The sequence below is a fragment of the Parapedomonas caeni genome, assembly GCF_041060555.1.
Lineage (GTDB): Bacteria > Pseudomonadota > Alphaproteobacteria > Sphingomonadales > Sphingomonadaceae > CAUJIW01.
Window position 1 is genome coordinate 1 of sequence record NZ_JBEUDS010000008.1, and the last position, 56,320, is coordinate 56,320.

General features: G+C 66.9%; 56 protein-coding genes and 1 tRNA gene (1 of these 57 cut by a window edge). 16 read left to right on the plus strand and 41 right to left on the minus strand.

What is annotated here, in order from left to right; all coding sequences use genetic code 11:
* Window positions 1-189: 189 nt before the first annotated feature.
* Window positions 190-1,053: a universal stress protein gene (locus ABU113_RS07220; RefSeq protein WP_454558829.1), complete on the minus strand. Its 864-nt coding sequence runs from the start codon at window positions 1,051-1,053 to the stop codon at window positions 190-192.
* 263 nt (window positions 1,054-1,316) lie between these two features.
* Between ABU113_RS07220 and ABU113_RS07225 the strand changes: the two genes are divergently transcribed.
* Window positions 1,317-3,083, plus strand: a complete 1,767-nt coding sequence (locus tag ABU113_RS07225; protein WP_454558830.1) for a cation:proton antiporter — start codon at window positions 1,317-1,319, stop codon at window positions 3,081-3,083.
* 115 nt (window positions 3,084-3,198) lie between these two features.
* On the opposite strand, the gene katG is transcribed toward ABU113_RS07225, so the two are convergent.
* From katG to ABU113_RS07245, 4 genes are all read right to left on the minus strand, one after another.
* Window positions 3,199-5,352, minus strand: coding sequence for a catalase/peroxidase HPI (gene katG, locus ABU113_RS07230; protein ID WP_454558965.1), 2,154 nt, complete (start codon window positions 5,350-5,352; stop codon window positions 3,199-3,201).
* A 222-nt stretch (window positions 5,353-5,574) separates the two neighbouring features.
* Entirely contained in the window at window positions 5,575-6,279 is a 705-nt protein-coding gene (locus ABU113_RS07235; RefSeq protein WP_454558831.1) for a VOC family protein, read from the minus strand.
* A gap of 49 nt (window positions 6,280-6,328) precedes the next feature.
* Window positions 6,329-7,894 carry an AMP-binding protein gene (locus tag ABU113_RS07240; RefSeq protein WP_454558832.1) on the minus strand — a complete coding sequence of 522 codons (1,566 nt, stop codon included), beginning with the start codon at window positions 7,892-7,894 and terminating at the stop codon, window positions 6,329-6,331.
* Between the two features lie 4 nt (window positions 7,895-7,898).
* Window positions 7,899-8,756, minus strand: a complete 858-nt coding sequence (locus ABU113_RS07245) for an enoyl-CoA hydratase/isomerase family protein (RefSeq protein WP_454558833.1) — start codon at window positions 8,754-8,756, stop codon at window positions 7,899-7,901.
* 215 nt (window positions 8,757-8,971) lie between these two features.
* Between ABU113_RS07245 and ABU113_RS07250 the strand changes: the two genes are divergently transcribed.
* A complete protein-coding gene (locus ABU113_RS07250) occupies window positions 8,972-9,400 on the plus strand; it encodes a GlcG/HbpS family heme-binding protein (protein WP_454558834.1) in 429 nt (142 codons plus the stop codon).
* 21 nt (window positions 9,401-9,421) lie between these two features.
* On the opposite strand, the gene ABU113_RS07255 is transcribed toward ABU113_RS07250, so the two are convergent.
* Window positions 9,422-10,078 (minus strand): TetR/AcrR family transcriptional regulator, encoded by a 657-nt coding sequence (locus ABU113_RS07255; RefSeq protein ID WP_454558835.1) that lies wholly within the window; start codon window positions 10,076-10,078, stop codon window positions 9,422-9,424.
* A 116-nt stretch (window positions 10,079-10,194) separates the two neighbouring features.
* Between ABU113_RS07255 and ABU113_RS07260 the strand changes: the two genes are divergently transcribed.
* Together ABU113_RS07260 and ABU113_RS07265 are read left to right on the plus strand one after the other, a co-directional pair.
* On the plus strand, window positions 10,195-11,346 hold the full coding sequence (locus tag ABU113_RS07260) for an acyl-CoA dehydrogenase family protein (protein WP_454558836.1): 1,152 nt from the start codon (window positions 10,195-10,197) through the stop codon (window positions 11,344-11,346).
* A 130-nt stretch (window positions 11,347-11,476) separates the two neighbouring features.
* Window positions 11,477-13,660: a TonB-dependent receptor gene (locus ABU113_RS07265; protein ID WP_454558837.1), complete on the plus strand. Its 2,184-nt coding sequence runs from the start codon at window positions 11,477-11,479 to the stop codon at window positions 13,658-13,660.
* Between the two features lie 170 nt (window positions 13,661-13,830).
* Here the strand turns inward: ABU113_RS07265 and ABU113_RS07270 are convergent, their stop codons facing one another.
* Window positions 13,831-15,054: a cytochrome P450 gene (locus tag ABU113_RS07270; RefSeq protein WP_454558838.1), complete on the minus strand. Its 1,224-nt coding sequence runs from the start codon at window positions 15,052-15,054 to the stop codon at window positions 13,831-13,833.
* A 57-nt stretch (window positions 15,055-15,111) separates the two neighbouring features.
* Window positions 15,112-16,281 carry an acyl-CoA dehydrogenase family protein gene (locus tag ABU113_RS07275; protein ID WP_454558839.1) on the minus strand — a complete coding sequence of 390 codons (1,170 nt, stop codon included), beginning with the start codon at window positions 16,279-16,281 and terminating at the stop codon, window positions 15,112-15,114.
* A gap of 174 nt (window positions 16,282-16,455) precedes the next feature.
* Between ABU113_RS07275 and ABU113_RS07280 the strand changes: the two genes are divergently transcribed.
* Entirely contained in the window at window positions 16,456-16,875 is a 420-nt protein-coding gene (locus ABU113_RS07280) for a MarR family winged helix-turn-helix transcriptional regulator (RefSeq protein WP_454558840.1), read from the plus strand.
* Window positions 16,876-16,893: 18 nt separating this feature from the next.
* Here the strand turns inward: ABU113_RS07280 and ABU113_RS07285 are convergent, their stop codons facing one another.
* The 8 genes from ABU113_RS07285 to ABU113_RS07320 form a co-directional block, all read right to left on the minus strand.
* Window positions 16,894-18,426: an acyl-CoA synthetase gene (locus tag ABU113_RS07285; protein ID WP_454558841.1), complete on the minus strand. Its 1,533-nt coding sequence runs from the start codon at window positions 18,424-18,426 to the stop codon at window positions 16,894-16,896.
* Window positions 18,427-18,442: 16 nt separating this feature from the next.
* The gene (locus ABU113_RS07290; protein WP_454558842.1) at window positions 18,443-18,814 is read right to left on the minus strand and encodes a DUF6285 domain-containing protein; all 372 of its coding nucleotides are present in this window, start codon (window positions 18,812-18,814) and stop codon (window positions 18,443-18,445) included.
* On the minus strand, window positions 18,804-19,832 hold the full coding sequence (locus tag ABU113_RS07295) for a phosphotransferase family protein (RefSeq protein ID WP_454558843.1): 1,029 nt from the start codon (window positions 19,830-19,832) through the stop codon (window positions 18,804-18,806). Before ABU113_RS07295 ends, ABU113_RS07290 begins: the two co-directional genes overlap by 11 nt.
* Window positions 19,829-20,977 carry an alpha/beta hydrolase gene (locus ABU113_RS07300; protein WP_454558844.1) on the minus strand — a complete coding sequence of 383 codons (1,149 nt, stop codon included), beginning with the start codon at window positions 20,975-20,977 and terminating at the stop codon, window positions 19,829-19,831. Before ABU113_RS07300 ends, ABU113_RS07295 begins: the two co-directional genes overlap by 4 nt.
* 33 nt (window positions 20,978-21,010) lie before the next feature.
* The gene (locus ABU113_RS07305; protein ID WP_454558845.1) at window positions 21,011-21,595 is read right to left on the minus strand and encodes a VOC family protein; all 585 of its coding nucleotides are present in this window, start codon (window positions 21,593-21,595) and stop codon (window positions 21,011-21,013) included.
* A gap of 102 nt (window positions 21,596-21,697) precedes the next feature.
* On the minus strand, window positions 21,698-22,945 hold the full coding sequence (locus ABU113_RS07310) for a cytochrome P450 (RefSeq protein ID WP_454558846.1): 1,248 nt from the start codon (window positions 22,943-22,945) through the stop codon (window positions 21,698-21,700).
* A 44-nt stretch (window positions 22,946-22,989) separates the two neighbouring features.
* A complete protein-coding gene (locus ABU113_RS07315; RefSeq protein ID WP_454558847.1) occupies window positions 22,990-23,343 on the minus strand; it encodes a hypothetical protein in 354 nt (117 codons plus the stop codon).
* Between the two features lie 32 nt (window positions 23,344-23,375).
* A complete protein-coding gene (locus ABU113_RS07320; RefSeq protein ID WP_454558848.1) occupies window positions 23,376-23,900 on the minus strand; it encodes a hypothetical protein in 525 nt (174 codons plus the stop codon).
* A 115-nt stretch (window positions 23,901-24,015) separates the two neighbouring features.
* On the opposite strand from ABU113_RS07320, the gene ABU113_RS07325 reads away from it, so the two are divergent.
* Window positions 24,016-25,560: a class I adenylate-forming enzyme family protein gene (locus tag ABU113_RS07325; protein ID WP_454558849.1), complete on the plus strand. Its 1,545-nt coding sequence runs from the start codon at window positions 24,016-24,018 to the stop codon at window positions 25,558-25,560.
* A gap of 28 nt (window positions 25,561-25,588) precedes the next feature.
* Here ABU113_RS07325 and wrbA read toward each other — a convergent pair whose 3' ends face one another.
* From wrbA to ABU113_RS07345, 4 genes are all read right to left on the minus strand, one after another.
* Window positions 25,589-26,194 carry an NAD(P)H:quinone oxidoreductase gene (gene wrbA, locus ABU113_RS07330; protein WP_454558850.1) on the minus strand — a complete coding sequence of 202 codons (606 nt, stop codon included), beginning with the start codon at window positions 26,192-26,194 and terminating at the stop codon, window positions 25,589-25,591.
* Between the two features lie 552 nt (window positions 26,195-26,746).
* Window positions 26,747-27,133: a hypothetical protein gene (locus ABU113_RS07335; protein WP_454558851.1), complete on the minus strand. Its 387-nt coding sequence runs from the start codon at window positions 27,131-27,133 to the stop codon at window positions 26,747-26,749.
* A gap of 170 nt (window positions 27,134-27,303) precedes the next feature.
* Complete coding sequence (locus ABU113_RS07340; protein WP_454558852.1) at window positions 27,304-28,149, minus strand: HlyD family type I secretion periplasmic adaptor subunit; 846 nt, start codon at window positions 28,147-28,149, stop codon at window positions 27,304-27,306.
* 335 nt (window positions 28,150-28,484) lie between these two features.
* Window positions 28,485-28,560 (minus strand) — tRNA-Thr (locus ABU113_RS07345).
* A 176-nt stretch (window positions 28,561-28,736) separates the two neighbouring features.
* Here ABU113_RS07345 and ABU113_RS07350 point away from each other — a divergent pair.
* From ABU113_RS07350 to ABU113_RS07360, 3 genes are all read left to right on the plus strand, one after another.
* Window positions 28,737-29,156 (plus strand): DUF2946 family protein, encoded by a 420-nt coding sequence (locus tag ABU113_RS07350; protein ID WP_454558853.1) that lies wholly within the window; start codon window positions 28,737-28,739, stop codon window positions 29,154-29,156.
* Window positions 29,157-29,277: 121 nt separating this feature from the next.
* Complete coding sequence (locus ABU113_RS07355; RefSeq protein WP_454558854.1) at window positions 29,278-31,275, plus strand: TonB-dependent copper receptor; 1,998 nt, start codon at window positions 29,278-29,280, stop codon at window positions 31,273-31,275.
* Between the two features lie 208 nt (window positions 31,276-31,483).
* Window positions 31,484-32,593 carry an ATP-binding protein gene (locus ABU113_RS07360; protein ID WP_454558855.1) on the plus strand — a complete coding sequence of 370 codons (1,110 nt, stop codon included), beginning with the start codon at window positions 31,484-31,486 and terminating at the stop codon, window positions 32,591-32,593.
* Window positions 32,594-32,634: 41 nt separating this feature from the next.
* Here the strand turns inward: ABU113_RS07360 and ABU113_RS07365 are convergent, their stop codons facing one another.
* The 10 genes from ABU113_RS07365 to mutM form a co-directional block, all read right to left on the minus strand.
* Window positions 32,635-34,230 (minus strand): peptide chain release factor 3, encoded by a 1,596-nt coding sequence (locus ABU113_RS07365; protein ID WP_454558856.1) that lies wholly within the window; start codon window positions 34,228-34,230, stop codon window positions 32,635-32,637.
* Window positions 34,231-34,402: 172 nt separating this feature from the next.
* Entirely contained in the window at window positions 34,403-34,825 is a 423-nt protein-coding gene (locus ABU113_RS07370) for a fasciclin domain-containing protein (RefSeq protein ID WP_454558857.1), read from the minus strand.
* 265 nt (window positions 34,826-35,090) lie between these two features.
* A complete protein-coding gene (locus tag ABU113_RS07375; protein ID WP_454558858.1) occupies window positions 35,091-35,492 on the minus strand; it encodes a hypothetical protein in 402 nt (133 codons plus the stop codon).
* Window positions 35,485-36,393 (minus strand): DMT family transporter, encoded by a 909-nt coding sequence (locus ABU113_RS07380; RefSeq protein ID WP_454558859.1) that lies wholly within the window; start codon window positions 36,391-36,393, stop codon window positions 35,485-35,487. Before ABU113_RS07380 ends, ABU113_RS07375 begins: the two co-directional genes overlap by 8 nt.
* A 77-nt stretch (window positions 36,394-36,470) precedes the next feature.
* Entirely contained in the window at window positions 36,471-37,190 is a 720-nt protein-coding gene (locus tag ABU113_RS07385) for a lysoplasmalogenase family protein (RefSeq protein WP_454558860.1), read from the minus strand.
* A gap of 17 nt (window positions 37,191-37,207) precedes the next feature.
* Window positions 37,208-38,581 carry a chromosomal replication initiator protein DnaA gene (dnaA, locus tag ABU113_RS07390; protein ID WP_454558861.1) on the minus strand — a complete coding sequence of 458 codons (1,374 nt, stop codon included), beginning with the start codon at window positions 38,579-38,581 and terminating at the stop codon, window positions 37,208-37,210.
* A 544-nt stretch (window positions 38,582-39,125) separates the two neighbouring features.
* Window positions 39,126-39,389 carry a 30S ribosomal protein S20 gene (rpsT, locus tag ABU113_RS07395; RefSeq protein WP_454558862.1) on the minus strand — a complete coding sequence of 88 codons (264 nt, stop codon included), beginning with the start codon at window positions 39,387-39,389 and terminating at the stop codon, window positions 39,126-39,128.
* A gap of 97 nt (window positions 39,390-39,486) precedes the next feature.
* Complete coding sequence (locus ABU113_RS07400; protein ID WP_454558863.1) at window positions 39,487-40,263, minus strand: enoyl-CoA hydratase; 777 nt, start codon at window positions 40,261-40,263, stop codon at window positions 39,487-39,489.
* A 39-nt stretch (window positions 40,264-40,302) separates the two neighbouring features.
* Window positions 40,303-40,656 (minus strand): hypothetical protein, encoded by a 354-nt coding sequence (locus ABU113_RS07405; RefSeq protein ID WP_454558864.1) that lies wholly within the window; start codon window positions 40,654-40,656, stop codon window positions 40,303-40,305.
* Between the two features lie 8 nt (window positions 40,657-40,664).
* A complete protein-coding gene (mutM, locus tag ABU113_RS07410; RefSeq protein WP_454558865.1) occupies window positions 40,665-41,483 on the minus strand; it encodes a bifunctional DNA-formamidopyrimidine glycosylase/DNA-(apurinic or apyrimidinic site) lyase in 819 nt (272 codons plus the stop codon).
* Window positions 41,484-41,609: 126 nt separating this feature from the next.
* Here mutM and ubiE point away from each other — a divergent pair, with 126 nt between their 5' ends.
* The 7 genes from ubiE to ABU113_RS07445 all read left to right on the plus strand — a co-directional run bounded on the left by ubiE (window position 41,610) and on the right by ABU113_RS07445 (window position 47,571).
* Window positions 41,610-42,341 (plus strand): bifunctional demethylmenaquinone methyltransferase/2-methoxy-6-polyprenyl-1,4-benzoquinol methylase UbiE, encoded by a 732-nt coding sequence (gene ubiE / locus ABU113_RS07415; protein ID WP_454558866.1) that lies wholly within the window; start codon window positions 41,610-41,612, stop codon window positions 42,339-42,341.
* A 1-nt stretch (window position 42,342) separates the two neighbouring features.
* On the plus strand, window positions 42,343-43,863 hold the full coding sequence (gene ubiB, locus ABU113_RS07420; RefSeq protein ID WP_454558867.1) for a 2-polyprenylphenol 6-hydroxylase: 1,521 nt from the start codon (window positions 42,343-42,345) through the stop codon (window positions 43,861-43,863).
* Window positions 43,864-43,875: 12 nt separating this feature from the next.
* Complete coding sequence (gene coaBC / locus ABU113_RS07425) at window positions 43,876-45,081, plus strand: bifunctional phosphopantothenoylcysteine decarboxylase/phosphopantothenate--cysteine ligase CoaBC (RefSeq protein WP_454558868.1); 1,206 nt, start codon at window positions 43,876-43,878, stop codon at window positions 45,079-45,081.
* On the plus strand, window positions 45,065-45,523 hold the full coding sequence (dut, locus tag ABU113_RS07430) for a dUTP diphosphatase (RefSeq protein ID WP_454558869.1): 459 nt from the start codon (window positions 45,065-45,067) through the stop codon (window positions 45,521-45,523). Before coaBC ends, dut begins: the two co-directional genes overlap by 17 nt.
* Window positions 45,520-46,278, plus strand: a complete 759-nt coding sequence (locus ABU113_RS07435; protein WP_454558870.1) for a HesA/MoeB/ThiF family protein — start codon at window positions 45,520-45,522, stop codon at window positions 46,276-46,278. Before dut ends, ABU113_RS07435 begins: the two co-directional genes overlap by 4 nt.
* A 3-nt stretch (window positions 46,279-46,281) precedes the next feature.
* Window positions 46,282-46,674, plus strand: coding sequence for a DsrE family protein (locus ABU113_RS07440; protein ID WP_454558871.1), 393 nt, complete (start codon window positions 46,282-46,284; stop codon window positions 46,672-46,674).
* A 108-nt stretch (window positions 46,675-46,782) separates the two neighbouring features.
* The gene (locus tag ABU113_RS07445; RefSeq protein ID WP_454558872.1) at window positions 46,783-47,571 is read left to right on the plus strand and encodes a cyclase family protein; all 789 of its coding nucleotides are present in this window, start codon (window positions 46,783-46,785) and stop codon (window positions 47,569-47,571) included.
* Window positions 47,572-47,630: 59 nt separating this feature from the next.
* Here ABU113_RS07445 and ABU113_RS07450 read toward each other — a convergent pair whose 3' ends face one another.
* The 11 genes from ABU113_RS07450 to rplO all read right to left on the minus strand — a co-directional run.
* Window positions 47,631-48,170 carry a peptide deformylase gene (locus ABU113_RS07450; protein WP_454558873.1) on the minus strand — a complete coding sequence of 180 codons (540 nt, stop codon included), beginning with the start codon at window positions 48,168-48,170 and terminating at the stop codon, window positions 47,631-47,633.
* A gap of 7 nt (window positions 48,171-48,177) precedes the next feature.
* Window positions 48,178-49,731 carry a glutamine-hydrolyzing GMP synthase gene (guaA, locus tag ABU113_RS07455; RefSeq protein ID WP_454558874.1) on the minus strand — a complete coding sequence of 518 codons (1,554 nt, stop codon included), beginning with the start codon at window positions 49,729-49,731 and terminating at the stop codon, window positions 48,178-48,180.
* Window positions 49,732-49,806: 75 nt separating this feature from the next.
* Window positions 49,807-50,241, minus strand: a complete 435-nt coding sequence (locus ABU113_RS07460; protein ID WP_454558875.1) for an acyl-CoA thioesterase — start codon at window positions 50,239-50,241, stop codon at window positions 49,807-49,809.
* An 8-nt stretch (window positions 50,242-50,249) separates the two neighbouring features.
* Window positions 50,250-51,380 carry an iron-containing alcohol dehydrogenase gene (locus ABU113_RS07465; RefSeq protein WP_454558876.1) on the minus strand — a complete coding sequence of 377 codons (1,131 nt, stop codon included), beginning with the start codon at window positions 51,378-51,380 and terminating at the stop codon, window positions 50,250-50,252.
* A 213-nt stretch (window positions 51,381-51,593) separates the two neighbouring features.
* A complete protein-coding gene (gene rplQ / locus ABU113_RS07470; RefSeq protein ID WP_454558877.1) occupies window positions 51,594-52,013 on the minus strand; it encodes a 50S ribosomal protein L17 in 420 nt (139 codons plus the stop codon).
* A 126-nt stretch (window positions 52,014-52,139) separates the two neighbouring features.
* Entirely contained in the window at window positions 52,140-53,156 is a 1,017-nt protein-coding gene (locus ABU113_RS07475) for a DNA-directed RNA polymerase subunit alpha (protein WP_454558878.1), read from the minus strand.
* 85 nt (window positions 53,157-53,241) lie between these two features.
* Complete coding sequence (gene rpsK, locus ABU113_RS07480; RefSeq protein ID WP_454558879.1) at window positions 53,242-53,634, minus strand: 30S ribosomal protein S11; 393 nt, start codon at window positions 53,632-53,634, stop codon at window positions 53,242-53,244.
* Between the two features lie 33 nt (window positions 53,635-53,667).
* On the minus strand, window positions 53,668-54,036 hold the full coding sequence (gene rpsM / locus ABU113_RS07485) for a 30S ribosomal protein S13 (RefSeq protein ID WP_454558880.1): 369 nt from the start codon (window positions 54,034-54,036) through the stop codon (window positions 53,668-53,670).
* A gap of 149 nt (window positions 54,037-54,185) precedes the next feature.
* The gene (locus tag ABU113_RS07490; protein WP_454558881.1) at window positions 54,186-54,836 is read right to left on the minus strand and encodes an adenylate kinase; all 651 of its coding nucleotides are present in this window, start codon (window positions 54,834-54,836) and stop codon (window positions 54,186-54,188) included.
* The gene (gene secY / locus ABU113_RS07495) at window positions 54,833-56,179 is read right to left on the minus strand and encodes a preprotein translocase subunit SecY (RefSeq protein WP_454558882.1); all 1,347 of its coding nucleotides are present in this window, start codon (window positions 56,177-56,179) and stop codon (window positions 54,833-54,835) included. Before secY ends, ABU113_RS07490 begins: the two co-directional genes overlap by 4 nt.
* A 38-nt stretch (window positions 56,180-56,217) precedes the next feature.
* Window positions 56,218-56,320, minus strand: partial view of a 50S ribosomal protein L15 gene (rplO, locus tag ABU113_RS07500; protein ID WP_454558883.1) — the end only. It continues 356 nt past the right edge of the window; only the last 103 of its 459 coding nucleotides appear in the window; the start codon falls outside the window, past its right edge — the gene reads right to left on this strand; it ends in the stop codon at window positions 56,218-56,220.

Here is a 56,320-nt window from a genome sequence, read left to right on the forward strand (position 1 = left end):
TGAACCGGCTTCTCCGAACCGGCAGGCCTGACCGGGCAACATCGCATACCCGGCAGCTATTGCCGGCAAGATCGGACACACAGATAGAGAAGCAACTGGCCGGCGGGGCATCAACCCGCCGGCTTTTCTCGTATCCCCGGATGAACCGCCCCCACCAAGAGAAGTCGAATGCCGGCGATGATCGAGGCTTCAGAGGTTGCCGGGTGGCGGGATGGCCAGGACATCACGATCGGCGCTGCGAAGCACCTCCTCGGCGACACTGCCAAGAAACAGTTTCGCCAGTCCGCTCCGTCCCTGCGTCCCCACGACGATCAAGCCGGCATCCACACGCGACGCCTCGGCCAGAATCTCGCTCGCCGCTCCCGTTTCACCGAAGCGCGCAACCTGCTCGACATTGTCCAGCCCCGTGGACACACAGAATGCCGCCAGTGCGCGCCCGGCCTCCCGACGCTCCTCCTCAATGTAATACTCCCGGTCATCCGCCGGAATCGAATGACTCATGGCGAGCCGGATAGCAGGCGCATCAAAGACGTAGAGCATCGTTGTGAGGGCTGACTGAATGCAGTCCAGCTGCGTGAACCGGGTAACGGCGTTCCGCGCACAGTCTGAAAGGTCCGTAGTCAGCAACACACGACGATAGGCGCCCACCGGAAAGCTGTTGGCCATCAGCACCGGACACGCCACGGTACGAATCGTGCGTTCAGCGGTGGTGCCGACAAACGCATCCTTGACCAGTTGCCGCTGGTGACGCCCGATCACCATCAGGTCCGGCGCCAGTTCCTCCGACGCGCCCACGATTCCCGCGACCGGCTCGGCCACCGGCACCTGCCACCCACAGGCCAGTCCGTCGGTCTGCCGGAGCGTGGCGGCAAGCTCACCGAGCAACTGCTCCGCCATTGCTCGCTGGTTGTCGATGGCGCGATGCGACTGCTCCTGGTCAACCACATGCACGAAGGCGAGGCTGGCGGAGAATTGCCGCGCGAGCAGGACCGCCCGCCGTAGCGTCCGATCGGAGCGCTCGGTAAAGTCCATCGCCACCATGATTGTCTTCATCGCATTCACCTTTTCCGCCGTGATCGCCCCGAGACACTCCGGCCCCCGATGTGTAATAGACTTTACGTGCGATGGCATTTGCAAGAGAAAGCGCTTCTGATGGCGCTCGGGGAAACGGCCCCTGGCCGGCATGCGACCACTCGACAGGCAATCGACACAGTGGCCGCCCGCGCCAACATCAGCAATGGAAGGTCCGCGATCATGACACCTGAGCGGAGACAAAATGTCGCGTCAACGCACCGGATGGACACTACTCATCCGCATTGCGCGAGGGTGGTGGCAATGCAACAGGCGCACCGGACGCTCTGATGGAAACACTGATTGCATCCGTATTTGGTGAAGTGGCGGTCCTGCTGGTCATGGCCGCGGCAGCCGGCTTTGTCGGCATCGCCCTTCGACAACCCCTCATCGTGAGTTTCATCGCAGTCGGCCTGATTGCCGGTCCGTCGGTCCTCGACATGGTGCGCTCCAATGACCAGATCGACCTGCTGTCCGAACTGGGCGTCGCCGTGCTGCTGTTTCTTGTCGGCATAAAGCTTGATGTGAAACTCATCCGCTCACTTGGCGCGGTGTCGCTGCTCACCGGCCTCGGGCAGGTCGCGTTCACGTCTCTGTTCGGCTATCTGATCGGCCTCGCGCTCGGGCTGGGGCATATCGCCAGCCTTTATGTCGCCGTGGCGCTCACCTTCTCCTCGACGATCATCATCGTGAAGCTGCTGTCCGACAAGCGTGAAATCGACGCGCTCCACGGACAGATCGCGCTCGGCTTCCTGATCGTGCAGGATATCGTCGTGGTCGTGGCAATGATCGCCCTGTCCGCCATCGGCATCGGTGCGACTGTCGACGGTCATGGCGGCGGATCAGTGCTTACCGTAGTCACCTCAGGCGTGGCGATGGTGGTACTGGTGACGCTGTTCGTGCGCTATGTCGCCGACCCGCTGACCGAGCGCCTGGCAAGCGCGCCCGAGCTGCTGGTCATCTTTGCCATCGCCCAGGCGGCCATGTTCGCGGCCATCGGCGATTCCGTCGGCCTGGGCAAGGAGGTCGGCGGCCTGCTGGCGGGCATCTCCCTCGCCTCGACGCCCTATCGCGAGACAATCGCCGCCCGGCTGGCCCCCCTGCGCGACTTCCTGCTGCTCTTCTTCTTCATTGCACTGGGCGCCACGCTCGACCTGTCGCTGCTGGGCACCCACATCGCGGGAGCTATCATCTTCTCGTTGTTCGTCCTGATCGGCAACCCGCTGATCGTTCTCGCGATCATGGGTGCCATGGGCTATCGCAAACGAACCGGCTTCCTCGCCGGCCTGACCGTGGCCCAGATCAGCGAATTCTCGCTGATCTTCGTCGCCATGGGAGTGTCCCTCGGCCATGTGGGGGAGGACGCGCTAGGACTTGTGACCATGGTGGGCCTCGTCACGATCGCCGCATCGACCTATATGATCACCTACTCCCACCGGCTTTACGCGCTGTTCGAGCCCTTGCTGGGTGTATTCGAACGCAAGGGTACACCGCGCGAACCCAACGACCCAGGCGCGCATTATCATGACGCCTACGGCGTCGTCATCTTCGGGCTGGGCCGGTTCGGCACCGCCATCGGCCTGCGCCTCGCGAAACGGGGCACCAGGGTGCTCGGCATCGATTTCAACCCCCTGGCCGTGCGACGATGGCGGACGCTGGGCCTGGATTGCGAGTTTGGCGACGCGACCGATCCCGAGTTCATGGCCGAGCTGCCGCTACAGCACGCGACCTGGATCGTATCGACCATTCCGACGCACCCCACCGGCCTCAGCCATGAGGATACGCGAACAACATTGATCCAGCTGAGCCGGGCCATCGGGTTCCGCGGCGCCATCGCCGTGACCTCCCACAGCCGCCAGGACACTGCCACGCTTGAGGCTGCCGGCGCCGATATGGTGCTTGAGCCCTTCCAGGATGCCGCCGACCGCGCTGTCGAGCTGCTGTGTGGCGCCACGCCCGTGGAACGCACCAACATTCCGGCCATCGAGACCGAGGAAAAACCTCTCGCCTGAGGTCCGCGTCGCTGCGGATGGCGTGTCGCCCCCCCGACGCGCGACTTCGAGGCGACGCAAAAGCCCCTCCCCGGTGGCGCCGGAGAGGGGCAGGGTAACGGCAACGACAGACGGGTCAGGCCAGATCGAAGCGATCGGCGTTCATCACCTTGGTCCAGGCCGCGACGAAATCAGCGACGAACTTCTCCCGCGCGTCGTCCTGGGCATAAACCTCGGCATAGGCCCGCAGGATCGAGTTGGAGCCGAAGGTCAGGTCAAGGTCGGTCGCCGTCCACTTCACCGCGCCGGTCTTGCGATCCCGAATTTCGTAGAGGCCATTGCCCGCCGGCGCCCATGTGTAGGCCATGTCGGTCAGGTTGACGAAGAAGTCGGTGGTCAGTGCGCCGACCCGGTCGGTGAACACACCATGCCGGCTGCCGCCATGGTTGGTGCCCAGCACCCGCATGCCGCCCACCAGCACCGTCATCTCCGGCGCCGTCAGCCCCATCAACTGGGTGCGATCGAGCATCAGTTCGGCGGCACTGACCGTGTAGTCCTTCTTCAGCCAGTTGCGGTAGCCATCGTGAATCGGCTCCAGCGGCGCGAAGCTCTCGGCATCGGTCATCGCGTCGGTGGCGTCGCCACGACCCGGCGCGAACGGCACCGTGACCGGCACGCCGGCGGCCTTTGCCGCCTGCTCGATACCGACATTGCCGGCCAGCACGATGACGTCGGCCACGCTGGCGCCAGCCGCCGCGGCAATCGGTTCCAGCACCCCCAGCACCCTGGCCAGACGCGCGGGCTCATTGCCCGCCCAGTCCTTCTGGGGTGCCAGCCGGATACGGGCGCCATTGGCACCGCCGCGCATGTCGGAACCGCGGAAGGTCCGCGCGCTGTCCCAGGCGGTGGCCACCATGTCACCGATGGTCAGGCCACTGGCGGCGATCTTCGCCTTCACTGCCGCGACATCGTAACCGGTCGACCCCGCCGGCACCGGATCTTGCCAGATCAGATCCTCCGCCGGCACGTCCGGGCCGATGTATCGCGCCTTTGGCCCCATGTCGCGATGGGTCAGCTTGAACCACGCACGGGCGAACACTTCGGAGAAATAGGCCGGATCCTTATAGAAACGCTCGGAAATCGCGCGATAGGCCGGATCCTTGATCATCGCCATGTCGGCATCGGTCATGATCGGGTTGTAACGGATCGACGGGTCTTCGACATCGACCGGCTTGTCCTCCTCGCGGATATTGACCGGCTCCCATTGCCAGGCACCCGCCGGGCTCTTCCTGAGTTCCCAGTCGTAGGTGAACAGCAGGTAGAAATAGCCATTGTCCCACTTGGTCGGGTGCGTGGTCCAGGTGCCCTCGATCCCGCTGGTAATGGTGTCGCGCCCCATGCCCTTGCCGCCGGGGTTCTTCCATCCCAGCCCCTGCTGGTCGACCGATGCCCCTTCCGGGTCGGGGCCCAGCCGCGACGCATCACCATTGCCATGACACTTGCCGACGGTATGGCCGCCGGCGGTCAACGCGACGGTCTCCTCATCGTTCATTGCCATGCGGGCGAAGGTCACCCGCACCGCCTGTGCCGTCTTGAGCGGATCAGGTTTGCCGTTGACGCCTTCGGGATTGACGTAGATGAGGCCCATCTGGACAGCGGCCAGCGGGTTCTCCAGCGAGGCTTCATCCTCGCTTTCGTAGCGATCCTTGGCCAGCCATTCCTTCTCCGACCCCCAGTAGACATCCTTCTCAGGGTGCCAGATATCCGGGCGGCCGAACGCGAAGCCATAGGTTTTCAGACCCATGGTTTCATAGGCGATGGTGCCGGCCAGCACGATCAGGTCCGCCCAGCTCACCTTGTTGCCGTACTTCTTCTTGATCGGCCACAGCAGGCGCCGGGCCTTGTCGAGGCTGACGTTGTCGGGCCACGAATTGATCGGCGCGAAGCGCTGGTTGCCGGTGCCGCCGCCGCCGCGGCCATCGGCGATGCGATAGGTGCCCGCGGCATGCCATGACATGCGGATCATCAAGCCGCCATAATGACCCCAATCAGCCGGCCACCAGGCCTGGCTGTCGGTCATCAGTGCGCGCATGTCCTGTTTCAGGGCCTCGAAGTCCAGCTTCTTGACTTCTTCCCGATAATTGAAATCCGCACCCAGCGGATTGGTCTTGGTGTCGTGCTGGTGCAGGATGTCGAGGTTCAGCGCATTGGGCCACCAGTCCATCGTGGACATGCCGGCGGCCGTATTGCCGCCATGCATCACCGGACATTTGCCGCCGGTCGACTTCATCTCGCTCATGTGCCTTCTCCCTTGCCAAACCGGATCCACTGTCACCGGGCTGTTGCGTGTAAAGCGATGGTAGGAAGAAGCATTTGATTGGTAAAATTAATTATTAAAGTCTCTGTAATCGCCTCGGTGAATTTATAATACCTGGAACCAATAGCTTCTCACTGCTAGGGCGTGATGGCAAGGAGCCGTCGCACGCGACCAGGCCGATGGTCTGGGTCCGCCTCAGGACGGCCGCGCCGGCGGCTCATAGGGTGGAATCTTCTCGAAAACGCTGTCCGGCGTCGCCAGCATCGCCTGATACTGCGCCTCCGGGTACTGGAGATGCGGCCGGGCGGGGTCAAACGCCGGCTGCGGTACCGGCGACGGCCCGGCATAGGGCGCCGGCGCCAGCATTGTCGCTGCCTCGGCCTCCGAGATCGCCAGCCGGTCCAGCATCGCCTGGTCGACCCAGACGGCGGGGTCGAGCGTGCGATAGGAGGTGGCGATTTCCAGTGTCATGTTCTCCGGCCCGGCGAAATACAGCGACTTGCAGAAGCCATGGTCGATCGGGCCGATGATCGGCACGCCATGGCTGCGCACGCGGTCACGCATCGCCAGCAGCGCGGCCTCGTCGGGCACGTGGAAAGCGACATGCTGCAACACGCCCGGCGCGCAGGGGATTTCGCCCCGGCCGGCGTGGGTCACGCCCATGGTGGTGGGAATCTTCTCGCCGCCGGGCACATAGACCAGCGAGAACAGGCTGTTGTCGTTCATGCGCAGGAAGGCGTGGATGGCGCCTTCGACGCCGTGCATCTCGAAGATCGCCACCAGCGGAAAACCGAGCACCTGGGTGAAGAACTCCAGCTGCTTCTTCATGTCGCCGGCCATGAAGGCGATGTGATGCACGCCGTCGGGATGCTGGCCATCGGGATGCGGGGTCGTGGTCATCGCGTTGTCCTCCTTGATTCAGGTGTCGGTCCCGGTTCGCCGTGCGGTCTCAGCCGGCGCGGGCAAGCTCCCGCAGCTTGTTCTTGGCCACCTTGTTCAGCTCCGCGCGCGGAAACTCGTCCAGGAAGCGGATGTCCGCCGGCACCTTGAAGCCGGCCAGCTGGTCCCGGCAGGCGGCGTCGATCGCCGCGCGCAGCACGTCGGTTGGGCTGTCGGCGCGCACGAAGGCCACCGGCACTTCGTCCAGCATCGGGTGCGGCCGGCCGACCACCGCGGCCTCGCGCACGCCGGCGACGCCGACAATGACGGCCTCGATTTCCGAGGCCGCGACATTTTCCGCGCCGACCTTCAGCATGTCCTTGGCGCGATCGGCGAAGCGCAGATGGCCCTCGGCGATCTGGTAGACCCGGTCGCCGGTGTCGAACCAGCCCTCGGCATCGAAGCTCGCCGCCGTCGCCGCCGGGTCGTTGAGATATTCCAGAAACAGCGCCCGCCCGCGCGGACCGCGAATCTTGAGCAGGCCGGTCTCGCCACGCGCGACAGGCGCGCCATCGGGGCCGACGATCTTCAGCTCATACTCCGGCGCCGGCATCCCCATCGACATCGGCGGCGCCGGCAGCTGCGGCGGCGTGTAGGTGCCGTGGGTCACCGTCTCGGTCATGCCCCAGGCGCCGACGATGGTAAGGCCGAACAGCGCCTCCAGGCCGCCGATGTTGGCGGCACCGACATTCCAGTGGCGATAGCGGTGGTCGGCCGGCACGTCCTGGCCGGCAAGCGCCTGCAGCGCGAAGGGAATCACATTGCCCCAGGTGCAGCCGTGCTTCAGCGCCACCGGCCAGAAACGGCTGGCGGAAAATTTCGGCTGCAGCACCATCCGTCCGCCCGACCACAACACCGGGAAGTGCCCCCAGCTCATCGCGTTGGTGTGGCACAGCGGCGTGAACACCAGCGCGCAATCGTCGGCGCCAAGCTGGTTGTGCGCCGCGCCAATCTGGCCACCCCACAGCACGTTGCCATGGGTCCACACCACGCCCTTGGGCCGCGAGGTGGTGCCGGAGGTATATTGCACCGACACCGGCGTCATCGGGTCGAAGGTGCCGGTCTCGATCGTGGCGCCATTACCGGCGAGGTCGGCGAAGTCGAGGATGCCGGCGGCCGGCGCGACCACGGGAGTATCGGCGGGAGTATCGGTGGACGGGATCTGGGCGACCCAGTCCAGCCGGGCGCCGGTCTGGGCCAGAACATCGAGATAGGCGCTCTCGACGATTGCCGCCCGCGCGCCGGAGTGGCTGATGAAATAGGCCAGTTCCTTCGCCGCCGAGCGCGGGTTGGTGGTCACCACGACAACGCCGAGCATGGCGCAGGCATGCCAGGTCAGCAGGAACTCGGGGCAGTTGCCGGCATGCAGCAGCAGCAGGTCGCCCGGCGCCAGGCCGCGGTCGCGCAGGCCGGCGGCGAGATCGCGCGCCTGGCCGTAAAACTGCGTGTAGCTCCAGACGCGCGGGCTGCCGGTGAACGGCTCCCATGCCAGAAACGGCGCGTCCGGCCGGCGGTCCGCCTGCGCGCGCAGCAGCCAGGGCACGTCCTTGCCGGCGAACGGGTCGAGACCGGCCATGGTGTCAGCGACCGTTGAAAACCGGCTGGTACGCCGCCGGGTCGGGGTTGGCGAGCCACATGGCGAGCGCGTTGCGCACGTCCTCGCTGTGGATCACCTTGTTCAGCTCCTCCTGCTCGCGGGCGAAGAAGTCGAGCTGGCCCTGGCTGGTGCCGAAGCCCACCAGCGCCTTGACGCCGCGCAGCGCCAGCGGCGCGCGGCCGGCCATGTTGGCAACGAAGGCGGCGACGTCGGCCTCGTAGGTCGCTGGCGGGTAGAGGCGGGAAATCAGGCCGATCCCGAGTGCCGTGGCCGGCGCCATGAACTCGCCGTGCAGCAGCACGTCGAGGGCGCGGGCCCGGCCGAGCAGGCGGACGCAGTGCCAGGCACCGCCGCCGCCGGGCACCAGGCCGAAGCTGGTCTGCGGCAGGGCGAAGGTCGCCTCCGGGTGGTCCATCATCAGCCGGAAATCGAACGACAGCGAGAATTCGCAGCCGCCGCCGCCGACCACGCCGTTGATGGCGGCCACCGTCACCGCGCGCAGATTCTGGATGCGCAGCGCCAGCTGGTGGATGCTGCTGACCAGCTCGGGGATCTGCTGGTAGATTTCCAGCATTTCCTCCGCCGCCGAGCGGCCGCCGACCTCGACCTCGCGGGTGCCCTCGGCATAGGCCTGCATCTCGGTCAGGTCCATCCAGCGCAGGAACACGCCATTTTCGCCGGTGACGACGAACACCCGCACATCCGCGTCGTTCTCGATGTCGGTCAGCAGATGGTGCAGCTCGGCGAGCATCCGGGAATTGAGCGTCTGCAATGGCGGATTGCTCATCCGGCATTGCAGCACATGACCATCGCGGCTGATGTTGAGATGGCGGTACTGCATCGCGAATTCGTCCTCCCTCGAAAGCACCGCAGTCCGGGGTTATGCGTTGTCCGATCCGGCCCGGCACCGGCGACGACAGTCACCCCGGCGCTTCTTAATGTCAATTAATTTTACCATTTTGTTGTTGGCGTGACCGGGGTGATCTGGCTACGGTCGACGTTGCGGGCAGGCATGGTGATTGCCCCGATTATTAATACGGGACAGAAAGTGGAACGATGGCGCTGACGCTGACGACGCAGGTGATTTCCAACGAACTGGCGGAGGCGCTGATGGCCGGCGCGGCGGCCAAGGCCGAGGCGATGGGCGTGCCGATGTGCATCGCCATCGTTGATCCCGCCGGCGTGCTGGTCCAGTTCAAACGCATGGACCGCGCACCGCTGCTCAGCGTCGGCATCGCCCAGGACAAGGCCTACACCGCCGTCTCCTTCGGCATGCCCAGCCACGAGTGGCACGATTTCATCAAGAACGATCCGCCGCTGCTGCATGGCATTGTCCATACCCCCCGCCTGGTGGTGTTCGGGGGTGGCTATCCGGTGAAGGTGGACGGTGCCGTGGTCGGCGGCATCGGCGTCAGCGGCGGCCATTACAGCCACGACATGGAGGTCGCGCAGGCGGCCCTGGCGGCGGCGGGGCTGGCCGGCTAGACGCGGTCAAGTCCGCAGTCTTCACGCCAGCAGGCCGCGCACGATCATGTCCGCCGCCATCTCGACGGTCTGGTCCAGCGTGGCGGGCGTTGCCTTGAGCTGGCCATTGACCGCCTCGATCAGCGGTCGCAGCGCCACCAGCGCGCCGGCGCCGTGCGCCAGCAGGGTGAAGGCGATGGTGACGGGCACGTCGCGGAACACGCCACTGGCGCGGCCTTCCCGCAGCAGCGCGGTGATCGGCCAGTCGAGGCGGCAGAAATAGGTCTCGACGATATAGTCGAGCCGCGCGCTGGCGCGCGCGCCCTCGACGTTCATCAACTGGACGATGGCCGGGCAGTCGGCGACGGCGCCCAGAAAATCGATGCAGGCGGCGCGCAGGCGCTGCTCCACGCCGGCCCCGGCGGGCAGCCGGGTGGGCGCCGCCGTCATCCGTCGGTGCAGGCCACCCATGCCGTGATCGACGGCCGCCGCCCATAATCCCTGCTTCGAGCCGAACTTGGCATTGAGCAGGCTGTGGCTGACCCCGCAGGCGCTGGCAATGTCGCGCACCGACACGCCCTCGAAGCCGCGTTCGGCGAAGGCGGTCAGGGCCGTGTCGAGGCACAGGGCATCGGGCGCCGGCGAGGGATCGGCAAGGCTGGGACGGCCGCGACGGCGTCTGGCGAGCGTGGAAATCATGCCTCTTCCCTAGAGCCTGATCGTGCCAGAGGGAAGCGGTCAAGGCCTGGCACGAAAAAATAGACAAGTGGAAATTATTTTGCCATGAAGGGGCGATAACGACAAGGAAATTGACAATGCCCGCCACTGACGCCGACCTGATCCAGCGTGCCCGTGATCTTGCCCCCGGTATTCGTGCCCGCGCCGCCGCCGCCGCCGAACAGCGCCGCCCCCATGACGACACCATTCGCGAACTGATCGACGCCGAGATCATCCAGATGCTGGTGCCCCGGCGCTGGAACGGTTCCGAGGCGAGTCTCGCCACGATGATGGAGGTGGTGGAAATCCTGAGCGCCGCTTGCCCGTCCACCGGCTGGATCGCGGCCTTCTACATCAGTCACAACATCTACGTCGCCAAGTTCCCCGAGCGGACGCAGGAGGAGCTGTTCGGGCCCAAGGGCTACGTGCTGCTGCCAGCGGCGTCCGCCGCCGACATGGAGGCGCGCAAGGTGTCCGGCGGCTGGGAGGTCAGTGGCCGGGCGGCCTGGGGGTCGGGCATCGTTCATGCCGACTGGGTATTGATGAGCGGCAAGGCCGAGGATGGCCCGCGCTCCTTCCTGATGCCGGTGGCGGACGTCACCATGCTCGACACCTGGCACTATGCCGGGATGGCCGGCACCGGCAGCAACGATTATGTCGCCGATCGCGTGTTCGTGCCCGATCATCACGTGTTGACCGCCGCCGAGTTCCATGGCGGCGCCACCGAGGGTTCGCGCGGCCACGCCAATCCGCTCTATTCGGTGCCGTTTCTGATCGCCGCCTACTGCACCATCCTGCCGGTGCTCACCGGCAGCCTGAAGGGCGCGCTACACGCGTTCGAGGAGCTGGTGGAACGCAGGGTGCGCAACTTCAGCGGCGTCGTGGTGCGGGACCAGCAGCATGCCCATGTGACGCTGGGCGAAATGGAAATCGCCACGCGGGTGGCCAGCGACATGGCGCGCGCCGCCTATGGGCGTGCCATCGACATCCTGAACAGCCGGCCCTTCACCTTCGACGATCGCCTCGCCATCAAAGGGCACACAGCCTTCGTGTCCCGTCACTGCCGGGAAACGGTCAACCGGATGATGGCGGCGGCCGGCGCGTCGAGCTTCCATACCGGGCAGGCGCTGCAGCGGATCTGGCGGGATCTCAACACCGTCTGCTCGCACGCATTCTGGGATTGGGACTCGACGTGTGAACTGGTCGGGCGCCATCATCTCGGTCTCGCTCCCAACCATCCGCTGGTTTGAGGGACGCTCCCTCTCCGCACCGGCCGGAGACCGATGACGCCAATAAAGTTGACAAACCGGGCGAAGGGGGAAATAGTCAACATAATTGACTTGTAGAAGCTGGAAACCAGCTCTTGGGGAGGAAGAAAATATGGCAAGAACGCACGGCACTATCATGGGCACGGCGGTTTCCGCCCTTGTGCTGTCCCACGCGGGGGGCGCCTGGGCGCAGCAGCAGAGCGTCGACCTTGAAGGTCTGGCCGAAATCGTCGTCACCGCCCAGAAGCGCGAGACCAAGCTCGAACGCACGCCGATGACCCTCAATGTCGTCAGCGGTGATCAGGTGGCGGCCATGGGCATGGTGGAGATCAAGAATCTGTCCGCCAACGTGCCGGGCCTGACAATGCATGAATCGCCTGGCGGTCTCAGCGGCGTCAGCGTCCGCGGTGTCGGCACCTCGGCCGGCAGCCAGGTGTTCGAGCAGTCGGTCGGCCTGTTCGTCGACGGCATCTATCACCCTCGCGCCCGCCAGTATCGCGACGCCCTGTTCGACATCGAGCGGGTGGAAGTGGTCAAGGGCAACCAGGGCGTGCTGTTCGGCAAGAACACCAGCGTTGGTGCCGTGAGCGTGATCTCGCGCGGGCCGGGCGCGGAGACCGGTGGCTACGTCCAGGGCCAGGTCGAGGCCAATTATGGCAGCTATGGCCTTGAGGGTGCTCTCGACGTCGTGGCGAGCGACACGTTCAGCATCCGCATCGCCGGCATGTACGACGATCAAAAGGGCTTCGTGCGCAACTACACCGAGGACCGCGACGAACAGTCCGGCGAGCGCTACGTGATGCGCGGTGTCGCGGTGTGGGATGTGACCGACCGGCTGTCGGTCCGCGCCAAGGCGCAGATCAGCCGGCTCGACATGACAGGCACCAATTTCGAATTCATCACCGACACCAATACTGCGGCCCTGCAAGCCCTGGGCGTGGCCGATGGCGGCCTGTCGAATTACGTGAAGTATGAGTCGGCGGGCGATGCCGGCGAGGTCATGGACTACCAGAAGAGCTATGATAATTCGCTGGAGATCAACTACGACCTCGGCGGAGACTACACCCTGACGGCAGCCACCGGCTACACCAAGTTCGACTTCACCAATTCCTTCGACTCGGACTCGACGCCACAGACGTATCTGTTCTCGCAGTTCAACGAGAAGTTCAATCAGTTCACCCAGGAAATCCGGGTGACCTCGCCGGCCGGGCGGACGGTGGATTTCATCGCCGGCGCGCTCTACCTGCACTCGAAGACCAAGTACAACTACCTGACCTTCTATAACGCCTTCCCCGTGCTCGGCGGGCTGTACGGCACCATCTCGCAGCGGTTCAACCAGAAGGAAGACACCTTCGCCGGCTTCGGCCAGGCCACCTGGCACATGACGGAGACGCTCCAGTTCATGGTCGGTGGTCGACTGACGACCGACAAGAAGAAGGCGGACTTCAAGAAGACCGTCATCGACGATCTGGGCTATCCGACCGGGCTGGTGGCGCTGGTGGGCAACGGCCCGCTGCATGAGGAGGATGTGCGTGACACCACGTTCGATTTCTCGGGCACGCTGAGCTACAATCCGACGCCCGGCTCGACGCTCTACATTTCCGCCGGTCAGGGCAACAAGGGTTCGGGCTTCGTCAACCAGGCATCGCTCGCGGCGCCGTGGCCCACCACCTTCCTGGTACCGGTGGAACGCGCCACCACTTTCGAGGCGGGCATCAAGGGACGTTTCCTCGACAATCGCGCCTATATTTCGCTGGCGGCCTACCACCTCGACATCAAGGACTATCAGGACAGCTTCTACAATTCGACCGCGCGCGCGTTCCAGGTGCGCTCGCTTGATGCCAAGAGCAGCGGCTTCGAGGCGGAAGGCCAGTTCAAGATCAACGCGGCGCTGACGGCCTACGGCAACCTTGCCTGGAACCCGGAAGCGAAACTGGAGAATGGCGAACGGATGCAGCGTTCGCCGCGTTTCACCTCGCTGCTGGGCCTGCGCTACAACGTGGCGCTGTCAGACACGATGACGCTGTCGGGCTTCGGGCAATGGGTGCATTCCTCCAGTCTGTTGCACCAGCCGGCCTCGGCGCCGGGCGATAACTGGAGCCTGCCCTATGACGTGTTCAGCGCCCGCGTGCAGCTGACCTACGAGCCGGCGCGTCTGAGTGTCTACGTCGCCGGCGCCAACCTGTCGAAGGAGGTCTATCGCACCTTCGCGTTTGGCAGCCCGATCGGCATGGGCGTGGTCGGCGCGCTCAACGACCCGCGCACCATCACCATCGGCGTACGCAAGGATTTCTGAGGCCTGTTCATTCAAGTTATTCCCTGATTTGTTCATTGGCCTGCGACGAGCCCTCCCGGTACCCACCGGGAGGGCTTTTTCATCGGACGGGGCTGATCAAGCCGGACACGCAGGTGCGCACGAAGACGCCGCGCGCTTGCGTTTCAGCAGGCGGATGCAAGGGTGTCGGTCTAGCCGCGCAGACGGATGGGCAGCGTCTTCATCGCCCGCACCATGTTGGAGCGGACGTAGGTCGGCTCGGCGGCGAGCGCATAGTCGGGGAAGGCCGTCAGGAAGGCCTCCAGAATCAGACGCAGCTGAAGCACCGCCAGTCGCCAGCCGAGGCAATGGTGCACACCATAGCCGAAGGCGAGATGGCGCTGGGCATTGGCGCGCCCGAGGTCGAGCCGGTGCGGATCCGCGAAGATCGCGGGGTCATGGTTGCCGGCGCCATAGAGCATGGCCACGCGCTCTCCGGCGCGGATGCGGGTGCCACCGACATCGACGTCACGGGTCGCCGTGCGTGCCATCTGATAGACCGGACTGAACCAGCGCAGCAGTTCATGAATCGCCGGGGGAATCAGCGCCGGCGCGTCGAGCAGCAGCCGCCGCTGGTCAGGATGGTGGCCAAGCCCCCAGATCGCGCCGGCGAGCGAACTGCGGGTGGTTTCGTTGCCCGCCGAGATCATGTTGGAGAAAAAGCTCTTCTGCTCCACCGGCGTCAGCGGCCGGCCGTCGACGGTAGCGTGGGCGATCCGGGTCATCAGATCGTCGCGCGGTTCACGCCGCCGTGCTTCCAGCAGATCCCAGCCATAGTCGAAGATCGCCATGAAGCGCTCGCTGGCGACCTCAAGGGTGGGCGACAGCTCCGGGTCGTCGATGCCGAAAACGGCGTTGGTGAACTCGAACACCCGCCACTCGTCGGCCTCGGGCACGCCCATGATCGCGCACACTGTCTTGATCGGCACGATCGCGGCGACCTCGGTGACAACATCCACCTCGTCGCGCCCGGCCAGTCCGGCGAGCAGCGCATCGATCGAGGCGCGGACGCGAGTCTCCGCCTGGGCGATCGCCGCCGGCGTGAAGGCATGGCTCACCAGCGACCGGAAGGCGTTGTGCTCGGGGTTATCCATCGCCAGCATGAAGCGGCTGAGCACGAGACCGATTTCCGGGTCCATCGCCGCGAAGGTGTCAGGCGGAATACGAAAGCCCTGAGTGGAGGTAAAGTTCTCGGCATCAAGCGAGACCGACCTGATATCCTCGTAGCGGCTCAACGCCCAGAAGCCGGGCTGTATCGCCGAACCGGGGTGATGATAGACCGGCACATGTTCACGCAGCACGTCATAGGCCGCGTGGGGGTGGCCGTTGATGAAACTGTCGGGATTGATCAGGCTGAAGTCAGGCAGCGGCCGCATGTCGAACCCTGTTCCTTGATGGTGAAACGTGCGACCAACCGATCGCCGGCGCCGGGTCTACAGCAGATCGGCCGGTGTGGTGGGAAAGCCCAACGCAACCTTGCCGGCGAGAATCGCGGTGCGGTCCCAGTCGAACATGACATGGCCGCGCATGACCTGCAGGTCGCGAAGCTGGCGCTGGAGCGGCGCGTCGAGCATGGCCGCGCTGGCGCCGGCGGACGCGGCGAGGCGATCCACCGCGGTGTTCGCCAGCCGGACGATCTGCGCGCCAGCCAGACGCATCGCCACCTGTATCTCGACCGAGGCCTGAGCGCCGTTCGGTCCTTCACGCTCCAGGGCCTGCCGCGCCTCCTCCCAGACCAGCCGTGCCGCGTTGACCTCGGCCAGCGCCTCACCCAGCCGCAGGTGGGTCGACTGCAACTCGCCCTGGCGTGCGCCGCCACTGAACGCCTGCTGCTTGGTCCGCATCCGATCGCGGTAATAGTCGAGCGCGGCCTCGGCGGCGCCCAGTGCCGGTGTCGCCGCCACCAGCGCCAGCGCGGCGCGCAGCGGGTAGCCAAGCGTCGAGCCAGGGTGCAGCGCTTCACCCGGCGACGCCCCCGCCGCCATCTGGCGGGCCGGCAGGCTCAGATGTTCCGGCACGAACACGTCGCGCACGACAACCGCCTGACTGCCCGTCGCGGCCATGCCCGAAACATGCCAGACATCCTCGATCTCGACCTGGCCGATCGGCAGGGCGAAGAAACGGAACTCCTGGGTGTCGGCCTCCACCGCGTTCACCAGAACCCAGCTGGCATGGTTGACGCCGGTCGCCCACTCCCAGCGGCCGGCAATCCGGAAGCCGCCTGCCGCGCGCTTGGCCTTGCCGGTGGGCGCCAGCGGCGCCGGCGCCAGCGGCATCGCGCCATCCTTGAACAGCACCGCCTGGGCCTCGGCGCCTAACTTGGCGAGCATCCAGGCGTGCAATGCGAGGAACGACAGCGTCCAGCCGCTCGACGCGCAACCGCGACTGAGCCGGCGTACCACGTCCATGAACGTGGCGAAGGTCACGCCCTGGCCGCCGACGCCCGCCGGCGCAAGGATACCGAAGAACCCGGCGTCATGCGCTTCCTGGATGGTTTCGGGCGGCAAGGTCCGGCTCGCCTCGGCTGCCACTGCCCGGGCGGCCAGTCGGTCGGCGAAGGCATCCGCCCACTGCGACCAGTTTTCTCCGTTTTCCGCGAGCATGGCACTTCCCCGTCACGCCCTGATTCTCTCCAGCACCGGAGGTCGCGTGTCACCGCCGGTCGATAACGATTGCCCTGCGACCATGGATGTTGTCAATATTATTTACATTATGTCACCAACAGGACCGCGACAAACCGCCTTGCGCGACCCACACGAAGTGGGAATAAGAAGGGCATGAAAAACTCCCTGCTGATGCTCGATCTGGTGCGGGCCTTCTACTGGTTCGACGAACAGCTGCGCTCCCGGCTGGCGGAGCAGGGATTCACGGCGGTGACGCGCTCGCAATCGCTGGTGCTCGCCAACGTCGCCAACGGCGAAACCCGCGCCTCGCGGATCGCCGCCAACCTTGGCGTGTCGCGGCAGGCGATGAGTCAGCTGCTGGCCGAGATGGTCAACAATGGTTTGGTCGACACTGCCCCCGACCCGGCGGACCGACGGGCGCAGGTGGTGTTCTTTGGGCCGGCGGGCGAAGAAATCCGCATCGCCGCCCAGAAGATCCTGCGTGATCTCGAAGGCGAGATGGAGCGCGCGCTCGGCAAGACCCAGATGCTGGCGTTGCGGACGGCCCTGCGCCACTGGCCGCCGCAGGACTGAGCGGGCGGCGCCGCTGGCTCAGGTGCAGACAGCACTTGACGCGCCGGCCCAGTAGGGTTTGCGCAGCTCCGCCTTGAGCACCTTGCCGATCGGGCTGCGCGGCAGCGGCTCGGCGCGGAACTCCCAGCTCTTGGGGCATTTGTAGCGGGCCAGCCGGGGTTCCAGGTGCGCCCGCAGCGTGGCCTCGTCCGGCGACGCGCCCGGCACGGTGACGACAATGGCATGCACCCGCTCTCCCCAGCGCTCGTCGGGGACGCCGATGACAGCGCACTCCCGCACGTCCGGATGCAGGCTCAAGGCGTTCTCAACCTCGATCGAGTAGATGTTTTCCGCCCCCGAGACGATCATGTCCTTCAGCCGGTCGGTGACGTAGATGAAGCCGTCCTCGTCCATGTAGCCGGCGTCCTGCGAGTGCATCCAGCCGCCACGCAGCGCGTCCGCCGTCTCGGCGGGACGGTTCCAGTAGCCGGCCATCACGCACGGCCCCCGGCCGACGATCTCGCCGATCTGGCCGCGCGGCACCTCGCGGCCCTGCGGGTCCACCACCATGACCTCGAAGCCATAGCCCGGCACGCCGGCCGAGCGCAGCTTGCCGAAGCCGCCCTCGGGGCGGTGCTGTTCCGGCAGCAGGAAGGTGAGCGAGGGCATCTCGGTCATGCCGAAGCCCTGGATGAAGGCGACGTCCGGCAGCCGCTGCCGGGCCCGCTCGATGGTGGCCGCCGGCATCGGCGATCCGCCATAGCCCAGCATCCGCAGCGACGACAGGTCATGGGCGGCAAGGTCGGCGCGGGTCATGGCGTCGATCACCGCCGGCACCGAAAAGGCGTGCGTCACCCGGTGACGCGCCACATGTTCCATGATCGACGCCGCGTCCAGCCTGGGCATGAAAACGTGGGTACCGGCCACCATGGTCACGGTGAACAGGCCGATATCGGCGAGATGGAACATCGGCGCGCAGTGCAGGTTGATGCAGTCGGGCGTGAAGTGGATCATCATCACCAGGTTGCAGGCGACCGACACCAGGTTGCGCTGGGTCAGCATCACGCCCTTGGGCAGGCCGGTGGTGCCGCCGGTGAAGAAAATCCCCGCAAGGTCGCCGTCCGACCGCCCAGCGTCGGGTGCCGGCGCCAGCGCCCGGACCTGCCGGCGGAAGTCGCCGCCCGCCTCGTCGAACGCCGCGATGGTGAGCGTCGGGCATTCCGCCTTGAGCGCCACCGCCTGCTCGGCAAAGCCGTCGCCCACCAGCAGCAGCCGGGCGTCAACGTCGCGGATCTGGAACAGCAGCTCCGGCACCGACAGCCGGGTGTTGAGCGGCACGATCACCCCGCCGGACCAGAAGATGGCGAAATAGGCGTCGAAATAATGGTCGCTGTTGGCGGCCAGCACCGCCACCCGGTCGCCGGCCTCAACCCCCTGCGCGGTCAGCCAGGCGGCGGTGCGGGCGATATCGTCGGCGACGTCGGCCCAGGTGCGCTGTCGCGCCCCGTCGATGGTGGCGATGCCGCGCGGGTTGATCCGCGCGGCGCGGTGGATGCCCTGGGTCAGTTGCATGACATGTCTGCCCTTCTCAGCCGGCGTCGGTGGGCGTGTCGGCCCACCATTGCCGGAACGCGGGATATTGCGGCTGATCGACCCGCATCTTCTCGACGGTGGTGCGGATCAGATGGTGCTGCACTATGGGGTCGTCGGCGGCGACCGAACCATCGCGCAGGCCCGCCGCCAGCGCCTGATTGAGCGCGGCCAGCGGCGCGTCGCGGCCGAGCAGGGCGCGCAGTCGGGTGGCCTCGCCCGCCGCGAAGCCGGCCGCCAGGGTGTCCTCGCGCAGCGCCAGCGCCACCGCATTGCCGGCGACGCGCTGCTGGAACCCGGCGGGAACGCCGGCATAGAGCGCGTCACGCACCTCGACGAGGATCAGTCTGGCCTCGGGATCATCTTGCATTCCATGCCTCATGGTCGGGCAGCAGCAGCCGCAGCAGATCAAACTCGGTTTCCGAGGCGCGGCGGGCGATCAACGCGCCTTCCACCGTGCGCACGCCGTTCATGAAGGTGGCGCCGACGCCGGCGCACATCAGGCCCCAGTTCAGCGTCTGGAACACCTCCCACGCATGGAGGGCCACCGGGTCCACCGCGCCGCCACCCGCCTCGCGATAACCCGCCAGCAAGTCCTCGCGGATGCCGAAGCCGCCCACCGGCAAGGCGGGTGCCTGAAAGCGCCAGCTGGTCACGCACAGCCAGCCGAGATCGGACAGCGGCGCGCCGACATGGGCCAGTTCCCAGTCCAGCACCGCGCGCACACCCTCCGGCCCGACGACCAGATTGCCGTTGCGGAAATCCCCGTGCACCAGCGTCAATGGCCCGTCCATCGGCAGGTGCCGGCGCAGCCAGGTCAGCGCGAACTCGAACACCGGCCGCGCCTGGCCGGTGGCTTCCAGCCGCCGGGCCATCTGTGCCAGCGCCTCTGCTGGTGCAACGGCGGGCAGCGGCGGCAGCCGGTCGGCCGGCATGGCGTGAAGACGGGCCAGAATCCCGCCACACTGGCGGGCCAGCAGTGGTCGTGCCTCGGCCAGCGCGGCGTCTTTCAGGATGCGCGTGCCGACCGTCTCGCCGGCGATGCGGGCCATGGCGTAGCCCTCGCCGGCCGGCGAGCCCGGCGGCAGCTCGAACGCCACCTGTGGCACCGGAATGCCGCACGGCGCCACCGCGCGCAGCACGGCGGCCTCGGCGAGCAGACTGTCGAGCCCGTTGCGGGCGAAGCGCAGCGCCGGCGGCTGCCGGCGCAGCACCAGCGGGGTCAGGCTGCCATCGGCGTGGGCCAGATCGAAGGCCCAGCTCTCCTTGCTGGCGCCACCCGACAGCCGCTTCAGGCCGCTGACGCGCGCGCCCGCATGCCCGGCCGCGACGGCCGCCTCGGCGATGGCCGATGCCAGCGCCGCCTCCTCGGCCAGCGGCGCCGTCATCCGCGCGCGGCGACCCAGCGCGTCACCACATCGGCCGCCTGCTGCACCAGTTCGGGCTGGCCGAAATAATAATGGTTGGCGCCCTTCACCACGTGATGCTCGATGGTGCAGCCGCTGGCGGCGGCCATCAGGCGGGCGGCGTGGCTGGGCGTGCAGGCATCGTCGGCGCTGTTCTCGATCACCAGCATCGGGCCGGAAATACGCGCGGCACACTTCAGGCCATCGGCGTTGGAATCGTCGTAGGACCATTGCGACAGCCAGCTGCGCAGGGTGGAGAAGCGGGCGAGACCCACCGGGCCGTCGTTGACGACGAACGGGTCGCCCAGCATGCACCAGTTGGGCTTGCGATCGTTGGCATCGACCGCCGGGTCGACCCAGCGCGGGTCCGCCATCGTCCCCTGCACGGTGAAGCAGCGCTCGTGATTGTCGAGCCCGCGCGCCTTGAGATCGGCCAGCTGCTCTTTCACCCAGGCGGTGATGCGGCGGTTGCGGGCGATCTGCCGGGCGCGGTATTCGGCGAGGAAATCCGCCGAGAACGGCGGCTTCGGTCCGGCGGGGTCGAAGATGTTCCATGCCGGATCGCGCTCGAACGGCCGGCTCTCGTCGGTGATCGACGGGTCCAGCCATTCGGTCAGCGTCAGGTTGCGCGACAGGTGGGCGGCCAGCAGCATCAGACCGTCGGCGGGAATGAAGTTGGCGGCGTTCAGGTCGTAGGCGTCACCAGCCGGTGTCTGGGTGACACGCGGGTCCTGCGCCTGGGCCTGATAGAACAGCGACAGCGCGCCGCCGCCCGACCAGCCGGCGAGATAGACCTTCTTGTAGCACAGCCGCTCCTTGGCATCGCGCACGCAGGCGGCGAGGTCCATCACTGCCCGCTCCATGATCAGGGCGGTGTCGTTGCCGCGATAGCGGGTGTTGCAATAGATGGTGTGAACGCCGGCACGGGCGATGGCGCCCACCAGCGGCAGATAGGCACCGCCGCCGATGGGGTGGGAGAAAATCACCACGCTGTCCGACGGCGTGGCGGGTTTCAGCAGATGCGCCTCCACCGCCACCTTGCCGATCTCGCCGCCATAGGTGTCCTTGAAGGCGCTGGCTTCGTTGAACAGCACCAGATAGGGGATGCGTTCATATTTGGCCGACATTGGTGATCCTCCCTGATTTCTTCTTTGCTGTTCTTATTTCGCGGCGCCGGCGTGCCGGCCGCGCTGGTCGAGTGCGGCGGCGCCGAACTTGGCTTCCTTCATCGGGCGCGTCCGCGCGGTCCACTCGGCGAGCATGCCGTCGAATTTCGCCGTGGCGTCGGCGAGAATCGCGTCGTGATCCCGGGTGCGATAGGTCAGTTCGACCTGGATGCCGTTGGGGTCGTACATGTAGATCGACTTGACGAAATGATGATCGACCGGCCCCAGCGCGCTGATGCCGAAGCTGTTGATGCGCGCCTGCATCGCCAGCAGGTCTTCCTCGCTGGCGACCTCGAACGCCCAGTGCATGTCGAAGCTTTCCTTGCGCTTGAACCATTCGGGCGTCGCCGAGCCCGGCGCGTCGAAAAAGGCCAGGTATTCGCCATTGTTCATGCGGAAAAAGAGGTGGAGATAGGGGTCGTGTGCGCCGGTGCCCGGCACGTCCTCCAGCACGATGCCGGTCTTGTCCACCAGCCCCAGCACATCGCTGTAGAACCAGATGGTCTGCGCGGCGTCGCGGCAGCGGTAGGCGGCGTGATGCACACCGAGAATCGGGCGAATATCCGTCTGTGTGGCCATGACTTTCTCTCCCTCGTCAAACGGCCGGCGGCCGACACTGTAGGTCGCACCGACGACCTGTCAATCAACTTGACATCACCGCCCGGCCTCCCGCCGGACGGGTCACGCCGCCCGCGCCGTGCCGGGCGCGTTGAGGCGGATCGGCAGCCGTTTCATCGCCCCGACGAAATTGGAGCGGATATAGTCCGGCTCCGCCGTCAGTTCATAATCGGGGAAGGCGGTGAGAAACGTCTCCAGCAGGATCGCCAACTGCATCACCGCCAGCCGCCCGCCCAGGCAATGGTGCACGCCATAGCCGAAGCTGATGTGGCGATTGGCGTTGGCGCGATGGATATCCAGCCGGTGCGGATCGGCGAACATCGCCGGATCGTGGTTGGCGGCGCCGTACAGCAGGGCCACCTGCTCGCCGGCGGCGACGGTCCGGCCGTCCACCTCGACGTCGCACAACGCCGTGCGGGCCATGTGGAACACCGGGCCGAACCAGCGTAGCAACTCCTGCACGGCGTTGGGGATGAGGCCGGGGTTGGCGACCAGCTGGCGGCGCAGGTCGGGGTGATGGGCCAGCGCCCAGATCGCGCCGGATAGCGAGCTGCGGGTGGTCTCGTTGCCGGCGGCGATCATGTTGGAGAAGAAGCTGATCTGCTCGGTGCGGTCGAGCGCCCGGCCATCGCCGAGACGGGCGGTGGCGATGCGGGTCAGCAGGTCGTCGCGCGGGTCGCGGCGGCGCTGTTCCAAGAGCGACCAGCCATAATCGAAGATGGCGAGGTAGCGTTCGTTGGCGACCTCCAGCGATGGCGCGTAATCGGGATCATCGGTGCCGAACACCGCGTTGGTGAACTCGAATACCCGCCATTCGTCTTGCGCCGGCACGCCCATCACCGCGCAGACGGTCTTGATCGGCACGCTGGCGCCGATCTCGCTGACGAACTCGCACTCGTCCCGCCCGCGCAGGCTGGCGACCAGCGCCGCGGCGTTGGCGCGAATGACGGGCTCCAGCCGGGCCAGCGCGCCGGGCATGAAGCTGGAACTCACCAGCGCGCGGAAGTCGCCATGTTCCGGCTCGTCCATCGCCAGCATGAAGCGGCGCAGCACCTGGCCGATCTCCGGCGCCATCGCCGCGCGCCACGGCGTCTGGATGCGAAAACCCGAGGCCGAGCTGAAGCGGTTGCGGTCCTGCGACACGGCGCGGATGTCCTCATGGCGGGTCAGCAGCCAGAACGGCGGCTGGGCGCCGTCGCCCTCGACACGGCAGACCGGGGCCTCCTGGCGCAGCCGGTCATAGGCGGCGTGCGGATGGCCGGTGGCGAAGCAGTCGGGGTCGCGCAGGTTGAAGGGGGCGGCGTCGGTCACGGTCTGTCCTCCCGATGGTGTGTGGCGTCAGCGTGGGTGGCGCCTTATCGTTCGTGCGCCGCTTCCCACGGCAGCTTGACCCGGGTCGAGTGCAGCACCCAGCCGCCGCCGCTGCCGTATTGCGCGTCCAGCCGCATGATGTAGCGGTAGGCGAAATGGGCGAACCACAGACTGGAGGCCACGGTGAGCGCCGGGGTCACCCAGCTGGCCGGCCAGGGCTCGCCGACCAGAAAGGTGCGGATCGCCCAGTAGCCGACGAACAGATAGAGATGCAGGCCAAGGCTGCCCCACAGGGCGATGCGCCGATAGCGCGCCGGGCTGCCGCTGAACGGCAGGCGGACGCTCGTCTCGCCGGTGCCGCTTGTTGCCGTGGTGATTTCCGGATCATGCTCGGACATCGCGATATTTCCTCCCCTGGAACGGCGGTCGCTCAGAACGGCTTGGTGATGGCGAGGAACAGCACGAACACCGCGAACACCACCACCAGCGGGCTGGTGATCAGCAGGAACCACCAGTGCCAGTGCACAGCGCGTTCATAGCCCTGCCAGTCGGCGGTCTTGCGGAAGCGCCACTTCGCGCGGCCCAGATGCGCCAGATGATAATCGGCGATCTCGATGGGCAGGAAGATGCCCACCACGATCAGCAGCTTGAGCATCAGCCAGCCGGTGTCGGCGGTGAAGCCACCGACCCAGTAGAGCAGCGGCCCGGTGATCAGAATGATCGGCAGCGACACATGTTCGTAGATCGCGCCCTGATCGAAGCGCTCCATCACCCAGTTGCGCATGCGCAAAATCTCGGCATCCTCGGGATGCCGGCGCCAGGCCTTGAACACCGGCACCAGGTAGAAGGCATAGGCGACCGACGTGCTCCACACCCACACCATCACCGCCGTCAGATGCACGAACTTCAGGTCAAGATAATGGCCCGACAGAAAATCGCGGGTGCTTTCGAGCACGCGTCCAACCCCTTTTTGTTATGGCGACGATCATGGCCGAGGTCGCATTAAATGTAAAGTGACTTGACAATAATTCAGGGAATGCGTCAAGACGTTCGTCATTGGGGAGACGATCATGCATACGCTGTGGACCCAGCTTGAACGGGCGGCGCGCCTGCGTGGGGACGCGCCCGCCATCAGCGGCGGGGGAGAGACTCTGAGCTGGCGCGAGGCCTGCGGGCGCGCCGGACGGATGGCGCGGGTGCTGCACGATGCCGGCGTGCACGACGGCGCGCGGGTGGCGTTCATCGCGCCCAACGGCATCACCTACATGCTGATGCCGTTCGCGGCTGAGTGCGCCGGCGGGGTGTTCGTGCCGCTCAATTCCCGGCTGGCCGTCAACGAGCTGGTCGAACAGCTGGAGGACGCCGCGCCGGTGCTGCTGATCGCCGCCGCGCCGTTTATTGAAGTCGCCCGCCTCGCCGCCGTCCAGGCCGGTGTACCCCTCTGGACGCTTGGCGAAGGGGGGCATGATGGCGATGTCCGCCTCGATACCCGCATGGCGGCGGCTGAACCGATGGCGCCGGCCGGCACCGGTAACACACCGGTCGCCATCTATTACACCGGCGGTACCACCGGGCGGGCCAAGGGGGTCATCCTCACCGGCGACCGGCTGGTGCTCAACGCCTTGCAGTGGGCGCACGCGGTGTCGGCGCGGGACGACGAGCGGCTGCTGGTGGTGGCGCCAATGTTTCACATGGTGGCGGCGCTCAACGCCATCATCACCGCCGTGCTCGCCTGCGATCTCACCATCCTGGAGCGTTTCACGCCGGAAGCGACGCTGGCGGTGATCGCGCGGGAAGGGGTGACCAATCTCGCGCTGGTGCCGGCGATGATCGACATGCTGCTGGCGGACGCGCACTTGGCCGACCATGACCTGTCGAGCCTGCGCATGCTGACCTATGGCGGCTCGCCGATTTCCCCGCGCACCTTGCGGGCAACACTCGACCACCTGCCGGGGGTGCGGCTTTATCAGATCTACGGCCAGACCGAGGGTGGCCCCACCATCAGCGTGCTGGCGGCCCGGTGGCACTCGGCCGATCCCGCCTGCGCGTCGCGCCTGCGCTCGGCGGGTCGGCCGCTGCCACTGACCGATATCAGGATCGTCCGGCCCGACGGGCAGGAATGCGCGCGCGGGGAGACCGGCGAGATCTGCGTGCGCGGTCCGGCGGTGTCACCGGGATACTGGAACCGGCCGGAAGAAACCGCCAGCGCCTTCCGGGGTGGCTGGCTGCATACCGGTGACGCCGGCTACCTCGACGCCGACGGCTTCCTGTTCATCGTCGACCGTATCAAGGACATGATCGTCAGCGGCGGCGAGAACGTCTATGCCGCCGAGGTCGAGCGGGTGATCATCCAGCATCCGGCGGTGCTGGAGTGCGCGGTGATCGGTATTCCCTGCACGCGCTGGGGCGAGACCGTGCACGCCATCGTCCGGCTGCGCGACGGTGCGAACGTGACGGAAACGGCGCTGATCGATTTCTGTCGCGCGAGTCTCTCGGGGTTCAAGATCGCCCGCAGCATCGATTTTCGCGCCGATCCCTTGCCGCTCACCGCCGCCGGCAAGATCGACAAGCGCGCCCTGCGGAGCCAGGTCGCCGACCGCCGATCCGGGGCCTGAGCGCCGCCGGACCGTCGGCGCGTGTCCGTCACGCCGCCGCAAGCTTGCGCGCGACGTTGGTGACATGCCGGCCCTGGAAACGCGCGGACGCCAGTTCCTGTTCGTTCGGCAGGCCGCCATGCTTGCCGCCGGTCACGCCGCTGGCGCCATAGGGGGTGCCGGCCATGAACATCGCCGGGTCGGCGAAACCCGGCGGCACGATCACCATGCCGAAATGCGCCATCGGGGCGAACAGGGTGAAGCTCGCCATCTCGTTGCCGCCATGGGCCGAGGCGGAAGCGGCGAACGCCGAACCAACCTTGCCGGCGAGCTGGCCACGCGCCCACAGGCCGCCGAGGCTGTCGAGCCAGGCCTTCAGTTCCGCGCTGACCAGACCGAAGCGCGACGGCGTACCCAGCACGATCGCGTCCGCCCATTGGGCGTCCTCGGCGCTCGGCGCCTCGTAAGCGGCGTTCATGCGCGCGGCGTTCTCGCGCCAGCCCGGCACCAGCGCCATCACGTTCTCGCCGACCAGCTCGCGGGCCCGGCGCAGCCGGACCGTGCCACCGCTCGCTGCCGCACCCTCGGCGACGGCGCTGGCCAGCGCCTCGGTCATCCCGTCACGCGAATAGAAGACAATGAGGATGTTGGTCATGCCGAAGTGCTCCCGCTGCTCCACAGCAGCGATAGCGACGATGGCACATATTGTAAATATTATTTACAATATGTGCCATCGATCACTGTCCGGACGAGCAGAAGCCCGGCGACTGGCTCCGGCCGTGGCGCCCCATCGGAGTCGCCATATCAGCCAGAGGCCTCGGAAAACGTGGTTGATCGCGGCGGCCCTGTCCCCACGGGACGCGTCGGCCAGCAGACCGAGGTAAAGCTCACAGTCGTCGTCGTTGAAAAAATACTGGCCGGCGGCGGTTGCCACGCTGGGTGACATGGCAGGGAACATCGGGCAGGACGATGCGCGCAAGTCTGGCCATGGCCACCCTGTCAGAGTGGGCGGTAACTGTCAAAATAGGTATACTGTCCCCGGAAATCTTTGTCGACACAATCTACTATATCGTAATTTTCGAATCCGTCGTTAACATGATTCACCAGGCTGGCAAGGCTCAGCCCAGAGGACCAAAATTGCGCCGCAGAATCAACAAGATCGCCAGCCTTTATGACCACAACACAGTCTCCAATATTTCACGAAGATTCAAGCCGATAGCCATTTTCTAAGATATAGAAAATGCGCCATAATCACTGAGAAAATCGAGAGCGGAACAACAATGCGCTGCTCCCTGTCATACTGCCTCTTAAAATAAAGCCTCTTTACTGCTATTTCATATCTGTAATATACGACACTTCCTTGATTTATAGAAAGTATATAATTTTTGTTTCTTTTTGCATTATCATAAATAAAATATTTAAATGTAACGCGCTTTCCAACTATTTTATTAAAATCAGCCTTATCAAGACATTCTGAGTAATGCCTGTCGTTTGGATAGCATCCAAAATAATATTTTTTTCCACTTGACGATAATACTATCTTTCCCTCACGCCAATTATTAAGTGATTTTTTTTTAATAAGAATACCACTCATGATGAAAGCTTCATTTTCTTTTGGTATTTTATAATAAGAATGACTCCTGGTTTCGAATGCATAATAATGAAATAAAAAAACACCAATATATGCGGAATACTTAATTAACCTTCTCACAATTCGATAATTCAACAAATTTACTATACTCTGTGGGATTCTAATTCCCATGATCACCGCTCCCTCCCCGCCTCTTCGACCGTCTTCATGATCGGCGACAGCAGATACTGGATGATCCGCCGGGTGCCGGTCCGGATCTCCGCCTGCACCGCCATGCCGGGCCCCAGCGGGATGACCTCGCGCCCCACCCGCATCACCGTGTCATCCAGCCGGATGCGCGCGGTATAGACCAGCCCGCGCGACGGCTCCCGCCGGGACGCATCGCTCGCGGGGCTGCCCTGCTCCGTCCTGCCATCGCCTGGAACCGCGTCACGACTGATGTGCTCGACCCGACCCTCGATCAGGCCATAATCGGTGAACGGGAAGGCCTCGAACTTCACCCGCACCCGCTGGCCCTCGCGCACGAAGCCGCGATCCTTGTTGAGCAGCTGCGCCTCGACGATGAGGTCGCCCTGCTCGGGCACGATCACCATCAGCGCCTGGGCCGGCTGCACCACGCCGCCAAGCGTGTGGACGCCCAGCTGCTGCACCGTGCCATCGACCGGCGCGCGCAGCTGCTGCAGGCCGCGCCGGGTCTCGCTCTTGCGCAGCTCCTCGGCGCGCAGGCTGGCGTTGTCTTCCGCCTCCGCCAGAGTGACGGGGATTTTCCTGGCCACCGCCTCCTTGGCGAAGCTCTGGCGCAACTCGGCCAGCTGCATGTCGAGATTGGCGATGGCGGCGCGCGCCCGGGCCGCTGTCTGCTGCTGGATGTTGCGGTTGCGCTGGCGTTCCACCAGTTGCTCCTCCAGCTGCCACAGCAGCAGCTTGGACGACAGCCCCTTGGCCGCCAGCTCGCGCCGGGCGTCGACCTGCTTGCGCAGCAGCGGCAGCGTCTCGTCGATCTTGGCGACCATGCACATGCGGCGAAGGTGTCCGTTCCGGTCACGGGCCGCGCCCGCCCGCCGGCCGCTGCCCCGGCCACCTGCTTACACGGCCTTACCCCGGGGAGACAATACGGCGTTGATTTCCCGCCCTGGTCGCGGAAGAACCATGAGAAGGGGGGGCTGGCGCGGCTCCGGCAGGCCTCGACGAAGGCGCCCAACACATTGAAAATACACGATGCCACACATCGCCATTATGGCAATGTGCCAACGTCGTGTACCGTCAGGCTGTTTTGATGCCCCGCCTCCTGAGCGGTCGGATGCCATGGAACCGGGGGGATAAGCCGCCGCCCGTCGCTTGTCGCGAGTGTCCGTGGTGCCGCAGGAGGGACTCGAACCCCCGACCCACGCATTACGAATGCGTTGCTCTACCAACTGAGCTACTGCGGCCCGGACGATACGCCCGAAGGCCAGGCTGCGCGGGCTATATCAACACCCAACGGTGAACACAAGGTTGATGGTGCGATCCTCCGCCGCCGCCCTGGCTGGCCCCCGCCCGCCAGTACCCCGCCGCTGCGACAGCTTTTCGCATGACGCCGTCGGGACCGCGTGATAGGGCGTGGCGCATGACAGTAAGCCGCCATCCATCCGGCATGAACGGCAGTGCGCTCGCGCTGCTGCTGGTGGCGTGCGCGATCATGCTGCGCACGCTGATCCCCGCCGGCTTCATGGTCGCGCCCGCGGCTCGGGATGGCGGCTGGTCGGTGGTACTGTGCTCCGGCAACGGACCGGTCACGGTGGTACTGGACGCCAATGGCGACATCCGCGCCGACACCCCGGCGCCCGCTGCCCCCACCAAGCATGACGCGCCCTGCGCCTTTGCCGGCCTGCTGGCGCCGGTACTGCCGGTGGTGGGCACCGTCACCCCGCTGCCACTGCTGGCCCCGGCCCTGCACGATGCCCGCGAGACCCCCGGCGCCCGCGTCGGACAGGGCCTTGCCGCGCCCCCGCCGCCAGTGCGCGGCCCACCCGTCTATCGTCTCTAGAACCCTGACGTCCGGGGCCTGACCCCGGGCATTGCCGGCCAGTGCGCGCGCCGCGTGCCGTGGCCGCCTGACCTTATCCGGTGCCGCCCGCATGTCCGGGCCGGACCGTTCGGAGACGATCATGACCACCCGTATCAAGTCCGGCCTGCTGGCCGGCACCCTGCTTGCCACCCTCGCGCCCCTGCTGACCCCCGCCACCGCCCATGCCGATGACGCCGCCGACAAGGCGGCCGACGCCGGTATGCTGAAGCCGATCATCGTCACCGCCGACGCCATGATGAGCCCGCTGGTGGTCGAGACCGACCCGAAGAACCCGCGCCAGCCGGTGCCGCCCAACGATGGCGCCGGCTATCTCAAGGCGATCCCCGGCTTCTCGGTGATCCGCAAGGGCGGCATCGACGGCGACCCGGTGTTCCGTGGCCAGAGCGGCTCGCGCCTCAACGTGCTGATCGACGGCTCGCCGATGCTGGGCGGCTGCGGCATGCGCATGGACCCGCCGACCGCCTATGTCTTCCCGGAATCCTTCGACAAGATCACGGTACTCAAGGGGCCGCAATCGGTGATCCACGGCGGCAGCGCGCCGGGCGCCACCGTCCTGATCGACCGCACTACCGAGCGTTTCACCAGCGCCGGCGCCCGGGCGACCGTCAGCGGCCTGGTGGGCTCCTGGCACCGCAACGACCAGCTGGTCGACGTCGCCGCCGGCGATAGCTGGGGCTATGTGCGCGCCATCGGCAGCCGCTCCCACAGCGGCGACTATGAGGATGGCGACGGCCGCGACGTGCATTCGCGCTACGACCGCAAGAGCGGCACGCTGATCGCCGGCTGGACGCCCGACGACAAGACCACCGTCGAGGTCTCGGGCGACTTCAGCGAGGCGGAAGCCGCCTATGCCGATCGCATGATGGACGGCTCGAAGTTCGACCGCCAGTCCTACCGGCTGAACGTCAGCCGCACCGACATCGCGCCGTTCCTCACCGAGCTGTCGCTCAACGCCTACCATGACTATGTCGACCACGTGATGGACCGCTTCACGCTGCGCAGCTGGACCGGCGGCATGATGGCGGCGCTGAGCAATCCCGACCGCACCAGCTCCGGCCTGCGCACCCGTGCGAAACTGGCGTTCGGCGAGCAGACATCGCTGGTCATCGGCGCCGACTACAACCACGACCGCCACCGCGACCGCGCGCTGAGCGCGGCGGAATACAACGCCGGCGTCGACTACCAGGACAAGGCGCGCGTCAAGGACATGCTGATCAAGACCACCGGCCTGTTCGCCGAGGCGACCCGTGAACTCGGCGCCGACAGCCGGCTGGTGGGCGGCTATCGCCTCAACATCGTCAAGGCGCGCAAGACCAATCTGGCGACGCCGCTGGCCGACACCGACCATCTGCACAACCTGTTCCTGCGCTACGAGAGCACGATCGGCACCGGCATCACCGGCTACGTCAGCATCGGCCACACCCAGCGGGCGCCGGACTACTGGGAGCGCAACAAGCTGTTCACGCTGAAGTCGGAAAAGGTGACGCAGCTGGATGCCGGCGTACTGCTGGACAACGGCCCGTGGACAGGCTCGCTGGCGCTGTTCGCCTCGCGGACCGACGACTACATCCTGCTCTCCAGCATGTCGGGCAAGAACGTCGATGCATCGAGCTGGGGCGGCGAGGCGGACCTCGGCTACCAGCTCTCCAAGGCCTGGTCGGTGCAGGCGACGGCGGCCTATGTGCGGGCAAGCAATCGTGACGAGGACAAGCCGCTGCCGCAGATCGCGCCGCTGGAGGCGACCTTCGGCGTCAAGTATGATGACGGGGCGTTCGTCGGCGGCGTGCTGGTGCGGGCGGTGGCCGAGCAGAACCGCGTCGACATCGGCTGGGGCAACATCGTCGGTGTCGACATCGGCAAGTCGGACGGCTTTGCCACCCTGTCGGCCAACCTCGGCTGGCGGCCGTGGACGGACGCCCTGCTCAGCGTCGGCGTCGATAACCTGCTGGACAAGACCTACGCCGAGCACATCAGCAGGGCGAGCACGCCATCGCTGGCCGGCGACGGCTACATCCAGACGGTGCGGGTCAACGAGCCGGGGCGGACCTTCTGGGTCAAGGCCAAGGCAAGCTTCTGATCCGTCTCATCCCGGCCTAACCGGGAGGGCCGCCCCCGCGGTCCTCCCGGCGGGACGGATACCCTGTCGCGCGACCCCGACGGCTGATCGGCATGCGCGCAAAATTGATACCCGACACATACAGACGATTGATTCTGCTCTTAAGAAAGCGTTAACCTTCGTTTACGCGTGCGCGGCAGGCGCACACAGGGAAGGATCGACCCGGGCCATGTCCGACGCAAGCGATGCTCTGGCGCAGAATCTGGCGGCCGTGGCCGACGCGCGTTTCTATTCGCTCGCCTACATGATGGACGACGCCGTGGTCGTGGTGGATGCCACCAACCGGGTGCGCTTCGCCAACCCCTCCGCCGACCGCCTGTTCGAGGCCGCCGCCGGCGACCTGGTGGGCGCGCCGTTCCTGCTGCCGCTGCGGTCGACCAAATCCGGCCCGGTCAGCCTCGACCTTGCCAGCGGCCGGCGCATCGACCTGCAATGCAACATCGCCTCCACCGTGTGGGACGGCGAGATCGCCTGGCTTGCCACCTTCCGCGACGCCGCGCCGCCCCGAACGCTGGGGCCGGAGGCGATGGAGACGGTGGTCGAGGTGATGCGCGGGCGCTTCCTCTCGCACCTCAGCCACGAGCTGCGCACGCCGCTCAACACCGTGCTCGGCTTCTCCGAGGCAATGGTGATGGAGCTATTCGGCGCGCTCGGCCACGATCGCTACCGCAGCTACGCCAACGACATCCACGGCGCTGGTCAACGGCTGCTGAAGCTGCTCAACGACCTGCTGGACCTCGCCCGCGCCGACACCGGCGACCTGGCACTCGACGAAAGCCTGTTCGACCTCTCCGAGGTGGTGGCGGACGCCCTGCCGGAAGCACGCGAGAGCGCCCGGCGGACCAACGCCCGGGTCGCCGAGATCGCCGTCGAGCCGGTGCTGATGCGCGGCGACCGCGCCAAGCTGCGCCGCGCGCTGGTGCATCTGCTGGCCAATGGCCTGTCCTTCACCCCGGCGGACGGCGAGGTGCGCGTGTCCTCCTCCGTCACCAACGATGGCCGGCTGCTGATCCGCGTCGCCGACACCGGTCGCGGCTTCGCCCGCGAGGAACTGGGTCAGGCCTTCCGCCCCTTCCCGCGCGTGCGCTCGGTGGAGCGCGCCGACCCGCTGGCCGGCCCCGGCGTCGGACTGGCGCTGGTGCGCCGCTACATCGAGCTGCACGGCGGTACGGTCCGTATCGACACCGAACAGGGCCAGGGCACCACCATAACCTGCGCGCTGCCGCCGGAACGGGTGGCACTCGACCTCAGCCGATCCGACCGCGCCACCACCCACTGACCCGGCGCGACAAGCTCGCCCGGGAGTCCGGCGCCTTCTGCTCAGGCCGGTTCCACCTGCCGCTGATAGTCCTTCACGTCGGCGAAGCGGATGTCCGGCCAGCGGTCGGCGTCGTAGCGCAGCGAGAAGGCGCTTTCAGCGAGAAACACCGGCGCACCGTCGAGATCGTCGGCGATCGATGAGCCATGGCTGTCGATGAAGCGCTCCAGCTCCGCCTTGTCGTCCGCCTCGATCCAGCGGCACAGCGAGAAGCGCGAGGTCTCGTAGCTGACATCGAGGCCGTATTCACCCTTCAGCCGCTCGGCCAGCACGTCGAGCTGCAGCGCGCCGACAACGCCGACCATGGCGCCGGAGCCATCGCGCGGCACGAACAGCTGCACCACGCCTTCCTCGGCCATCTGCTGCAGCGCCTCGCGCAGCTTCTTGGCCTTCATGGCGTCGGAGAGCTTGATGCGGCGCAGGATTTCCGGCGCGAAGCTGGGCACGCCGCGGAACACCAGGTTCTCGCCTTCGGTGAGCGTATCGCCAATGCGCAAGGTGCCGTGGTTGGGGATGCCGACCACGTCGCCAGCGTAGGCCTCCTCGGCGAGGCTGCGATCCTGGGCGAAGAAAAACTGCGGCGTGTTCAGGCTCATCGGCTTGCCGGTCCGCACCAGCCGCGCCTTCATGCCGCGCGTCAGCCTGCCCGAACAGACCCGGAAGAAGGCCATGCGGTCGCGGTGATTGGGGTCCATGTTGGCCTGGATCTTGAACACGAAGCCGGCCATCGCCGGCTCCTCCGCCCTGACCTCGCGCGCCGCCGTTTCCTGCGGCCGCGGGCTGGGCGCGAATTCGGCCAGGCCGTCGATCAGGTCGGTGACGCCGAAGTTGCGCAGGGCGGAGCCGAAGAACACCGGCGTCTGGTCGCCATGGCGGAAGCGGGCGAGATCGAAGGTCTGGTAGGCCTCCTGGGCGAGCATCACTTCCTCGCGCCAGGCGTCCGCCGCGCCCGGCTCGGGGAGCAGGCTGTCGATCAGCGGATCCTCCGGCCCGGCGACCGGGGTCGGCGCGCCCTCGACATCGAGCCGGCGCACCTGCCGGCGGCGGATGTCGTAGGTGCCGGCGAAACTGCGGCCGCTGCCCAGCGGCCAGGTCATCGGCGCGATGTCGAGCTGGAGCACGCTCTCGATCTCGTCCAGCAGCTCGAACGGCGCCCGGGCCTCGCGGTCCAGCTTGTTGATGAAGGTGATGATGGGGATGTTGCGCAGCCGGCAGACCTCGAACAGCTTGCGGGTCCGCGCCTCGATGCCCTTGGCGGCGTCGATCACCATCACCGCGCTGTCGACCGCGGTCAGGGTCCGGTAGGTGTCTTCCGAGAAGTCCTCGTGGCCCGGCGTGTCGAGCAGGTTGAAGACGCAACCGCCATATTCGAACGTCATCACCGAGGTGACGACGGAAATGCCGCGCTCGCGCTCGATGCCCATCCAGTCGGAGCGGGTGTGGGTGCGGTTGCGCTTGGCCTTGACCTCGCCGGCCAGCTGGATGGCGCCGCCCATCAGCAGCAGCTTTTCCGTCAGCGTGGTCTTGCCGGCGTCGGGGTGGGAGATCACGGCGAACGTGCGGCGGTTCGCCGAGGGATGGCCGGCAGGGCTGGACATGACGATAAGGCCTCTCGGGAGCTGGCGCGGTCGGTCGACCAACGACACGGCTATAGCCTGATCGCTTTCGGTCGCGACAACCAGGAGCGTTCAGGGTCTGGGCCTGCGCGATACGCAGGAGAGGGCCGCGAGTCAATCAGCCGTTGGACAAGCGGTCAGCCACCCTGGCCGTTCAGGGGCGCCCGATCACCGCGTCGATCGGCTGCACCACGCCGTTGGCGACCAGGATCGCCGAACCGGACAGGGGTGCGCCGTTGACCCGGCCGCCGTCAGCGGGATCGAAACTGACATGGGTACCCCCCAGGGTCATGCCGAGCGCAGTCTGGCGGGGCGACCGTACGTCGACCGCTCCCGGCAACACATGGCTGACCACGAAGGCCATCAGTTTCGACTTGTTCTCGGGCAGCAGCAGATCGTTCACCAGTGCGGGGGACTGACGGGCGAATGCCGCGTCGGTCGGCGCGAACAGCAGGAAGGGTCCGCGACCATTGAACATGATGGCCAGTCCCGAGGCATCGACCAGCCGGCTCATCGTCGAGAACTGCGGTGACTGGTGCAACAGCATATTGATGCTGGGCGTCCCGGCGGCACTCACGGAACCATGCGCACCCTGCGCCTGCACCGAACCGACCATAACCGCGCACAGAATAGGTAACATCGCCACCAGTCGCATTCGACCCCTCACCTGCAACCAGAAAACAAGAAAATATGACCATCCTCTCGCCAAAGAGGAGCGCCGCATAGCAAGATTATTCTTCCCCATGCAACCATTAACGAAGAATGAACGATCGCGCATCTTGCGACCATCGGACGTTCGATCCGTCTGAGTTGCGACTATAAGCGCCCAGATCCGCTTGCTTTCAACAACTGTTACGCCGCCAGACCACATACCAGCCGTCACCAGTGGCGGCACGGGCGGCGTCCAGGGCGGTCACGTCGCGGGTCTCCAGCGTTTCGATGAGCGCCAGCAGATCGCGCCCGCCCGCCATCCCCGACGGCACCACCAGCCGCTGACGGCCGCCGATGACATAGATATGCATCCCATCCATCGACGACCGGCCGTCACTGGTGCGCAGCGCGATCTGGTCGATGTCGTCCCAGGCCAGAGCCTCCTCGCCGCGTTCGGGCCAGGCCAGCACCAGATGGGTGTCGGTGAACACCAGCATCGGCTGCGACGGACCGCCCCCCGCGTCAGGTCGCGCTGGCGCACGCCGGCCAAACCAGCCGCGCACGCGGGACCAGAAGGCGGGACGCTCAGGCATCGCGCGGACTGCTCGCCGGTTTGACGACACGGGCGGCAACCGCCTCGCGGTGCGCCAGATAGATGGTGACGATGAGAATGAGGCTGCCGCCCAGCAGCGTATATCCGTCAATCGGCTCGCCAAACGCCAGCGCGCCGATCAGCACCACCGTGCCAAAGCGGACGAAATCATAAGGCAGCACGGCGGTCGCCTCGGCATGTTGAAACGCGCGAACCAGAGTCGACTGGCCAAGGGTGGCAAGACTGGCGATCAATAGCAGGATGCCAAGCTCCGGCACTGTCGGCCACCGCCAGAATGGCAGGGCGGCCAGCAGCGATGGCGGCAACATCAGCAGGAAGGAAAAGGCCACCACCGAACGCGGACTTTCCGTGCGGGTCAGTTCCTTGATGGCGACGATCGAGAAGGCAGTGGCGATGGCCGCCACCATCGCCGCGAGGATACCGGGCGTCATCGGCAACTGGCCCGGACGCACCACGACCAGCATGCCGACAAAGCCGATGACCAGCGCGGTTGTCCGCCGCCAGCGCAACCGCTCGCCAAGAAACAGGGCGGCCCCCAGGGTGGCGATGAGCGGCGTGGTATTGCTGATCGCCATCGCGGTGGCCAGCGGCGCATGGGATATCGCGTAAAAGGTGGCGAAGGTCGCCACCACGCCCGACGTCGCCCGGCGGACATGCGTCCCCAGCCGCGCCGTCTTGAGCATGGCGCCGCGACCCGACACCAGCATCGGCATGATCAGCAACGAACCCAGCAGGTTGCGATAGAACACGATGATGAACGGATTGAGCGTCTCGCTGGCCCAGCGGATCGCCCCCCACATGCTGGCGAACGCCAGACAGGACACCACCATGTAGGCGGGGCCGCGCGCATGAGCCGGCAATCGGGCGAACAGGGCATCCACGCTTTCGGCTATACGCAGCTCAGCCGGCGCGGTCGAGCCCGCGCGTCGTCAGCTTGCGCGGTCGAGCCCGCGCGTCGTCAGCTTGCGCGGTCGAGCCCGCGCGAGGCCCCCAGCGCGATCGCCAGCATCGCCAGATAATAGGTCGCCCACACCGCAAGCCCTGGCAGCACCCCGAGCCCCGATGGCAGCAGGCCGAACACACGCAGACTGAGAATGGAATCGGAAATGACGAACAGCACCCCACCGACGCCGACAAGCCACGCGTGCAGCCGGCTGCCCATCGCCGTCACCGCCATGGCCGTGAGCACCAGCGTATAAACGACCACCGGAATCATCAGGTCGCCGGCGCGTGGCGCCACCAGCACCAGGCCGACGACGGCCAGCGTCAGCACCAGCACCAGCAGGCCGCGACGCCAGCCGGCCAGCGGCTGGCCGCGATGGCGCCGGAACAGCGCGATGAGAAACAGGTGACCGACGAGGAAACTGCCCAGCCCCGCCGCCAACCCCGGCACCACCACCAGCAGTACGTCGCCGCCGGTGCACAAGGCGAGCCCCAGCACCAGCAGCAGGCGATCAAGGCGCGCGCGCGCCGATGACACAAGGCCCAGCAGCGCGAACAGGGTCAGCAGGCCGACGCCACTGCCCTTTATCCAGGCTTGGGCCGGAATGTGACCGGCGGGAATGAACAGCAGGTAGGCCAGCCCACCGAGGACGGAGGCCAGCAGCACACCGCGCTGGAGCAGCGGCACATCCCGCACGGCGGCGACGGGTGGCGCGGGGGGTGAAGACACGCTCATGCCCTGCCCCCGATGCTTCAGCCGTCGATCAGCCGCGACAGCCGGTCGATGTCGGCCTCCAGCTCGCTGTCGGTCGACTTCAGTTCCTCGATGCGCTTGACCGCGTGCATCACCGTGGTGTGGTCGCGGCCACCGAACTTGCGGCCGATCTCCGGCAGCGAGCGCGGCGTGTAGCGCTTGGCGAGATACATGGCGACCTGACGCGGCCGGGCGATGTCGCGGGCCCGCCGGGCCGACAGCAGATCGGCCAGCTTCAGCTTGTAATAATCCGCCACCTTGCGCTGGATGTCGTCGATGGTGATCTTGCGGTCGTTGGCGCGCAGCACATCGGCCAGCACCTGACGGGCGAAGTCCAGCGTGATCGGGTGGCCGATCAGCGAGGCGTGCGCCGCCACGCGATTGAGCGCGCCTTCCAGCTCGCGGACGTTGGAGGTGATTCGCCGCGCCAGGAAATCCAGCACGTCGGCCGGCATGGTGACACCCGGCATCGCCTCCGACTTGGCATGCAGGATGTTCAGCCGCAGCTCGTAGTCGGTCGGGTTGATGTCGGCGACCAGACCCCACTGCAGGCGCGAGCGCACCCGCTCCTCGATGCCTTCCAGATCATAGGGGCTGCGGTCGGCGGAGATCACCAGCCGCTTGCCGTCCTCGATCAGCGCATTCATGGTGTGGAAGAACTCTTCCTGGGTCGATTCCTTGCCGGCGATGAACTGCACGTCGTCGATCATCAGCACGTCGACGCTGCGAAACCGCTGCTTGAAGGAGATGGTGTCCTTGTGGCGCAGCGCCGCCAGGAAGGCGACCATGAATTTTTCCGCCGACAGATAGACGACCTTGGCGTCCGCCTTGGCCTGACGCACCGCCCAGCCAATGGCGTGCATCAGGTGGGTCTTGCCGAGCCCGACACCACCGTGGAGGAAAAGCGGATTGAAATTGAGCGGCCCGCCCTCGGCCATGCGGCGGGCGGCGTTGTAGGCGAACTCGTTGGACTTGCCGACAACGAAGCGATCAAAGGTGAAGCGTTCCTCAAGGCGCGCGCCCAGTTCGGCGTCATCGCCGGTGTCGATGGCCGGGGTAGAGGGGACAACCGTGAGCAACGGCGCCGACTCGGCGCGCGCGGCCTGGGTGACGATCAGGCGCAGCGACCGCACGCCCGGGGCATGACATGCCCACAACGCGCGCAGGCGTTCGGCGAAGTGATTCTTCACCCAGTCACACATGAAGTGGGTAGGCAGACCGAGCACCACCTCGTCGCCATCCACGCGCACCAGCGACAGCGGCTTGAGCCAGCTCTCGAACGTCCGCTCGCCGAACTCCGCCCGCAGCACGCTGCGAATCGTCTGCCACGGGTCAGTGATCGGTGCCGCCGGCGCTCGCATTTCCCCAGTCATTCAGCCCCTCACACAGCAGTCTTCAAGCGGTCTGGGCGATCAGCCGCGCCGCCCCTGCGCGATCCGCCGCCGTAACGCCGACCAAATGCCCGGTGACCCCTCCGAAGCGGGATCGCTACAGCCAATTCGTCACGTGAAAATCTGTCCCAAGTGCCGGAGACAACGGCGGTCAGAATCTCAACTCAATCCTGACCGACACCAAGGAGGTGTCGCCCGATTAACGTAAAATACAGTCGAAAGCGTCGCCGTTTTCATCTTTTTCTGTAACTTTACGAAGATGGACTGAATGAAATCTTGAGTGTCCGGGAGTCTAGCCAGCGGACTGGTGGTGAACAAGGCCAAGGATTACTCGCGTCGGCAAATAAATTGATTGACACTCACCACGGCGGAGCGGCCGCCAGACGCCTAAGATGATGATTTTTTTGCAGACCCGTGACAGGTCGATTCGCGCCCCGTCAGGGCGGGGCGGAGGCATGCAAAAGGCCCCGCTTCCAACGAAAACGGGGCCTTGGTCCCGGCCGGCACGCCAGCCTGGCGCGCGTCCTTACGCCAGCGCGCGCAGGCGGGCGGTCAGGCGGGAAATCTTGCGGGCGACGGTGTTCTTGTGCAGCACGCCCTTGCTGACGCCACGCTGCAGTTCCGGCGTCGCCGCCTTCAGCGCCGACTCGGCAACATCCTTCTGACCCGCGGCGAGAGCGGACTCGACCTTCTTCACGAAGGTACGGATGCGGCTGACGCGCGCCTTGTTGATGTCGGCGCGACGGTCGTTGCGGCGGATGCGCTTGCGCGCCTGCGGAGAGTTGGCCATGTTCGGTCCTTGAAGCCAATAATAACCCACGGCGCCGGACAGAGCCCGACGCGAGAGCGCGGCTTATGGCAGAAGCCGCGCTCCCGGTCAACTGATGTCAGCGGTTCTTGAAGTTCGCCGGCCGCTTCTCGATGAAGGCGGCCATGCCTTCCTTCTGGTCCTCGGTGCCGAACATCCCGTGGAACAGCCGGCGCTCGAAGCGCACGCCTTCGGCCAGCGTCGTCTCGTAGGAGCGATTGACCGCCTCCTTGACCGCCAGCACGGTGGGCCGCGAATAGGCGGCGATCTCGGCGGCGACCTTCAGTGTTTCCTCCACCAGCGTTTCGACGGGGAACTTGCGCGAGGCCAGGCCGCAGGCCACCGCCTCGTCGGCGTCGATCATCCGGCCGGTCAGGTTCATGTCCATCGCCTTGGCCTTGCCGATGAACCGGGTCAGCCGCTGGGTGCCGCCGGCGCCCGGGGTGACGCCGAGCTTGATCTCCGGCTGGGCGAACTTCGCCTTCTCGCCGACGAACATCATGTCGCACATCATGGCGAACTCGCAGCCGCCGCCCAGCGCATAGCCGTTCACTGCCGCGATCACCGGCTTGCGGGTGCGGGTGAGCTGCTCCCACGTGGCGGTGATGAAGTCCTCCAGATAGACGTCGGAGAAGTTCTTGGTCGCCATCTCCTTGATGTCGGCACCGGCCGCGAAGGCCTTTTCCGAGCCGGTGAGCACGATGCAGCCGATGGCATCGTCGGCATCCAGCGCCTTGAGCGCCTCGGTCAGTTCGGACGTCAGCTCGAATGACAGCGCGTTGAGCGCCTCGGGGCGGTTCATGCGGATCAGGCCCACCGCGCCATGGGTCTCGACGATCAGGGTGTTGTAGCTCATTGGGTCCTCCTTTGAATCTGGCCTTGAATCCGATGGTTCTTAATGGCGGGGCTCATCCGGCTCCAGCAGCAGCCGGACCCGGGTCACCCCCGCCTTGTGGGCAAAATCAACGATCAGCCGGTCGCTGCCGCGCACATAGACCTGGCGATCCGCCATCCGGCCGCCATCGGCGCGCGTCCAGCCCAGCCCCGGCAGCGCACTGGCGTAATAGTCCATCGCCGCCTGCATCGGCACCTGTCCTTCCAGCAAGGTCTCGACGATTCGCCCCTCGGCCTTGTCGAAGCTCATGCGGGCATCGGCCTGCTCGGCGAGTCCCGGCATCAGCGGCAGGTCGAACTCGTCGATCAGCGGCGCCGCCGCCAGCAGCCACAGGCACAGCAGATACTTCCTCATGGTCGGCCTCATGCTTTCTGGCAGACGGGACAGTAGAAGGTCGAGCGACCCGCCTGCACCATCCGGCGCACCGGCGTGGCACAGACCGGACACGGCGCGCCCTCTCGCCCATAAACCCGCCACTGGTGCTGGAAATAGCCAAGTTCACCATTCACTTGTGCATAATCGCGCAACGACGAGCCGCCCGAGGCAATGGCGCGCGCCAGCACGTCGCGAATCGCCCTCACCAGCTTGTCGATCCGCGGCCGTGTCAGGCTGCCGGCCAGCCGGGTCGGGCTGATGCCGGCCTGGTGCAACGCCTCGCAGACATAGATGTTGCCCAACCCCGCCACCACTGTCTGGTCGAGCAGCGCCGCCTTGATCGGGCTGCGGCGATCCTTCAGCGCGGCGGCCAGCGTCGCGGCGTTGAAGCCGTTGCCCAGCGGCTCCGGCCCCAGATGCGCGAACAGCGGGTGCGCCTCCAGCGCGTCCTCGCGGGCGATGTCCAGACTGCCGAAGCGGCGTGGGTCGTTGAAGGCCAGCCGGTGGCCGTCGTCGGTGACGATCAGCACATGGTCGTGCTTTTCGTCCCCGTCCGGATCGAGGCGGATACGGCCGGACATGCCGAGGTGGAGAATGGCCACGTCACCGCGGTCGGTGTGGACGAGGCCGTATTTGGCCCGCCGGTCGACATGGGTGACCCGCGCGCCGGTGAGTCGCGCCGGCAGGTCGGCGGGGATCGGCCGGCGCAGATCCGGGCGGCGCAGCTCGACGCGGGCGATGCGTCGCCCTTCCAGCACGCCGGCCATGCCACGGCAGACGGTTTCGACCTCGGGCAGTTCAGGCATGATCCCTCGCGCATCCGGACACTGCGGCAATGGCGTGGAATTGCGTGCTTCGCAAGCCTCCTCTAGAGAAGGCGCTTTATCGGACGCGCGGTCGCGGCATACCGGGCGCAAAAGGGCGGGCGGCAGATGAACGACAAGGTTTCCTACGGCTACCAGTGGGTCGACCCCGAAGAGAAGACCGCGCGGGTCGGCTCGGTGTTCCGCCGCGTCGCCAGCCGCTACGACCTGATGAACGACCTGATGTCGGGCGGTCTGCACCGGCTGTGGAAGGATCATTTCGTCGCCAAGGTGCGCCCGCGCGCCGGCGAGCATATTCTCGACATGGCCGGCGGCACCGGCGACATCGCCTTCCGCATGGCCGCGCGCGGGGCCCAGGTGACGGTCGCCGACATCAACCCCGCCATGCTGGAGGTCGGCCGCAAGCGCGCCGAGGAACGCCACATCGCCGGACTGGAATGGCAGGAGCAGAACGCCGAGACGCTGAGCTTCGCCGACGCGCGGTTCAACGCCTATACGATCGCCTTCGGCATCCGCAACGTCACCGACATTCCGGCAGCCCTGCGCGAGGCGCATCGGGTGCTCAAGGTGGGCGGGCGCTTCTACTGCCTGGAATTCAGCCACGTCGAGCTGCCCGGCCTGGCCGACGTCTATGAATGGTATTCGATGAAGGTGGTGCCCCGGCTGGGCGAGATCGTCGCGCGCGACCGCGAGGCCTACCAGTATCTGGTGGAGAGTATCCGCCGCTTCCCGCCCGCGCCGCGTTTCGCGCAGATGATTCGCGAGGCCGGCTTCGCCAATGTGCGCCACGAGCTGCTGCTGGGCGGCGTGGTCGCCATCCATTCCGGCTGGAAGATCTGACTTGGCGAGCACCCTCACCCACCTCTGGCGCATGGCCCGCTGGGGCCGCACACTGGGCCGGCACGGCGTGCTGCGCCCGTTCGAGGCCGCCACCGACGCGCCGCCGCTGCTGCGGCTGGGCGCCCGGCTGGCCCGGCTGGGCGTCCGCACCCCGGCGACGCCGCACTATGCCCACGCCTTCGAGGCGATCGGCCCGGCGGCGATCAAGCTCGGCCAGGCGCTGGCGACCCGGCCGGACCTGATCGGCGTCGAGGGCGCGCGCGACCTGCAGCGGTTGCAGGACAAGCTGCCGCCCTTCCCCTTCTCCCAGGCCAGGGCCACCATCGAGCGGGAGCTGGGCGGGCCGATCGCGCAGTTCTTCAGCCACATCGAGCCGACGCCCGTGGGCGCGGCCTCCATCGCCCAGGTGCACAAGGCGGTGACCACCGATGGCCGCACGGTGGCGGTGAAGGTGCTGCGCCCGGACGTCGAGGCGATGGTGGCGGATGCCATCACCACCTACGCCTGGGCGGCGCGGCTGGGCGAGAAACTGGGCGGCGAGCTGGCCCGGCTGCGGCCGCGCGTCGTCGTCGAGATGTTCCGCCACTGGATCAACCGCGAGCTCGACCTGCGGCTGGAAGCCGCCAGCGCCGCCGAGCTGGCCGCCCGGATGGACGGCATCGCCGACTACCGGGTGCCGACGGTGGACTGGGAACGCACCACCCGGCGGGTGCTGACCATCGACTGGATCGACGGCATTCCGCTCACCGACATCGAGCGCGTGCGCGCCAGCGGGCATGATTGCGCCAAACTCGCCCGGGTCGCCGTCTCGGTGTTCCTGCGCCAGGCCATCGTCGATGGCTATTTCCACGCCGACTTCCACCACGGCAACCTGTTCGTCGACGACGCCGGCCGGCTGGCGGTGGTGGATTTCGGCATCATGGGCCGGCTCGACCGGCTGGGCCGGCGCTATCTGGCGGAAATCCTCTACGGCCTGCTGACCCGCAATTACGCCCGCGTGGCGGAGATCCACTTCGAGGCGGGCTATGTGCCGGCGCATCATTCGGTGGAGGAATTCGCGACCGCCCTGCGCGCGGTGGGCGACCCCATTCTCGGCAAGCCGGTGAAGGACATTTCGGTCGGCCGGCTGCTGGAGCAGCTGTTCGCCATCACCCGGCTGTTCGACATGCAGACCCAGCCGCACCTGCTGCTGCTGCAAAAGACGCTGGTGATGGTGGAGGGGCTGGCCGTCACCCTCGATCCCGAGGCCAACATGTGGGAGATCGCCGAGCCGTTCATCGCCGAGTGGATGCGCGACGAACTCGGCCCCGAGGCGCGGGTCGCCGACTCGCTGATCCGCCTGGTGCGCGACGTGCGCACCCTGCCGGACATCGCCCGGCGGCTGATGGCGCGCGTCCCCAACCCCGGCGCGGCCCCGCCGGCGCCGCCGCTGCCGGAAGACCCGGCGCGACCCTTCCCGTGGTGGCTGCTGACGCTGGCCGGCGGACTTGCCGCCGGGCTGGGCCTCGGCTGGCTTCTTTAGGGCGGGCAGGCTATGACCATGGCCATGTTCGAGGGCAAATCCATCCTGCTCATCGTCGGCGGCGGCATTGCCGCCTACAAGACGCTGGAGCTGATCCGCCGGCTGCGCGAGCGCGGCGCCACGGTGCGCTGCGTGCTGACCGAGGGCGGCGCGCAGTTCGTCACGCCGATGTCGCTGGCCGCGCTGAGCGAGCAGCCGGTGTTCACCGACCTGTTCAGCCTCAAGGACGAGACCGAGATGGGCCACATCCAGCTCAGCCGCCTGGCTGACCTGCTGGTGGTCTGCCCCGCCACCGCCGACCTGCTGGCCAAGATGGCCGCCGGTCTCGCCGGCGACCTGGCGACGACGGCGCTGCTGGCCACCGACAAGCCGGTGCTGGCGGTGCCGGCGATGAACGTGCGGATGTGGCAGCATCCGGCCACCCGGCGCAGCATCGCCCAGCTGCGCGCCGACGGCGTGGCAGTGCTTGAACCGGCGTCCGGCCCGATGGCGTGTGGCGAGTTCGGCCCCGGCCGGCTGCCGGAAGTGCCGGACATTGTGCAGGCCATCGCCGCACAATTGGGCCGCGGCACCCGGCTGGCCGGCGTGCACGTGCTGGTGACCGCCGGGCCGACCCACGAGCCGATCGACCCGGTGCGCTACATCGCCAACCGCTCCTCGGGCAAGCAGGGCTATGCCATCGCCGCCGAGCTGGCGGCGCTGGGCGCCACGGTGACGCTGGTGTCCGGCCCCACCGGACTGGCGGCGCCGGCCGGTGTCACCCGCGTCGATGTCGAGACCGCGCTGGACATGGAGGCCGCCTGTGCCGCCGCCCTGCCGGCCGATGTCGCGGTGTGCGTGGCGGCGGTCGCCGACTGGCGGGTCGAGGCGGCGGCGCAGAAGGTGAAGAAGCAGGGCGGCGAACCGCCGGCGCTGCGGCTGATCGAGAACCCCGACATTCTGGCCGGGCTGTGCCGGGCGACCAACCGCCCGCGCCTGGTGGTGGGTTTCGCCGCCGAGACCGAGAAGGTCATCGAGCACGCCCAGGCCAAGCGGCAGAAAAAGGGCTGCGACTGGATCGTCGCCAACGACGTGGCGCCGGAGACCGGCGTCATGGGCGGGGATGCCAACACCATTCATCTCGTGACGCCGGATGGCGTCGAAACCTGGCCGACCCTCGCCAAAAGCGCGGTCGCCCGCAACATTGCCGAACGGATTGCCGATGCTCTCGACCGCTAACGTGGAAATTGCCGTGACCCGCCTCGCCCATGGCGCCGACCTGCCGCTGCCGGGCTACGAGACCTCGGGTGCCGCCGGCATGGACCTGCTGGCGGCGATCGACGCCGACATCGTGCTGGCGCCGGGCGAGCGCCAAGCGGTGGCCACGGGGCTGGCCATCGCCCTGCCGGAAGGTTTCGAGGCCCAGATCCGCCCGCGCTCCGGCCTGGCGCTGAAGCAGGGCCTGACCGTCGCCAACGCGCCGGGCACGGTGGACAGCGACTATCGCGGTGAAGTGAAGGCGATCCTGATCAACCTCGGCGGCGCCCCCATCACCATCACCCGCGGCATGCGCATCGCCCAGATGGTCATCGCGCCGGTGACACGCGGCCTGTGGCGCGAGGTGAGCGAACTGCCGGCCACCGGGCGTGGCGTCGGCGGCTTCGGCTCCACCGGCGTGTGAGCACGCTCACCGACGAGCAACTGGAGCGCTACGCGCGCCACATCGTGCTGCGCGAGGTCGGCGGCACCGGCCAGCGCAAGCTGCGCGCCGCCCGCGTGCTGGTGATCGGCGCCGGCGGACTGGGCAGCCCCTGTCTGCAGTATCTTGCCGCCGCCGGTGTCGGCACGCTGGGCGTCGTCGACGACGATGTGGTCGACCTCTCCAACCTGCAACGCCAGGTGCTGCACGGCACGCCGGACATCGGCCGGCCGAAGGTGGACAGCGCCGCCGACGCCCTCACCCGGCTGAACCCCGACGTCACCGTGGTGCGCCATGCGCTGCGGCTGGACGCCGGCAACGCCGCCGGGATCATCGCCGGCTACGACGTGGTGGCCGACGGCTCCGACAGCTTTGCCACCCGCTTTGCCGTCGCCGATGCCTGCCTGGCCCAGCGCACGCCGCTGGTCTCGGCCGCCGTCGGCCCGTTCGAGGGCCAGCTGGCGGTGTTTCGCGGCTACGAGCCCGACAAGCCCTGCTACCGCTGCTTCCTGCCGGAGGCCCCGGCGGGGCAGGAGCGCACCTGCGCCCAGGCCGGCGTGCTGGGCGCGCTCACCGGCGTCATGGGCTCGTTGCAGGCGCTGGAAGTGCTGCGTGAAATTATCGGCTTCGGGCCCTCTATGGCGGGGCGGCTTCTGCTCTATGATGCGCTGGCGAGTCGCATGCGGGACATCGGGCTGCCGAAGGATCCCGGCTGCCCGGCCTGTGGCGGGAGATGAGCCATGACGACGCCTAACCCCAAGTCCCGGCACCGGAATGGTCTGGCGCTGGTGTTCAGCGAACTGGCGCACGCACGCCTGCACGCCGGCCTCAGCCTTGCCTGCGCCGCCGGCGCCATGGGCCGCCCGGTCAGGCTGTTCTTCCACGGCGAGTCGGTGGCGGCGCTGGAGCCGCACCGCAAGTGGCGCGGCGACGAACCGCTGGCGGCCGCCGGTATTCCCACGCTGGCCGACCTGCTGGTGACCGCGCGCGAACTCGGCATCCCGATCATGGCCTGCCCGTCCGGCCTGCATCTTTGCCATATCACGGCGAACCTGCTGCCGGAGGGCGTGGAGACCGCCGGCATGGTGGCCTTCCTCGCCGCCGCGCACGACGACGAACTGCTGCTGGCATGACGTCATGATACCGGCCCCGACCGCCTGCGCTGGACGTCAGAGGTTTTACTTGCATTTGCAAATTTAAACGGCCACCTTTTCGCCATCGGGCAGGTAGGGGAGACCAAGATGACAGCATCGTCCGCAGACACGCTGGCCAGTTTCGCGGCGTCCATCGCCTCGGGCGCGATCGAGGTGATCGATCTCACGCAGACGCTTTCGGAAGACACGCCGGTGCTGATGCTGCCACCCAACTTCGGCCAGTGCGCCCCCTTCTCGCGGCAGGAAATCTCCCGCTACGACGAGCGCGGCGTCGCCTGGTACTGGAGCAACTTCACCGTCTGCGAGCACACCGGCACCCACTTCGACGCGCCGGTCCACTGGGTCACCGGCAAGGATCTGGCCGACAACAGCGTCGACCGGCTGGCGCCGCGCGACTTCGTGGCGCCGGCGGTGGTGATCGACTGCTCGGCCGAGGCCGCCGCCGACCCGGACTTCCTGCTGGAGGTCGAACACATCAAGGCCTGGGAAGCGCGGCACGGCGCCATTCCGGCGAAAAGCTGGGTGCTGTTGCGCACCGACTGGTCGAAGCGCGACGTGGAGGCCTACACCAACCGCCGCGAGGACGGTGCCCACACGCCGGGGCCGTCGACGGCGGCCGTGCGCTACCTGGTCGAGGAGCGCGACGTGCTGGGTTTCGGCGTCGAGACCATCGGCACCGACGCCGGTCAGGCACACCTGCTGGAGCCGCCCTACCCCGCGCACACGCTGCTGCACGGCGCCGGCCGCTATGGCCTGCAGTGCCTCGAAAATCTCGACCGGCTGCCGGCTACCGGCGCCGTCATCGTCGCGGCACCGCTGAAGATCCGCGACGGTTCGGGCAGCCCGCTGCGGGTGCTGGCGCTGGTGAGCCGGTAAGCCGATCCGCCCAGATCACCAGTCTGTTCAGGCCCCAGTCCGCTCAGGCCCCAGTCCGCTCAGGCCTGCCCCTGCCGGGCGAGCTTGTCGAAGCGGCGCATCACCTGGTCGCGCTTGAGGCGGGAAAGCCGCTGGGTCCAGAAGATGCCGTCGAGCTGGTCGATCTCGTGCTGCAGGCAGACCGCCAGAAAGCCGTCGGCCGCCTGGGTATGCGCGGTGCCGGCGAGATCCTGGTAGGCGATGCGCACCGACAAAGGCCGCGTCACCTCGGCGGTGACGCCGGGCAACGACACGCTGCCCTCCTCGTGGCGGCCCTGCTCGTCGGCGGCCCACACCACGCGCGGATTGACGTACACTCGCACGCCCAGCGGATCGTCGGGCAGCTCCAGCACCACCAGACGGGCGAGCACGCCGACATGCGGCGCGGTGATGCCGACACCCGGCGCTGCGCGCATGGTCTCCAGCAGATCATCGGCGAGCGCCCGCAGGTCGGCGTCGAACGTCGTCACTGCGGCAGCAGGGGTGCGCAGCAGCGGATCGGGCCAGCGCAGGATCGGCCGCACGGTCATGCCGCCGCGATCATGGCGTGCGGCGCTCACTGACGGCTCATTCCCACTCGATGGTGCCGGGGGGCTTGGAGGTATAGTCGTAGACGACCCGGTTGATGCCCCGCACCTCGTTGACGATGCGGGTGGCGACGCGGCTCAGGAAGGCGGCGTCGAACGGGTAGATGTCGGCGGTCATGCCGTCCGTCGAGGTGACGGCGCGCAACGCGCAGACGCTGTCGTAGGTCCGCCCGTCGCCCATCACGCCGACCGTCTTGACCGGCAGCAGCACGGCGAAGGCCTGCCAGATGGCATCATAAAGGCCGGCCTTGCGGATTTCCTCCAGATAAACGGCGTCGGCCTTGCGCAGGATGTCGCAGCGCTCGCGCGTCACCTCGCCGGGGATGCGGATGGCCAGACCCGGCCCCGGGAAGGGGTGGCGGCCGACGAACACGTCCGGCAGGCCGAGCTCGCGGCCCAGCGCGCGCACCTCGTCCTTGAACAGCTCGCGCAGCGGCTCGACGAGCTGCATGTTCATGCGCTCGGGCAGGCCGCCGACATTGTGGTGGCTCTTGATCGTCACCGACGGGCCGCCGGTGAAGGAGACGCTCTCGATGACATCCGGGTAGAGCGTGCCCTGGGCGAGGAACGCAGCGCCGCCGATCTTGCTGGCTTCCGCCTCGAACACGTCGATGAAGGTCTTGCCGATGAACTTGCGCTTGGCCTCGGGGTCGGTGACGCCGGCCAGGCCGCCGAGAAACAGGTCGGCGGCATCCACATGCACCAGCGGGATGTGGTAGTGCTCGCGGAACAGGCTGACCACCTGCTCGGCCTCGCCCAGCCGCATCAGGCCATGGTCGACGAACACGCAGGTCAGCTGGTCGCCGATCGCCTCGTGGATCAGCACCGCGGCCACCGCCGAGTCGACGCCGCCGGACAGGCCGCAGATCACCTTGCCCGAGCCGACCTGGGCGCGGATCTCCGCCTTCTTGGTCTCGCGGAACGACGCCATGGTCCAGTCGCCCCGGCAGCCGACCACGTTGTGGACAAAGTTGGCGATCAGCTTGGCGCCATCGGGGGTGTGCACCACCTCGGGGTGGAACTGCACGGCATAGATGCGCTTCAGTTCGTTGGCGATAGCGGCATAGGGCGCGCCTTCCGACGTCGCCACCACCGCGAAGCCTTCCGGCAGCGCGTCGACGCGGTCGCCGTGGCTCATCCACACCTGATGGCGCTCGCCCGGCGCCCACACGCCCTCGAACAGCGCGCAGCCCTGCTTGACGTCGAGGAAGGCGCGGCCGAACTCGCGGTGGTCGGACGGCGTCACCGAACCGCCGAGCTGGGCGCAGATGGCCTGCTCGCCATAGCAGATGCCGAAGATCGGCAGGCCTGCGGCGAAGATCGCCTCCGGCACCCGGGGGCTCTCGCCCTCGTGCACCGAGGCCGGGCCACCGGAGAGGATGATGCCCTTGGGCCGCAGCCGCTCCATGGCGGCGGCGCCCTGATGGAAGGGCACGACTTCGGAATAGACCCCGGCCTCACGCACGCGCCGCGCAATCAGCTGCGTCACCTGGGAGCCGAAATCGAGGATGAGAATGGTTTCTGTGGGCTGCATGGCGAGCGTTTAAACAGGTGCCGCCCGCGAGTCCAGCCCGAGAAACACCGCAACGCCCGCAGGCCGCGCCAGGCCTCAGATCGCCAGGCGCTCCAGCGCCGCGCGCAGCGGTGCCGGCAGCGCCACCGGCCGGCGGCTGTCGCGGTCGACATAGACATGCACGAAGTGGCCGAAGGCCGCCGCCTCGTTGTCGTCGCCCCGGAACAGGGCGATCTCGTAGCGGACGCTGGAGCTGCCCAGCCGCGCCACCCGGACCCCGGCGGTGACCGCGTCGGGGAAGGCCAGCGGCGCGTAATACTGGCACTGGGTCTCGACAACCAGACCGATGACGGCGCCGGCGTGGATGTCCAGCACGCCCGCGTTGATCAGGTAGGCGTTCACCGCGGTGTCGAAGAAGCTGTAATAGACCACGTTGTTGACGTGGCCGTAGACGTCGTTGTCCATCCAGCGGGTGGTGATGCTGGCGAGGTGGGGGAAGTCCCCCCGGACGATGACCGGCTTGTCCGCCATGATGCTCCTTACCAGGCCTGGGCGTAGAGAGCCCGCGCATCGGCCCGGCTGACCTCGCGCGGGTTGTTGACCAGCAGCCGGGTCTGCTTCATCGCATCGTCGGCCAGCAGGTCAAGCGCGCTCTCGGGCACCGCGACGTCGCGCAGCCGCCGGGGCAACCCGGTGGCGGCCACCAGCGCGTCCAGCCGGTCGCGGAAGCCATCGGCGCCCGTGCCGCCCAGCAGCGGCGCCAGCTCGGCGTAGAGCGGCCCGGCGGACTCGAGATTGAACGCCAGCACGTGCGGCAGCATCAGCGCGTTGGACAGCCCGTGCGGGATGTGGAAATGCCCGCCCAGCGGGTAGGCCAGCGCATGGACCGCCGCCACCGGCGCGTTGGCGAAGGCCTGGCCGGCCAGCAGCGCACCCAGCAGCATGTCGGAGCGGGCCTGCACATCGTCGCCCCGGGTGCAGGCAGTGACCAGGTTGGCAGCCAGCAGCCGCAGCGCCTCGCGCGCCAGCGCGTCGGACAGCGGGTTCTTCTTGTGCCGGCTGGTATAGGCCTCGATCGCATGCACCATGGCATCGACGCCGGTCGCCGCCGTCACCGCCGGTGGCAGACCCAGCGTCAGCTCGGCGTCGAGCACCGCCCAATCGGCGTAGAGGCTGGCCGACACCACGCCCTTCTTCTCGGCCTCGCCGGTGGTGACGATGGCGATCGGCGTCACCTCGGAGCCGGTGCCGGCGGTGGTCGGCACCAGCACCAGCGGCAGCCGGCGGCCGCGCGCCTGATCGACGCCGTAAATATCCTCCAGCCGGTCGCCGGAGCCCAGCAGATAGGCCACCAGCTTGGCGGTATCCATGGGGCTGCCGCCGCCCAGACCGAGCACGGCGTCGGCGCCGGCCGCCCGGCCCGCCTCGACCGCCGCCAGCACCACGTCGGCCGGCGGGTCGGCGACCACGGCATCGAACACGCTTACCGCCACGCCGGCGGCCGCCAGGCTCCCCTCGGCGGCGCTCGACAGGCCGAAGCGGCGCACGCCGGCGTCGGTGACCAGCAGCACGTGGCGCGCCCCCAGACCGGCAAACAGCGGGCCGATGTCGGCCGACGCGCCCGGAGCAACGCGGATGTTGGGGGTGGTCTGGAAGGTAAAGCCGGTCATGGGACTCCTGCCTGCAAACGTGGCGCATCCTGACGCCGCAGCGCCGACTTCTCAAGAGCATGGCGCCGCCGGCGCCAACATGCTCGTGCCGCCACTATCCGCCACGTGGTGGCGCCGGCGGGCGGGAGCGGTGGCTGGAACCGTACAGCGCAAAAGAAAACCGCCGGCGGGGCGACCCTACCGGCGGCTTGTCTGTCAGCGCGGCGCGACGACTCAGGCGGCTTCGGCCTCGGTCGCTTCCGGCTTGGGACCGCTGTCCTGGCCCTTGGCCGAGGTGTCGCGGTCGACGAACTCGATGATCGCCATCGGCGCCGCGTCAGAGGCGCGGAAACCGGCCTTCAGCACGCGGGTGTAGCCACCGGCGCGGCTGGCGTAGCGCGGGGCCAGCACGTCGAACAGCTTGGCGGTCTGGGTCAGATCGGCCAGGCGGGCGATGACCAGACGGCGGTTGGACAGGCCCCCCTTCTTGGCGAGCGTGATCAGCTTCTCGACATACGGGCGCAGTTCACGCGCCTTGGGCAGCGTCGTGGTGATCTGCTCATGCTTGATCAGCGCGGCGGCCATGTTCTTGAACAGGGCGGCGCGGTGGCTGGAGGTACGGCCGAGTTTACGGCCGGCAACGCGATGACGCATGGTCTTGACCTTTCCGTTCGGTCCGCGGCCGTTTCAGGTACCGCGGAACAGGCCCGGCAGGGTTCGGGCCGAAACACACCCTGCGAGCGGCAGCCCAAGGACGCCGCCCTAGAAGGTTGGGGAAGCTTAATATTCCTGTTCGAGCTTCTTCGCCAGATCCTCGATGTTCTCCGGCGGCCAGCCGGGGATTTCCATGCCCAGCCGCAGGCCCATCGAGGCCAGCACTTCCTTGATCTCGTTGAGCGACTTGCGGCCGAAGTTCGGCGTGCGCAGCATCTCGGCCTCGGTCTTCTGGACCAGATCGCCGATGTAGATGATGTTGTCGTTCTTCAGGCAGTTGGCCGAACGAACCGACAGCTCCAGCTCGTCGACCTTCTTCAGCAGGTACTTGTTCAGCGTCGGCTTGTCTTCCTCGACCTTCGCGGCAACCGCCTTGGGCTCCTCGAAGTTGATGAACAGCTGCAACTGGTCCTGCAGGATGCGGGCGGCATAAGCCAGCGCATCCTCGGGCGTGATCGTACCATCGGTCTCGATGGTCATGGTCAGCTTGTCGTAGTCGAGCTCCTGGCCGACGCGGGTGTTTTCGACCTTGTAGGCCACCTGGCGCACCGGCGAGTAGAGCGCGTCAACCGGCATCAGGCCGATCGGCGCGTCCGCCGGGCGGTTGGCCGACGCCGGCACGTAGCCCTTGCCCGGCTCGACGGTCAGTTCCATGTTGAGCGTGGCGCCCTGGTCCAGGGTGCAGATGACGAGATCGGGGTTCATGATCTCGACGTTGGCGACGGTGGTGATCTGGCCGGCGCGCACTTCACCGGGACCGGTCGCGGTCAGGTGAACGCGCTTGGGCCCGTCAGCCGCCATCTTGACCGCCAGCTGCTTGACGTTGAGCACGATGTCGGTGACGTCTTCACGCACGCCCGGAATGGACGAGAACTCATGCAGCACGCCATCGATGCGGATGGCGGTGACGGCGGCGCCCTGCAGCGACGACAGCAGCACCCGCCGCAGGCTGTTACCCAGGGTCAGACCGAAACCACGCTCAAGCGGCTCCGCGACGAAGGTCGCCTTGCGCTGGGCGTCGCTGCTGTCCTTGACTTCGAGCTTGTTGGGCTTTTTCAGTTCCTGCCAGTTCTTCGCGATCACGTGGGGCACCTCTGGCTAATATTTCAAGCGGCCGACGGAAACGCCGGCCGCTCCAACAACAAACGCGGCGGGGACAGTCCCGCCCTTAGACGCGACGGCGCTTCGGCGGCCGGCAACCATTGTGCGGGATCGGCGTCACATCACGGATCGAGGTGATGGTGAAACCCACCGCCTGCAGCGCGCGCAGCGCCGATTCGCGGCCCGACCCCGGACCCTTGACCATCACTTCCAGGGTGCGCACGCCGTGCTCCTGGGCCTTGCGGCCAGCGTCCTCGGCGGCAATCTGGGCCGCATAGGGGGTCGACTTGCGCGAACCCTTGAAGCCCATCTGGCCCGACGACGACCAGGCAATCGCATTGCCCTGGGCATCGGAGATGGTGATCATGGTGTTGTTGAACGACGCGTTCACATGGGCAACGCCATTCGTGATGTTCTTGCGCTCGCGCCGCTTGACGCGGGTGGTGGTGTCACGTGCCATGGTATCCTGATCCTTGCTGAAGCGGCGCCCGGATTACTTCTTCTTACCGGCGATCGGCTTGGCCTTGCCCTTGCGGGTGCGGGCATTGGTGTGGGTGCGCTGACCGCGCACCGGCAGGCCCTTGCGATGACGCAGGCCGCGATAGCAGGCCAGGTCCATCAAGCGCTTGATGTTCATCGCCACCTGGCGACGCAGATCGCCCTCCACCGTGTAACCGGCGTCGATGGCCTCGCGGATCTGCAGCACTTCCGAGTCGGTCAGCTCGCTTACGCGGCGCTCCGGCGGGAAGCCCATCTTGGTGCAGATCTCCTTGGCCTTCGCGGGGCCAATGCCGTGGATGTAGGTCAACCCGACCACGACCCGCTTGTTGGTCGGGATGTTGACACCAGCGATACGCGCCACGTTCGATCTCCTGTCCTCGCCCCTCGCGGGGGTCTCGTCCAACTCCGGGTGCACCCGCGTTGGACACGTCATTCAAATATGTCAAGCCGATTCGGAAAGGCGCGGATTATAGGAACGCAATGGGTTCCGTCAACCGCTGATTCTCCGCCTCAGCCTGCGTTCAAGATCGCGGCCAGATCGGCATGGACCTTGTCCATATCCGCCATGCCGTCGATACGCTTCAGCAGCCCCTTGTCCGCATAGTAATTCGAGATCGGGGCCGTTTTCTCGTGATATTCCGCCATCCGCTGGCGCACCGTCGCCTCGTTGTCATCGGGGCGACGCTTGAATTCGGTCGAACCGCAGGCGTCACAAACGCCGGCGACCCTGGTCTGCTTGAAGCGGTCATGATAACCGGCACCGCATTTGGCGCAGGAAAACCGGCCAGTGACCCGCTCGACAAGGGCGTTTTCGTCGACGGTCAGCTCAACCACCGAATCGAGCTTCAGGCCCTTCTCGGCCAGCATGGCGTCAAGCGCCTCGGCCTGGGCGGTGGTCCGCGGAAAACCGTCAAAGATCACGCCGCCCTTGGCGTCCGGCTGCTCCAGCCGGTCGGAGATCAACGCGATCATGATATCGTCGGAGACCAGCTGACCGGCGTCCATGACCGCCTTGGCCTTAAGACCCACCGGCGTTCCGGCGGCAACGGCGGCGCGCAGCATGTCGCCCGTGGACAACTGGACCATGCCCCGCTCAGCCTGCAGACGCTGCGCCTGGGTCCCCTTGCCGGCGCCCGGCGGTCCTAGCAGAATGATGTTCACTTGCGCCCTCCCCGGAGTTTCGCCTTCTTGATGAGGCCTTCGTACTGATGCGCCATCATATGCCCGTGGATCTGGGCGACCGTGTCCATCGTGACGTTGACGACGATCAGCAGGCTGGTACCCCCGAAGTAGAAGCCAACCCCCATCTCGGCAATCAGCCATTCCGGCAACAGGCAGATGATGGTGAGATAGGCCGCGCCGACGACGGTGATGCGGGTCAGCACGTAATCGAGGTACTCCGCCGTCTTCTGGCCCGGGCGGATGCCCGGCACGAAGCCGCCATAGCGCTTCAGGTTGTCCGCGGTCTCCTCGGGGTTGAAGACCACGGCCGTGTAGAAGAAGCAGAAGAAGATGATGCCCAGCGCATACAGCGCCATGTACAGCGGCTGGCCGTGACCGATCATGGCGGTCATGGTCTGCAGCCAGTCCGGCCCGCGGCCGCCGGCGAACTGGGCGACGGTGAGCGGCATCAGCAGCAGCGACGAGGCAAAGATCGGCGGAATGACGCCAGCGGTGTTGAGTTTGAGCGGCAGGTGCGACGTATCGCCCTGGAACATGCGGTTGCCGACCTGGCGCTTGGGGTACTGGATCAGGATGCGCCGCTGGGCGCGCTCCATGAAGCAGATGCCGTAAACGACCACCACCGCCAGCACGATGATCAGCAAAATGGCGCCGGCCGACAGCGCGCCGGTGCGGCCAAGCTCGAACAGCTGGGTCAGCGCGCCCGGCAACGCCGCGACGATACCGGCCATGATGATGAGCGAGATGCCGTTACCGATACCGCGACTGGTGATCTGCTCACCCAGCCACATCAGGAACAGGGTACCGCCAATCAGCGTGATCACCGTGGTGATCCGGAAGAACATGCCGGGATCCAGCACTGCCGAGGCACCCTGGGAGGCGCCCCAGCTTTCCAGGCCGACCGCGATGGAATAGCCCTGGATGGCGGTCAGCAGCACGGTACCCAGACGGGTGTACTGGTTGATCTTCTTGCGCCCGGCCTCGCCTTCCTTCTTCAGCGCCGCCATCGACGGCGACAGCGACGTCAGCAGCTGCACGATGATCGATGCCGTGATGTACGGCATGATGTTGAGCGCGATGATCGACATGCGCTCCAGCGCGCCGCCGGAGAACAGATTGAGCATCCCCAGCACGCCGCCGGACTGCTGCGCGTAGAGCTGCTGCAACGCCACGGGGTCGATCCCCGGCAGCGGCACGAACGTGCACAGCCGGTAGATGATCAACGCACCCAGCGTGAACCAGATGCGGTTCTTCAACTCCGTCGCCTTGGAGAAGGCGCCGAAGTTGATGTTGGCCGCCAGTTGTTCGGCTGCTGAAGCCATGCGGTGGAGCTACCTCGGGATAGTCAGGCGCGAACGGTTCAGGCGACGAGCTCGATGCGGCCGCCGGCCTTCTCGACGGCGGCCTTCGCCGCTTCCGAGGCACCCGCGACCTTGAGGGTCAGTGCGACCTTGAGTTCGCCC

Bases quoted from the DNA above. Each gene is read 5' to 3' on its own strand.
- ABU113_RS07405 (WP_454558864.1), bottom strand. From the start codon at position 40,656: ATGAGGAAGTATCTGCTGTGCCTGTGGCTGCTGGCGGCGGCGCCGCTG.
- ABU113_RS07285 (WP_454558841.1), bottom strand. From the start codon at position 18,426: ATGCAACTGACCCAGGGCATCCACCGCGCCGCGCGGATCAACCCGCGC.
- ABU113_RS07245 (WP_454558833.1), bottom strand. From the start codon at position 8,756: ATGCAGTACCGCCATCTCAACATCAGCCGCGATGGTCATGTGCTGCAA.
- ABU113_RS07255 (WP_454558835.1), bottom strand. From the start codon at position 10,078: ATGATTTCCACGCTCGCCAGACGCCGTCGCGGCCGTCCCAGCCTTGCC.
- wrbA (WP_454558850.1), bottom strand. From the start codon at position 26,194: ATGACCAACATCCTCATTGTCTTCTATTCGCGTGACGGGATGACCGAG.
- ABU113_RS07445 (WP_454558872.1), top strand. From the start codon at position 46,783: ATGACAGCATCGTCCGCAGACACGCTGGCCAGTTTCGCGGCGTCCATC.
- secY (WP_454558882.1), bottom strand. From the start codon at position 56,179: ATGGCTTCAGCAGCCGAACAACTGGCGGCCAACATCAACTTCGGCGCC.
- ABU113_RS07365 (WP_454558856.1), bottom strand. From the start codon at position 34,230: ATGTCCAGCCCTGCCGGCCATCCCTCGGCGAACCGCCGCACGTTCGCC.
- ABU113_RS07240 (WP_454558832.1), bottom strand. From the start codon at position 7,894: ATGGCCGGTCTCGACCCGTTCGCCGGCAAGGACGTGCCCTGGCTGCTG.
- ABU113_RS07305 (WP_454558845.1), bottom strand. From the start codon at position 21,595: ATGGCCACACAGACGGATATTCGCCCGATTCTCGGTGTGCATCACGCC.
- ABU113_RS07465 (WP_454558876.1), bottom strand. From the start codon at position 51,380: ATGACCGGCTTTACCTTCCAGACCACCCCCAACATCCGCGTTGCTCCG.
- dut (WP_454558869.1), top strand. From the start codon at position 45,065: ATGCTCTCGACCGCTAACGTGGAAATTGCCGTGACCCGCCTCGCCCAT.
- rpsK (WP_454558879.1), bottom strand. From the start codon at position 53,634: ATGGCACGTGACACCACCACCCGCGTCAAGCGGCGCGAGCGCAAGAAC.
- katG (WP_454558965.1), bottom strand. From the start codon at position 5,352: ATGAAGTCGACCGGCGGCAAATGTCCGGTGATGCATGGCGGCAATACG.
- ABU113_RS07270 (WP_454558838.1), bottom strand. From the start codon at position 15,054: ATGCGGCCGCTGCCTGACTTCAGCCTGATCAATCCCGACAGTTTCATC.
- ABU113_RS07375 (WP_454558858.1), bottom strand. From the start codon at position 35,492: ATGCCTGAGCGTCCCGCCTTCTGGTCCCGCGTGCGCGGCTGGTTTGGC.
- ABU113_RS07325 (WP_454558849.1), top strand. From the start codon at position 24,016: ATGCATACGCTGTGGACCCAGCTTGAACGGGCGGCGCGCCTGCGTGGG.
- ABU113_RS07250 (WP_454558834.1), top strand. From the start codon at position 8,972: ATGGCGCTGACGCTGACGACGCAGGTGATTTCCAACGAACTGGCGGAG.
- ABU113_RS07460 (WP_454558875.1), bottom strand. From the start codon at position 50,241: ATGGCGGACAAGCCGGTCATCGTCCGGGGGGACTTCCCCCACCTCGCC.
- ABU113_RS07295 (WP_454558843.1), bottom strand. From the start codon at position 19,832: ATGACGGCGCCGCTGGCCGAGGAGGCGGCGCTGGCATCGGCCATCGCC.
- ABU113_RS07335 (WP_454558851.1), bottom strand. From the start codon at position 27,133: ATGAGTGGTATTCTTATTAAAAAAAAATCACTTAATAATTGGCGTGAG.
- ABU113_RS07260 (WP_454558836.1), top strand. From the start codon at position 10,195: ATGCCCGCCACTGACGCCGACCTGATCCAGCGTGCCCGTGATCTTGCC.
- ubiE (WP_454558866.1), top strand. From the start codon at position 41,610: ATGAACGACAAGGTTTCCTACGGCTACCAGTGGGTCGACCCCGAAGAG.
- dnaA (WP_454558861.1), bottom strand. From the start codon at position 38,581: ATGACTGGGGAAATGCGAGCGCCGGCGGCACCGATCACTGACCCGTGG.
- ABU113_RS07440 (WP_454558871.1), top strand. From the start codon at position 46,282: ATGACGACGCCTAACCCCAAGTCCCGGCACCGGAATGGTCTGGCGCTG.
- rplQ (WP_454558877.1), bottom strand. From the start codon at position 52,013: ATGCGTCATCGCGTTGCCGGCCGTAAACTCGGCCGTACCTCCAGCCAC.
- rpsT (WP_454558862.1), bottom strand. From the start codon at position 39,389: ATGGCCAACTCTCCGCAGGCGCGCAAGCGCATCCGCCGCAACGACCGT.
- ABU113_RS07355 (WP_454558854.1), top strand. From the start codon at position 29,278: ATGACCACCCGTATCAAGTCCGGCCTGCTGGCCGGCACCCTGCTTGCC.
- ABU113_RS07400 (WP_454558863.1), bottom strand. From the start codon at position 40,263: ATGAGCTACAACACCCTGATCGTCGAGACCCATGGCGCGGTGGGCCTG.
- mutM (WP_454558865.1), bottom strand. From the start codon at position 41,483: ATGCCTGAACTGCCCGAGGTCGAAACCGTCTGCCGTGGCATGGCCGGC.
- ABU113_RS07220 (WP_454558829.1), bottom strand. From the start codon at position 1,053: ATGAAGACAATCATGGTGGCGATGGACTTTACCGAGCGCTCCGATCGG.
- ABU113_RS07275 (WP_454558839.1), bottom strand. From the start codon at position 16,281: ATGCTCGCGGAAAACGGAGAAAACTGGTCGCAGTGGGCGGATGCCTTC.
- ABU113_RS07350 (WP_454558853.1), top strand. From the start codon at position 28,737: ATGACAGTAAGCCGCCATCCATCCGGCATGAACGGCAGTGCGCTCGCG.
- coaBC (WP_454558868.1), top strand. From the start codon at position 43,876: ATGACCATGGCCATGTTCGAGGGCAAATCCATCCTGCTCATCGTCGGC.
- ABU113_RS07300 (WP_454558844.1), bottom strand. From the start codon at position 20,977: ATGTCGGCCAAATATGAACGCATCCCCTATCTGGTGCTGTTCAACGAA.
- ABU113_RS07360 (WP_454558855.1), top strand. From the start codon at position 31,484: ATGTCCGACGCAAGCGATGCTCTGGCGCAGAATCTGGCGGCCGTGGCC.
- ABU113_RS07235 (WP_454558831.1), bottom strand. From the start codon at position 6,279: ATGACCACGACCCCGCATCCCGATGGCCAGCATCCCGACGGCGTGCAT.
- ABU113_RS07290 (WP_454558842.1), bottom strand. From the start codon at position 18,814: ATGCAAGATGATCCCGAGGCCAGACTGATCCTCGTCGAGGTGCGTGAC.
- ABU113_RS07315 (WP_454558847.1), bottom strand. From the start codon at position 23,343: ATGTCCGAGCATGATCCGGAAATCACCACGGCAACAAGCGGCACCGGC.
- ABU113_RS07385 (WP_454558860.1), bottom strand. From the start codon at position 37,190: ATGAGCGTGTCTTCACCCCCCGCGCCACCCGTCGCCGCCGTGCGGGAT.
- ABU113_RS07280 (WP_454558840.1), top strand. From the start codon at position 16,456: ATGAAAAACTCCCTGCTGATGCTCGATCTGGTGCGGGCCTTCTACTGG.
- ABU113_RS07340 (WP_454558852.1), bottom strand. From the start codon at position 28,149: ATGTGCATGGTCGCCAAGATCGACGAGACGCTGCCGCTGCTGCGCAAG.
- guaA (WP_454558874.1), bottom strand. From the start codon at position 49,731: ATGCAGCCCACAGAAACCATTCTCATCCTCGATTTCGGCTCCCAGGTG.
- ABU113_RS07265 (WP_454558837.1), top strand. From the start codon at position 11,477: ATGGCAAGAACGCACGGCACTATCATGGGCACGGCGGTTTCCGCCCTT.